Origin of the sequence: Streptomyces sp. Je 1-79, from assembly GCF_025195125.1 — a bacterium.
Taxonomy (GTDB): domain Bacteria; phylum Actinomycetota; class Actinomycetes; order Streptomycetales; family Streptomycetaceae; genus Streptomyces.
The window spans coordinates 170,700-228,370 of sequence record NZ_JAMGSL010000001.1 but is presented as its reverse complement, the minus strand read 5'-3'; the positions used below and the strand labels follow the sequence as shown (position 1 = coordinate 228,370).

37 protein-coding genes (1 of these 37 only partly in view) are annotated in these 57,671 nt (G+C 72.9%); 17 read left to right on the top strand and 20 right to left on the bottom strand.

Translation table 11 applies throughout. The annotated features are described in order from the left end of the window. Both M5362_RS00925 and M5362_RS00920 read left to right on the top strand, forming a co-directional pair. Positions 1-833: the final stretch of a glycoside hydrolase family 2 TIM barrel-domain containing protein gene (locus M5362_RS00925; protein ID WP_260225266.1), read on the top strand. Its footprint begins 2,047 nt before the window's first position; only the last 833 of its 2,880 coding nucleotides appear in the window; the start codon falls outside the window, past its left edge; it ends in the stop codon at positions 831-833. An 87-nt stretch (positions 834-920) separates the two neighbouring features. Then, complete coding sequence (locus M5362_RS00920) at positions 921-2,420, top strand: HAD-IA family hydrolase (protein ID WP_260225265.1); 1,500 nt, start codon at positions 921-923, stop codon at positions 2,418-2,420. A 49-nt stretch (positions 2,421-2,469) separates the two neighbouring features. Here M5362_RS00920 and M5362_RS00915 read toward each other — a convergent pair whose 3' ends face one another. After that, positions 2,470-4,902 (bottom strand): polysaccharide lyase 8 family protein, encoded by a 2,433-nt coding sequence (locus M5362_RS00915; RefSeq protein WP_260225264.1) that lies wholly within the window; start codon positions 4,900-4,902, stop codon positions 2,470-2,472. A gap of 206 nt (positions 4,903-5,108) precedes the next feature. Here M5362_RS00915 and M5362_RS00910 point away from each other — a divergent pair, with 206 nt between their 5' ends. Both M5362_RS00910 and M5362_RS00905 read left to right on the top strand, forming a co-directional pair. Beyond that, positions 5,109-5,645 carry a hypothetical protein gene (locus tag M5362_RS00910; protein ID WP_260225263.1) on the top strand — a complete coding sequence of 179 codons (537 nt, stop codon included), beginning with the start codon at positions 5,109-5,111 and terminating at the stop codon, positions 5,643-5,645. A 95-nt stretch (positions 5,646-5,740) separates the two neighbouring features. Then, complete coding sequence (locus M5362_RS00905; RefSeq protein ID WP_260225261.1) at positions 5,741-6,850, top strand: PP2C family protein-serine/threonine phosphatase; 1,110 nt, start codon at positions 5,741-5,743, stop codon at positions 6,848-6,850. Between the two features lie 45 nt (positions 6,851-6,895). On the opposite strand, the gene M5362_RS00900 is transcribed toward M5362_RS00905, so the two are convergent. Continuing rightward, positions 6,896-7,951, bottom strand: coding sequence for an MBL fold metallo-hydrolase (locus tag M5362_RS00900; protein ID WP_260225259.1), 1,056 nt, complete (start codon positions 7,949-7,951; stop codon positions 6,896-6,898). A gap of 256 nt (positions 7,952-8,207) precedes the next feature. Here M5362_RS00900 and M5362_RS00895 point away from each other — a divergent pair, with 256 nt between their 5' ends. Continuing rightward, a complete protein-coding gene (locus tag M5362_RS00895) occupies positions 8,208-8,735 on the top strand; it encodes a hypothetical protein (RefSeq protein ID WP_260225258.1) in 528 nt (175 codons plus the stop codon). Between the two features lie 151 nt (positions 8,736-8,886). Here the strand turns inward: M5362_RS00895 and M5362_RS00890 are convergent, their stop codons facing one another. The 3 genes from M5362_RS00890 to M5362_RS00880 form a co-directional block, all read right to left on the bottom strand. Continuing rightward, positions 8,887-10,611 carry an acyl-CoA dehydrogenase family protein gene (locus M5362_RS00890; RefSeq protein ID WP_260225257.1) on the bottom strand — a complete coding sequence of 575 codons (1,725 nt, stop codon included), beginning with the start codon at positions 10,609-10,611 and terminating at the stop codon, positions 8,887-8,889. Positions 10,612-10,803: 192 nt separating this feature from the next. Beyond that, positions 10,804-11,379: a PadR family transcriptional regulator gene (locus M5362_RS00885; RefSeq protein WP_260225256.1), complete on the bottom strand. Its 576-nt coding sequence runs from the start codon at positions 11,377-11,379 to the stop codon at positions 10,804-10,806. Between the two features lie 122 nt (positions 11,380-11,501). Beyond that, on the bottom strand, positions 11,502-13,331 hold the full coding sequence (locus M5362_RS00880; RefSeq protein ID WP_260225255.1) for a glycoside hydrolase family 15 protein: 1,830 nt from the start codon (positions 13,329-13,331) through the stop codon (positions 11,502-11,504). Positions 13,332-13,541: 210 nt separating this feature from the next. Between M5362_RS00880 and M5362_RS00875 the strand changes: the two genes are divergently transcribed. Further along, complete coding sequence (locus M5362_RS00875) at positions 13,542-14,726, top strand: serine hydrolase domain-containing protein (protein WP_260225254.1); 1,185 nt, start codon at positions 13,542-13,544, stop codon at positions 14,724-14,726. Positions 14,727-15,469: 743 nt separating this feature from the next. Next, on the top strand, positions 15,470-16,387 hold the full coding sequence (locus tag M5362_RS00870) for a S1 family peptidase (RefSeq protein ID WP_260225253.1): 918 nt from the start codon (positions 15,470-15,472) through the stop codon (positions 16,385-16,387). A gap of 180 nt (positions 16,388-16,567) precedes the next feature. On the opposite strand, the gene M5362_RS00865 is transcribed toward M5362_RS00870, so the two are convergent. Together M5362_RS00865 and M5362_RS00860 are read right to left on the bottom strand one after the other, a co-directional pair. Beyond that, positions 16,568-16,930, bottom strand: coding sequence for a hypothetical protein (locus M5362_RS00865; RefSeq protein WP_260225252.1), 363 nt, complete (start codon positions 16,928-16,930; stop codon positions 16,568-16,570). A 207-nt stretch (positions 16,931-17,137) separates the two neighbouring features. Then, on the bottom strand, positions 17,138-17,554 hold the full coding sequence (locus tag M5362_RS00860; protein WP_260225251.1) for a hypothetical protein: 417 nt from the start codon (positions 17,552-17,554) through the stop codon (positions 17,138-17,140). 176 nt (positions 17,555-17,730) lie between these two features. On the opposite strand from M5362_RS00860, the gene sigJ reads away from it, so the two are divergent. The 7 genes from sigJ (at position 17,731) to M5362_RS00825 (ending at position 24,893) form a co-directional block, all read left to right on the top strand. Then, positions 17,731-18,663, top strand: a complete 933-nt coding sequence (gene sigJ / locus M5362_RS00855; protein ID WP_260225250.1) for an RNA polymerase sigma factor SigJ — start codon at positions 17,731-17,733, stop codon at positions 18,661-18,663. A gap of 194 nt (positions 18,664-18,857) precedes the next feature. Further along, a complete protein-coding gene (locus M5362_RS00850; RefSeq protein WP_260225249.1) occupies positions 18,858-19,580 on the top strand; it encodes a DUF2470 domain-containing protein in 723 nt (240 codons plus the stop codon). A 128-nt stretch (positions 19,581-19,708) separates the two neighbouring features. Then, positions 19,709-20,377, top strand: coding sequence for an isochorismatase family protein (locus tag M5362_RS00845; protein WP_260225247.1), 669 nt, complete (start codon positions 19,709-19,711; stop codon positions 20,375-20,377). Positions 20,378-20,459: 82 nt separating this feature from the next. Beyond that, entirely contained in the window at positions 20,460-21,497 is a 1,038-nt protein-coding gene (gene argC / locus M5362_RS00840) for an N-acetyl-gamma-glutamyl-phosphate reductase (protein WP_260225246.1), read from the top strand. Continuing rightward, a complete protein-coding gene (gene argJ, locus M5362_RS00835; protein ID WP_260225245.1) occupies positions 21,494-22,645 on the top strand; it encodes a bifunctional glutamate N-acetyltransferase/amino-acid acetyltransferase ArgJ in 1,152 nt (383 codons plus the stop codon). Before argC ends, argJ begins: the two co-directional genes overlap by 4 nt. A gap of 206 nt (positions 22,646-22,851) precedes the next feature. After that, positions 22,852-23,709, top strand: coding sequence for an acetylglutamate kinase (argB, locus tag M5362_RS00830; protein WP_260225677.1), 858 nt, complete (start codon positions 22,852-22,854; stop codon positions 23,707-23,709). After that, positions 23,706-24,893, top strand: a complete 1,188-nt coding sequence (locus M5362_RS00825) for an acetylornithine transaminase (RefSeq protein WP_260225244.1) — start codon at positions 23,706-23,708, stop codon at positions 24,891-24,893. The genes argB and M5362_RS00825 overlap by 4 nt, the downstream gene beginning before the upstream one ends. Before the next feature lie 82 nt (positions 24,894-24,975). Here the strand turns inward: M5362_RS00825 and M5362_RS00820 are convergent, their stop codons facing one another. From M5362_RS00820 to M5362_RS00790, 7 genes are all read right to left on the bottom strand, one after another. After that, the gene (locus M5362_RS00820) at positions 24,976-25,509 is read right to left on the bottom strand and encodes a GNAT family N-acetyltransferase (RefSeq protein ID WP_374214383.1); all 534 of its coding nucleotides are present in this window, start codon (positions 25,507-25,509) and stop codon (positions 24,976-24,978) included. A 130-nt stretch (positions 25,510-25,639) separates the two neighbouring features. Continuing rightward, positions 25,640-26,377 (bottom strand): 4'-phosphopantetheinyl transferase superfamily protein, encoded by a 738-nt coding sequence (locus M5362_RS00815; RefSeq protein ID WP_260225243.1) that lies wholly within the window; start codon positions 26,375-26,377, stop codon positions 25,640-25,642. Then, complete coding sequence (locus tag M5362_RS00810) at positions 26,371-26,598, bottom strand: hypothetical protein (protein ID WP_260225242.1); 228 nt, start codon at positions 26,596-26,598, stop codon at positions 26,371-26,373. Before M5362_RS00810 ends, M5362_RS00815 begins: the two co-directional genes overlap by 7 nt. Next, a complete protein-coding gene (locus M5362_RS00805; RefSeq protein ID WP_260225675.1) occupies positions 26,595-28,175 on the bottom strand; it encodes an amidohydrolase in 1,581 nt (526 codons plus the stop codon). Before M5362_RS00805 ends, M5362_RS00810 begins: the two co-directional genes overlap by 4 nt. 15 nt (positions 28,176-28,190) lie before the next feature. Beyond that, a complete protein-coding gene (locus M5362_RS00800) occupies positions 28,191-29,069 on the bottom strand; it encodes an ABC transporter ATP-binding protein (RefSeq protein WP_260225241.1) in 879 nt (292 codons plus the stop codon). After that, positions 29,066-30,169, bottom strand: coding sequence for an iron chelate uptake ABC transporter family permease subunit (locus M5362_RS00795; protein WP_260225240.1), 1,104 nt, complete (start codon positions 30,167-30,169; stop codon positions 29,066-29,068). Before M5362_RS00795 ends, M5362_RS00800 begins: the two co-directional genes overlap by 4 nt. Then, positions 30,166-31,242: an iron chelate uptake ABC transporter family permease subunit gene (locus tag M5362_RS00790; protein ID WP_261365455.1), complete on the bottom strand. Its 1,077-nt coding sequence runs from the start codon at positions 31,240-31,242 to the stop codon at positions 30,166-30,168. Before M5362_RS00790 ends, M5362_RS00795 begins: the two co-directional genes overlap by 4 nt. Positions 31,243-31,508: 266 nt before the next feature. Here M5362_RS00790 and M5362_RS00785 point away from each other — a divergent pair, with 266 nt between their 5' ends. Further along, positions 31,509-33,206 carry an ABC transporter ATP-binding protein gene (locus tag M5362_RS00785; RefSeq protein WP_260225239.1) on the top strand — a complete coding sequence of 566 codons (1,698 nt, stop codon included), beginning with the start codon at positions 31,509-31,511 and terminating at the stop codon, positions 33,204-33,206. Between the two features lie 71 nt (positions 33,207-33,277). Beyond that, the gene (locus M5362_RS00780) at positions 33,278-35,068 is read left to right on the top strand and encodes an ABC transporter ATP-binding protein (protein WP_260225238.1); all 1,791 of its coding nucleotides are present in this window, start codon (positions 33,278-33,280) and stop codon (positions 35,066-35,068) included. Between the two features lie 303 nt (positions 35,069-35,371). Here M5362_RS00780 and M5362_RS00775 read toward each other — a convergent pair whose 3' ends face one another. The 4 genes from M5362_RS00775 to M5362_RS00760 form a co-directional block, all read right to left on the bottom strand. After that, positions 35,372-35,581: an MbtH family protein gene (locus M5362_RS00775; RefSeq protein WP_260225237.1), complete on the bottom strand. Its 210-nt coding sequence runs from the start codon at positions 35,579-35,581 to the stop codon at positions 35,372-35,374. Then, positions 35,578-49,827, bottom strand: a complete 14,250-nt coding sequence (locus tag M5362_RS00770; protein ID WP_260225236.1) for a non-ribosomal peptide synthetase — start codon at positions 49,825-49,827, stop codon at positions 35,578-35,580. The genes M5362_RS00775 and M5362_RS00770 overlap by 4 nt, the downstream gene beginning before the upstream one ends. Before the next feature lie 234 nt (positions 49,828-50,061). Then, positions 50,062-51,108 carry an iron-siderophore ABC transporter substrate-binding protein gene (locus tag M5362_RS00765; protein ID WP_260225235.1) on the bottom strand — a complete coding sequence of 349 codons (1,047 nt, stop codon included), beginning with the start codon at positions 51,106-51,108 and terminating at the stop codon, positions 50,062-50,064. Positions 51,109-51,258: 150 nt separating this feature from the next. Continuing rightward, a complete protein-coding gene (locus tag M5362_RS00760) occupies positions 51,259-52,611 on the bottom strand; it encodes a lysine N(6)-hydroxylase/L-ornithine N(5)-oxygenase family protein (protein WP_260225234.1) in 1,353 nt (450 codons plus the stop codon). 250 nt (positions 52,612-52,861) lie between these two features. Here M5362_RS00760 and M5362_RS00755 point away from each other — a divergent pair, with 250 nt between their 5' ends. After that, a complete protein-coding gene (locus M5362_RS00755) occupies positions 52,862-53,809 on the top strand; it encodes a methionyl-tRNA formyltransferase (protein WP_260225233.1) in 948 nt (315 codons plus the stop codon). Positions 53,810-53,964: 155 nt separating this feature from the next. Here M5362_RS00755 and recQ read toward each other — a convergent pair whose 3' ends face one another. Beyond that, entirely contained in the window at positions 53,965-56,019 is a 2,055-nt protein-coding gene (gene recQ, locus M5362_RS00750) for a DNA helicase RecQ (RefSeq protein WP_260225232.1), read from the bottom strand. A 92-nt stretch (positions 56,020-56,111) separates the two neighbouring features. Further along, positions 56,112-57,524, bottom strand: a complete 1,413-nt coding sequence (locus M5362_RS00745; RefSeq protein ID WP_260225231.1) for an aminopeptidase P family protein — start codon at positions 57,522-57,524, stop codon at positions 56,112-56,114. Between the last annotated feature and the right edge of the window lie 147 nt (positions 57,525-57,671).

Here is a 57,671-nt window from a genome sequence, read left to right as displayed (position 1 = left end):
CCGGCCGCGTCCTTCCGGCCGCATCGGGCCCCGGTGGCCGGCTCACCCTCGGCCCCGCCGTGTTCGACGCCTCCGACGGGCGGCTGCTCGAAGTCGGCGGGCTCGACGTCGGAGCGCTCCGGCTCGACCTGTGGCGGGCGCCGACCGACAACGACCTGCTCGGTGACCGGGTCGCCGACCGCTGGCGCGCCGCCGGACTGCACCGGCTCACCACCAAGGTGCTCGGCGTCCGGGCGACGGGCGAGGGGCTGACGGTACACACGCGGACGGCGCCCGCCGGGGCCGACCACGCCGTGCGCGCCACCTGTCACTGGCGGTCGGACGGCCGGTCGTTGTGGCTGGACGCCGACATCGCTCCCGAGGGTGAGTGGCCGTGTCCGCTGCCCAGGATCGGGGTGGGCTTCTCCCTGCCCGGCTGGATCGACACGGTCGACTGGTACGGCCTCGGGCCCGGGGAGGCGTACCGGGACACGACCGCCGCGGCGCGGCTCGGCCGCTACCGGCACACGGTCGACGAGTTGCAGACTCCGTACGTCCGCCCGCAGGAGAACGGCAATCGACGGGCGGTCCGGCGGGCCCTCCTCACCGGTGCGGGCGGCGGACTGCTGATCGGCGGCCTTCCCTCGTACGACCTGACGGTCCGCCGCTGGACCAGCACGGACCTGGAAGCCGCGCGGCACACCACCGACCTGGTGCCCGGCGAGCGGGTGCACGTCAACCTCGACGTGGCGCACCAGGGCATCGGGACCGCGTCCTGCGGTCCGGGTCCGCTGCCGCAGCACACGCTGGGCGCGGGACCCGCCGTGCTCCGACTGGTCCTCCGCGCACTCTGAGCAACTCCCGGCAGCACAGCCCCCGCTGCGATCAGGGCGGCCCCGCCCACCCCGCGTCGTCTCGCACCGTCCCCTCCGGAGGAACCCATGCCCGTTGCCGTTCGCCGCCGCGTCCTCGTCGTCGGCATCGACGGTGTGCGCCTCGACACGCTGAGGCGGCTCGCCACACCCCACCTGGACACCCTCGCCGTGGCCGGGTTCCTCGCCCCGGTCGTGGTCGAGCCCGGCACCCCCACCATGTCGGGGCCGTGCTGGGCGACGATCGTGACGGGTGTGACCGTGGACAAGCACGCCGTCTGGAGCAACGACTTCAGCGGCAACCGCCTCGCCGTCTTCCCCGACTTCACGACCCGGCTGCGGGACGCCGGCCGGCGCACCTATGTGGCGGCCGCCTGGGAACCGCTGATGACGGTGGCGAACGGTGGTCCCCTGTTCCGCGGCCCCGGCCGGGTGAGCTACGTCGCCCCGGCAGCCGACGACTGCGCGGGCTGGGAGGAGGCCGACGAGCTGGTCACCGCCGACGCCGTGCGGGTGCTCGCCGAGTACGACCCCGAGGCGTCCTTCGTCTATCTGGGCGCGGTCGACGAGACGGCCCACATCCTCGGCTGCGGCGATGAGTACGAGCGGGCGATCGTCCGCGCCGACGAGCGGCTCGGCCGTCTCCTCGCCGCGGTGCGCGGCCGGACCTCCTACGCCGAGGAGGCCTGGACCTTCGTCGTCGTCACGGATCACGGCCACCGGGACGAGGGCGGGCACGGCGGCCCCTCGGAACGGGAGCGCACCGCCTGGATCGCGTGCGCCGGACCCGACGTCCCGGCGGGCGCGCGGGTGGGAGACGTCCGCCACCAGGACGTCGCCGCCCAGGTCTTCGCGTCGCTGGACTGTCCCGCGGACTCGCACTGGACCCTGGACGGGCGCCCGTTCGCGGCGGAACCGCAGGCCGTCCTCCTGGACATGGACGGCACGCTCGTCGACACCGAGGCCCTGTGGTGGCGCACCGCACGGGAGGTGGCGGAAGGGATCGGACACCGGCTGACCGACGCGGACACCTCCGAGGTCGTGGGTCGCTGTGTGGAGGACACCGCGGTCCATCTGCGGCGGGTCTCGGGTACCGAGCGCCCGCTCGACGCCCTTGTCACCGAGCTGGACGCCCGATTCCTCGCGGCGGTCGAGGAGGAGACCACCGTGCTTCCGGGGGCCAGGGAACTCCTGGGCACGCTGAGGGACATGGGGATCCCGACGGCGCTCGTCACCGCCTCGCCCCGGTCCGTCGTGGAGTCGGTGCTCAAGCTGCTCGGCGCCGAGTCGTTCCAGGTGACGGTGGACGCGGACGACACGGACCGGACGAAGCCGCATCCCGAGCCGTATCTGACCGCGGCCCGTGCGCTGGGCGTCGATCCGGCGGGCTGTCTGGCGGTGGAGGACAGCCCGGCGGGCATCGCCGCGGCGGAGGCCGCGGGCTGCCGGGTCGCCGCCGTCCCCTCGCTCGTACCGGTCGAGGCGGGCCCCGGCCGACGGGTCCTGACCGGCCTCCAGGAGCTGGTGGAACTCCTGGAGGCGGGCCGGGCGCCTCGCGGACCGGCGTAGGGAGGCGGGGCGGTGCCCTCGTGTCGGACCGTGGGGAGGCCCCGTCTGCTCAGCCGAGCCTGACGGTGATTCTCTGTGTGGCACCGAAGGTGCCGCTGAGGTCGCCGAACGTGAGGTTCAGCGAGGAGCCGGTGGTTGCTCCGGTGACCGTGGAGGGCTTGGAGATCACGGAGGCCACGGCCCGGTTCCAGGTGAGGGTGAGACCGGTCTGCATGCGCATCGGGTCGCTGACGCAGATCACCGCGGTCCCGTCGCCCTTCTCGGAGATCATGACGGAGCAGGGAGCGGTCGCGGTGAGCGCGCCGGCGGTGCCGCCGAACCAGAAGTTGACGCCGGTGAAGCCCAGCGAGGGCACGCGCACGCCCTGCTGGTCGTCGGTGTTGGCGAGGATCTGCACCCAGCCGGTGTCGGCGGCGCGCGCCGCGGTCTGCGTCGTGCTCGCGCCGGGCATCAGGACGTACGCGTAGGTGGCGTCGGACGGGTTGGTGCCGTGGTCGGTCCACAGGGTCAGGTACCGGCGGGTGATCGGGGTGGTGGCCATGGACCGGTTGATGTCGCTCCACCGGCCGGTCCGCTCCTCGCGCAGGGCCTTGACCGTCGCGCCGCCGGGGAAGACGTACCCGCCCATCCCGCCGATGTGCGCCCAGGTGGCCCCCGTCAGCGTCTCCGACCAGGGGTGGCCGACCGGCTTCACCGTGCCGTCGACGGTGAGGGCGTGGGTGCCGCCGGGTCCGAGGTTGCGGTTCTCCACGACGGACTCGACCCGGGCGGGGTCGGTGCACGTGATGCCCGCTCCCAGGCAGACGATGGCGTCGTCCAGGCAGAACCAGGACTTCTTCGCCATCAGGGTGCTCTGGAGGCCTCTGAGGTACTGGCCGACGGCGGCCCGGGCGCCGTCGGTGGCACCACCCACCCAGTTGACGTCCGGCTTGGGCGCGCCCCAGTCGCCGCCGGCGCCGTCCGCGAGCACGAGGCGCGAGGCGGTGGTGCCGGGCAGCCGGTACGGGTCGACGGTGGGCCAGAAGGCGTCGCTGTACTGGCCGTTGGCGTAGGTGTCGCCCCACCAGGAGAGCATTCCGGCGCCCGTGTGCCAGCCGCGCAGGTTCTCGCCGTTGCCGGTCTCGTAGTAGGTGATGCGCTTGTTGGCCATGCTGATCGAGGCGGCCCAGCCGGGGCGGCGATGGGTGGCCCGCGCCATGGACGGGAAGAGCCGGTGTCCGGTGGGTTCGGCGATCGCGGAGACCGAGGTGTCCTCCGCCACGGACTTCAGCCGCGCGAGACCCACCAGGCTGAGCGCGGGATCGCTCAGCGGCGGGCTGTAGTAGTCGCGCTGGATCCAGCCCTTGACCAGGCCCCGCCAGCGGGCGTTCTCGGCGGCGCTCGCGCCCTGCCCGAGCAGCACGATGGAGGCGAGGATGCCGTGGCCGCGCAGGTGGTCGTCGGCCTGGATCCGCTTGGGATCGGTGGCGGAGATGCCGCGGCTCGCTCCGCGCCCGGAGACGTTGTCCATGACGAGCCCGTTGTAGAGGAACGGGGCCCAGGCGTTCTCGACCGCGTCGAGGACGATCTGCCGGTTCGGGTCGGTGACCGCCCAGCTCGATCCGGCGAGCAGCGCGAAGAGCATGCCGAGGCCGCCGAGCATGACCGCGCCGTAGGTGCCGGCGTAGGGGACGGAGGTGTGCTGGATGAAGGACCCGTCGGCGTGGAGGCCGTCGCCGGAGGTGACGTACGGGAAGACGGGCGAGAGCGCGTTCCTGGCGAGGGTGACCTTGGCGGAACTGTTCCCGACGATGCCGCGCAGGACCAGCACCCGGCACAGGTCGACACGGTTGGCACCGGTGCTCGTTCCGGTGTAACTGCCCACGGCCGAATCGGGGACGAAGTGGTCGACGGCTCGGCAGTGGTTCGCTGTCTGCGTGGCCGACAGCTGGTCGTACATGAGCACGCAGGTGTCGAGGAGCGCCTGTGGTGCGCCGATCTGCCAGTTGTACCAGTTGCCGTAGCGGGTCTGGCCCTCGTTGTAGATCCGGTCGTACAGGTGGTCGAGGCCGGTGACGATGTCGGCCGCGAGCCCGGTGTCGCCGGTGAGACCGGTGCCCGGCTGGCGGTAGGCCTGGGCCATGGTCAGCAGCCGGGAGTAGTTCTCGTTCATCTTGGCCGAGTAGCCGTACGACTCCTGGTCGGTGTCGGGCTCCGGGTCGGTCCACACCGCGTCGGGCCACAGGGACCCGGTGGCCGGAGCCATCGTCGCGCGGAGCTCGGCTGCGCGGGTGCCGAGCTCGGCCAGCCTGGTCCTGAACGGCTCGGCGGTGGGGCTGAAGCCCTCACCGAGCACCAGGGTGCGCCACTTGGCGCGCAGGGTGCCGAACTCGTCGGCGGCCACGGCCTGTCCGGACAGCAGCGGGCTTCCGGTGAGGCCGAGGACGAGTGCCGTACTGCCGGTCGTCCGCAGGAAGGTGCGGCGGGACCAGGATCGCGTCATTGCGGTCTCCTGCTGGCTGAGGGGGAACACTGCGGGGGCCACGTGGCCGGGCTGGTTCTAACACGCAGACGCTCAAACGATCCAGACAAATGACAGATTTGATCGTTTCGATCGCTTGTCAATGGCGCGTCAAGGCTCGTCGCCGCCGCATAGAGAGTCCGTAAAGCGCCGGGACGGAGCTCTCTTCCCGCCCTACCGTCCCCTCCATGGAACTCCCCCTCGTACCGTCGGAGGATCACCCGGCCGGCGCCGTCCGCGACACGGGCTGGCCGTCGGAGGCGCGGGCCGCGATCGGATTCGCGGTGGTCCTGCTCGGCGTGTCCCTCACCGTCGAGGTGGGGAACAGCAGCCTGAGCCCGTTCCACGCCCTGCTGTGGTCCGGGTTCTCCGCCCTGGTGTTCGCGATCCTCCTGCCGCCGCGGATCGAGGCGGCGCCGGGCCGGCTGACCGTCCACGGCCTGGGGAGACGGCGGACCGTGCACACGGACCGGCTGACCTCGGTCCGCTGGTGCGACGGTGTGGCCCAGCGGGTGATCCTCTGCGACACGACCGGTACCCGGGCCGAGATCGATCCGCGCGTGTTCGTGGCCAACCCTCCCCTGTGGCACCGTCTGGAAGCGGACGCCAGGACGTCGGTGGCCCGCGGCACCCTGGTCCGGGGAAGCGCCGAGCTGGACCTGCTGGCCCTGCGCCTCGACCGGGAGACCGCCCGTACGGTCTTCCGGATCTCCGGACTCGGCTGAAGCGTGTCGCGGAAGGCGGCGGGCGCGGGCAGGCCCCCGTGGCCGGCGCGAGGCGTCAGTGCGCCATGCCCCCATTGCGCGGATAGTCTGGGAATGTGATCGAGTCTGGACGGCCGCGGCTCCGTCGGCGCTACGGCCGGGGGAGGCTTGTGCGGCTGTCGCCGGTCATTCTGACCGTCGTGATCGCCAGCCTGGCCTACGCCACTCCCCCGGAGATGGCCTTCAGCCGCCTCCTGCCGGCGGCGCCGGCCCTGGCCGCCGCCATGTGGCCGGTCCTCCCCACGATCCTGCTCGGGACGGTCTGCCTCCTGCTGATGATCGGCCTCAGCCTCGTCTTCCCCGATCTGGGAACGTGGTGGACGGCCGCGGGGATCATCGCGGTCACCGTGGCCGCCGCCTACGGAAGCCATGTCCGGCTCCAGCGGGAGCGCACCCTTTTCCAGGTCCGACTCGTCGCCGACGCGGCGCAGCAGGTGGTGCTGAGCCCCATGCCCCGCCGGTTCGGGAACGTCGAGATCGAGTCGCTGTACCTCGCGGCCGCGGCGGAGGCCCGCATCGGCGGGGACTTCTACGAGGTGGTGGATACGCCGTACGGGGTCAGGCTGCTCATCGGTGACGTGCGGGGCAAGGGCCTGCCGGCCGTGGGGGCGGCCGCGGCGATCGTCAACGCGTTCCGGGAGGCGGCGTACGGCGAGGCCGACCTGGTCGACGTCGCGCGCAGACTGGACGCCAGCAGTACCCGCTACAACGCCGCGTTTCCCCCGGACGGCCCCATGGAACGCTTCGCCACCGCCCTTCTCGTCGAGATCCCGCACGAGGGCAGACGCATCGGCATCCTCAACTGCGGACATCCCCCACCGCTGCTCCTGAACCGCGGGAGACTCCGCGTCCTCGAGACCATGGCCCCCTCGCCCCTGCTCAGCCTCGCGGAGCTGATCGGCGATCACTACAGCGTCGACACCTTCGGCTTCGACCCCGGCGACGTGCTCCTCCTCTACACCGACGGGATCGCCGAGGCCCGTGCCCGTGACGGCGAGTTCTTCCCGCTGGCGGCCTGGATGCGCCGCCAGCCCTCGACACCGCCCCGCGAACTGCTCACGGCTCTCCACCGCGACCTGCTCCGCCACAGCAGCAGGGGCCTTGACGACGACATCGCCGCCCTCGCCGTACGTCTGCGTGACCCCCGGGGCGCGGACACCCCGTAGGCGCCGGCGGCCCGCCCGCCGAAACGCGCAGGGGCCCCAGCGCCCCTACGTCGCTGAGTCCGACACCTGGGCCTGGGGTGCGGGCCGGGACCAGAGCGGGTCGATGTCGCCGGACTCCGGCCGCAGCCCGAGCTCGCGGAGCTGGTTGACGACCATCATGGCCGTGAACATCGCGTTCGGATTGGCGCCGCCGACGCCCAGTTCGGTCATGGCTTCCCCGAAGCGGGCGGCGAACTCGCTCGCCCGAACCTGCCTGGTGCCCCTGGTCAGTTCGAGCGCCGCCGCCTGCAGGAGGGTGGCCTGCTCCAGGAGCCCCTCCAGATGGGCCACCGCCTCGGTGGCACGGCGGACGGTGAAGGTGTGCCCGTCGGTGAGGAGCGCGGCCTCCCCCTCCTGGAAGAGGCGAGCGACCGCGCCGAGCACGGTCTGGATCTTGAGCTGGTCGGCGTCGGCCATCGCGCCGCAGGCTCCGTTGCCCTCGTCGGACAGATGAACGACACCGCACTCCCTGAGCTGCACGATCACGTGCCCCGCGCAGTGCCCCTGGCTGCGCAGCACGCGGACCGCGCCGTCGATGAAGGTCCAGCCGGTGAACCGCAGCGAGCCGATCCGGATCCGCTCCAGCGGCCGCTCCTCGTAGGTCCGGGTCGTCGCGCCGAAGGGCCGCATCGGCCGGAAGAGCGACACCACCATGTCGGCCGCCTGTGCGGGCGCGGGCAGCGGCGCCAACCCGGCGATGCGCTCGAAGGACCGCACCCAGTACGACGTCGGGTCCCGCATCTGCTCGACATCGGGGGCGGGGACGTAGTGCTCGACGGGTACGCCCAGCTCGTCGGCCAGGTCGTTGTTGGCGATGTGGTCGGGATGGCCGTGCGTGGTCAGCACCAGCGCCCGGGACCAGGGCCCGACCCGGTCAGCCGCTCCGCGCAGTGCCGTGCGGAAGACCTCCGTGGCACCGGTGTCCACCAGCACCAGCGTGTCGCCGGCCCGGTGGACGAGGGCGTTGGCGACGTCCGGCTGCCCCCGCGCGACATCCAGTCCCTGCCCGAGGACCAGCACCGTCCTGTCGTCGACCTCGATCAGATCACCGAGCGCGGTCATCGTTCCTCCAGGTCGGGGAGGCGCGGTCAGGGCCCTTCGACACCTTCGTGCAGGTCCGGCTCGCCGAGGGCCTCTTCGGCCGAGCGTACGCCGCACCGGGCCCGCTGTCCCCAGGAAGCCGTCCGGCGCCGTCGTCGGCTTCTCGGCTTCCCCGAGGTGGGGAACTCCCCGGCTTCCTCGCGCGTTGCTGCGGACGACCTGATCGTTCGATGTACGACACGACGGCGACGCCGTCGTCGGGGGAAGTGAGCGACCCATGGCCATGGTGGGCCTGTTCTGGATAGCCGAGGGCGACGTGTACGTGGGCGCGAAGCCGACCGGCCCGGGTCCGGGGGTACGCCTCACCCCCGAGGGCCTGGTGGCTCTCGGGGACGGGCAGTCCGGCATGTACCTGTGGGAGGACGTGCACGCCCTGACGATGGCGGACGTTCCCGTGAAGTCCCTGAAGCGGCACATCGGCGCGGTCACGGAAATGGCTCTGGACACGGTGGTGAACCTGGCCATGCCCGGTGGCCCCGGCCCGGCGGGCGGGGCTCCGGCGATGATGACGCTGCGCGTGGCCTCCCACGACGGCGACAGCGAGCTGTCGGCCTACGTGGCCGCTGCCGTCGGCTACTCCCAGGCCGAGGCCGACCTCTCCCAGGCTCTCCTGGCCCGCCTCACGGAGGGCGCCGCGACGATGGTCACGACGCTGGCCGCTATGTCGGAGTGGGGCCGCGCGTGGGAGGGCGGGTCACCGCGGGGAGCCCTGAGGGAAGAGCTGTTGCGGCGTTGGGTGGGCTGAGGGCCCACCCAGCACCTGCGGTGGCAGGGCCGGCGCGATCCCCGGCCCTGGCGCGGTCTCTGACGCCGTCAGGACTGCGTCGACCCCGAGGGCCGGGGCGGGCTCCCCGCTCTCGGCCCCGAGGGGCCGGGAGCGGGGAGGGCGGAGAGTGCTACTCGGCCATCTCGTACGCGCCCGACAGCGCCTCCACGCGCTGCCAGACCCGGCCCGAGCGGGCCTCGTCGACGACCGGGCGGCGGACGGCCCCCAGCGCCCAGAGCTGCTGCTGCTCCGTGGCGGAGTCCTTGCCGTGCAGCTCGACGGCGTGCGCGGAGAAGTCCCGTACGAGGACGGCGAACAGCTCGTCCAGCACGTCCTCGTCGAGGTCCGTGAGGTGCGCCTGCTCCAGGACCAGCTGGCCGTGGACGACGAGCGCGAAGAGCTGGCCGACCGCGAGGAGGAGGTCGAGGTCGCGGCTCTGCGCCTCGTCGGGGGCCGCGGTGGCGACGAACTCGCAGAGCGCGTCGGCCTGTTCGCGGAAGCGGCCGACGTTCGGCAGGTGGGCGTACGTGTCGTACGCCGGGCGCCAGTCGTGGAAGCGTACGGATCCCAGACCGCGGGCCGGGCCCTGGCGGAAGAGGAAGGTGTCGTCCGCCCCGTCCAGGCGGGTCGGGACGGGCTCGTACGCCACCGGGTCCAGGAGGTGGTTCCGCATGAACTTCAGGATCAGCGCCAGGTTGACGTGGACCGTGCCCTCCAGCTTCGGGAGGCCGCGGATCTCGATGGCCGCCTGGGCGAAGTAGTTGTCCTTCTCGAAGCCCTTGGCGGCGATGACGTCCCACATCAGGTCGATGACCTTCTCGCCCTCGGTCGTCACCTTCATCTTCGTCATCGGGTTGAAGAGGAGGTAGCGGCGGTCCTCGGGACCGGCCGAGCGGAAGTAGTCGACCGCGCGGTCGCTGAACAGCTTCATGCCGACGAGCCGGACGTACGCGTCGGCCAGCTCGCGCCGCACGTGCGGGAACGCGGTGACAGGGCGGCCGTAGAGGATGCGGTTGTGGGCGTGGGTGACGGCCTCGTACATCGCGTGCTCGCAGATGCCGATCGAGGCGGTGCACAGGTTGAACTTGCCGACGTTGACGGTGTTGAGGGCGGCGTCGAAGGCGGCGCGTCCGGTGTGCAGGACGTCCTCCGCCGCGACGGGGTAGCCCTCCAGTCGGAACTCGCTGACGAACTTGGACGAGTCGACGACGTTCTTGACGAGGTGGTACGCCGGGTGGCGGCTGTCGGCGGCGAAGAAGACGTAGCCGTCGGGGCCCTCGACGTCGGTGCGGCGGCCGAAGACGGAGACGAGTCCGGCCGCGTTGCCGTTGCCGATGTAGTACTTGGAGCCGGTGGCCCGGAAGCCGCCCGCGCCGTCGGGCTCCAGGAGCATGTCGGTGGAGTAGATGTCGGCGCCGTGGGACTTCTCCGAGAGGCCGAAGGCGAACACCTCGCCCTGGGAGAGGAGTTCGGCGGCGCGGGCGCGGGCGGTCTCGTTGTCGCTCTGCCACACGGGGCCGAGGCCGAGGATGGTGACCTGCCAGGCGTACCAGTAGTCGAGGCCGTAGAAGCCGAGGATCTCGTTGAGGGCGGCGATACGGGCGGTGTCCCAGCGCTTGTCCCCCTCCCCCTCGGCGGCTTCGGCAGAGGGCGTCAGGAAGGTCTCGAAGAGTCCCTCCTTGGCGGAGAAGGCGAGGAAGTCGGCCAGCCAGGCACGGGTCCGGTAGTCCTCGATCAGCCGGCGCTTTCCGCGCGACTCGAACCAGTCGACGGTGGCGCGCAGCAGTCGGCGGGTCTCGGGGTCGAAGTGCGCCGGGGCGTAGGTGTGCGGGTTGAACAGCAGCGAGTCGGCCATGTGCTCCGTCTTTCCATCCGTGGGCGAGAGGGTCGAGAGGGGTCGGAAGGGGGTGACGCCGGCCGGTGGGTCCTGCCGGCGGGTGGTCCTGCGGGTGGTCCTGCGGGTGGTCCTGGGGGGCGTGGGGGTGGCGGCGAGGGGTCGCGTGCACGCCTCGGGCGTGGTGGCGGACGGCCGTGCGGCGTCGGCGGGCTACGGGCGCTCGGCGCGGAGCCTGTGGAGGGTGGCGAGGACGTCGTCGAGCCAGTCGAGCGTCATCCGCTCGTACGCGATGCCACCGCGCAGCACGACGTGCTGGAGCTCCCGCCCCGCGTCGGGCGTGCCGTCGGCCGCACCGGGTGGAGCCTGGGCTCCGGTGAAGTCCCGTTCCTCGCCCGCGAGGTACCGGGCGAGGCGCTCGGTGTGCGCGCGCCGGTGCCGCTCGACCTCGCCGATCAGCGCCGCGGGATCGTCGAAGGCGGCACCCCGGATCTTCACGGCGAGGTCGTGCCGGACGCTCTCCGGCTCGATGGGCTCGTGCAGCCACGTGGAGAGGGCGGTCCGTCCGAGGGCCGCGACGGAGTACTCCTTCTTGTCCGGACGGCCCTGCTGCGGCACGTCCTGGACGTCGACCCAGCCCTCGCTCTCCATCCGCTTCAGCACGCGGTAGATCTGCTGATGGCTGGCGGTCCAGAAGTACCCGATGGACCGCTCGAAGCGCCGGGCCAGCTCGTAGCCGGAGCCGGGCTGCTCCAGCAGGGACACAAGAATCGCGTGTTCGATCGCCACACCCGAATCCTTCTATGCAACTCGTTGCATAGGCAAGCGCGGCCGCCCCGGTGAGACGCGGCTCACCCGGGCGGTACGGAGACCGGCCGGGTACGGCGAAGGAGGGCAAAGGGCCGCGGCCCTCAATGGCGCTCGTCGGCCTTGTCGAGTTCCTCGTCGAGGGCGATCGCCGCCGTGATCAGGGCGAGGTGGGTGAACGCCTGCGGGAAGTTGCCGAGTTGTTCGCCGGTCGGGCCGATCTCCTCGGCGAAGAGTCCGACATGGTTGGCGTAGGTGAGCATCTTGTCCATGGCGTAGCGGGCCTGGTCGAGCCGGCCCGCCCGGGCCAGCGCTTCGACGTAGAGGAAGCTGCAGAGCGAGAAGGTGCCCTCGGCGCCGCGCAGACCGTCGGGGGACGCCTCGGGGTTGTAGCGGTAGACCAGGCTGTCCGTGACGAGCTCGCGGTCCATGGCGTCCAGTGTGGACAGCCACCGGGTGGCCTTCGGGGAGATGAAGCCGACCAGGGGCATCAGCAGCAGGGACGCGTCGAGCACCTCGCTGTCGTAGTGCTGGACGAAGGCCGAGCGCTCGGGGTTCCAGCCGCGCTCCATCACCTGGGTCAGGATCGCGTCGCGCTGCGCCGTCCAGCGGTGCAGGTCGGCCGGGCGCGCGTACTGCTGGGCGAGGCGGATACCGCGGTCGAGGGCGACCCAGCACATGAGACGGCTGTACGTGAAGCGCTTCCGGCCGCCACGGGTCTCCCAGATGCCCTCGTCGGGACGGTCCCAGGTGTCGCAGAGCCAGTCGAGGACCGAGGCGAACGCCTGCCATCCCTCGTAGCCGGCGAGATCGGCCAGATCCGGGGAGTGGGTCATCGCGTAGGCGACCTCCCCGTAGATGTCGAGCTGCAGCTGGTCGGCCGCGCCGTTCCCCGCCCGTACGGGAGAGGAGTCGCGGTACCCGGCCAGATGGTCCAGGGTCTCCTCGGTCAGGTGGGGGTCACCGTCGATCCGGTACATGATCTGCATCGGCTCGGCGCCGGGCCGGCGGGGCGCGCGGAAGCGCTCGCCGAGCCACCGGCGGAAGGCGTCCGCCTCCTCGACGTACCCGAGGTCGAGCAGGACACGCACCGAGAGGGACCCGTCGCGGATCCAGGTGTAGCGGTAGTCCCAGTTCCGCTCACCGCCGACCTGTTCGGGCAGCCCCATGGTGGCCGCGGCGATCGGAGCGCCGCTCGGGGCGTAGATGAGCAGTTTGAGGGTGATGGCCGAACGGTTGACCATGTGCTGCCAGCGGCCCCGGTACCGGCAGCGGCGGATCCACCGGTGCCAGAAGGCGTGGGTCTGCCTCAACTCCGCCTCCACCGACTGTACGGTCACCGGTTCGGGGGCGGGGACTCCCGGGGAGGAGGTCTCCAGGACGACTCCGGCGACCTCGCCCTGCCGGAGCGTGACGGAGCCGCGGACGTCCTCGCCGTCGGCCTCCAGGGGGAGGCTGCTCCGCAGGTGCACGTCGAGGTCGGAGCCGTGGAAGGTGGCGGCGTCGCCGCCCTCCAGGCTGAGCGTGTGCGCGCCCCGCCCGTAGTCGAAGCGAGGCCGGCACTGCACGTCGAAGGTGAGGGTCCCGCGCACCACGCGCATCGCCCGCACGATGCGGTGCCGGTCGGTGGCCACGTCCGGGTTGTCGTCCACGGGCATGAAGTCGACCACCTCGCCCACGCCCTCGGGGGTGAGGAACCTGGTGATCAGGACGGCGGTGTCGGGCAGATAGAGCTGGCGCACGGTCACGTCGTCCCCGGCGGGAGCGATGGTGAAGTGGCCACCGCGGTCCTTGTCGAGCAGGGAGGCGAAGATGCTCGGCGAGTCGAAACGGGGTGCGCAGAACCAGTCGACCGCGCCGTCGGCGGAGACCAGGGCGGCGCTCTGGAGGTCGCCGATCAGTCCGTGGTCCGCGATCGGTGGGTAGCCGGGCACGAGGGACCTCGCTTCTGCCGCGGAGCGGGCTTTCCGGCGCCGCACTTCGTCCGTGCCGTCCACGCAACCGGCCACCGCCCTTCTCGGCAACACGGATCGACCGACCGGGCGAACGCCGAGGCCGGGCACCGCCGGGGCGCCCGCTCCCTTCCCTCCCATCCGACCAGTCGGTATGTTGCGGTGCACTGCCGAGCGCCCCTGGAGGACCTCATGCCCGAGACCGACCCGGCCCGTTCACCGGTCCCCGCACCCGAAGGCCACTGCGACCCTCGCTTCGCCGCCGTACGGGACGCCTTCGAGGCCAACTTCCGTACGAGGGACGAACTCGGCGCCGCGGTGACGGTCCAGGTCCACGGCGAGACCGTGGTCGACCTGTGGGGCGGCTGGGCGGACGGCGCTCGCACGCGCCCCTGGGAACGCGACACCGTCGTCAACGTCTGGTCCACGACCAAGGGCGTGACCGCGCTCTGCGCCCACCTCCTGGCGGACCGCGGGCTGCTCGACCTGGACGCGCCGGTCTCCTCGTACTGGCCCGAGTTCGGTGCGGCGGGCAAGGACTCCCTTCCCGTACGCCATCTCCTCTCCCACCGCGCGGGGCTGTCCGGTCTGCGCGAGCCGCTCACCCTCGCGGAGTTCTACGACTGGGAGGTGACGACCGCCCGACTCGCCGCCATGGAGCCGTGGTGGGAACCGGGCACCCGCTCCGGGTACCACGCCATGACGTACGGCTTCCTGGTCGGCGAGGTGATCCGGCGCGTCACCGGACGGCTGCCCGGCACCTTTCTCCGCGATGAGATCACCGGTCCCCTCGACATCGACTTCACCATCGGCCTGCCGGAGAAGGAGGCGGACCGGGCGGCCGAGCTGGTGCACCCTCCGACCTCCTCCGCCAGTCAACAGGCCGCCCTCTTCGCCCAGTTGGACCCCGCCGCGCAGGCCGCCCTGGCCAACCCGCTCGTCGGCGCCACCCAGGCCAACAGCCCCGAGTGGCGCGCCGCCGAACTGCCGGCGGCCAACGGTCACGGCACGGCGCGCGCGGTCGCCCAGCTGTACGGCGTCTTCGCCGGGCGCGGCCGGGCCGGCCGGCGGCGGATCCTCTCCGAGGCGGCCGCCGAACGGGCCCGCGAGGGGCAGGGGGCCTGCCGCGACCTGGTGCTGGGCGCGGGCTTCCCCCACGACACGGAGTGCGCCCTCGGCCTCTGGCTCAGTGGCCCCAACGCCTCCTACGGCCCCAACCCGCGAGCCTTCGGCCACGACGGCTTCGGGGGGTCCTGCGGCCTCGCGGACCCGGAATCGGGGGTGTCCCTGGGCTACGTGATGAACCGCATGGGCCCCCACATCGCGGACGACCCGCGCAAGATGGCCCTGTTGGAGGCGGTGTACGCGGCGCTCTGACGACCGGACGCCCGGCACGCGGCAGGCCTTTGCGCACGGCGGGCCCGGCGACGCCGGGGTGCGCTCCTGAAGGCTCACCCCGGCCGGCGACCCCGTGCCACGACGGGAACCGGACACCCGCACGGCCGGGACGGAGGGAACGATTACGGCATTGGGGCGCGCCCGCGCCTGTACCACTGGCACCCGCCGGCCCTGAACGTTCTCCCTCCGCCCCAGGCGCGTGGCCACCCCTGCTCCCCCGCCCACTCCGATGCCGTGACCGGATCTGTGCGTCCGTTACTCCTCCCGCGAACGGCCGGGGGCTCCGTGCCGACGGCGCGCGGCCCGTGGGCTGTGGGAGGCGCGTGAACGGGGACCCCCGGTGGCTGAACTGGCGAAACGGGGCGCATCCTTCCGCTTCCCCCTCCCGGCGCGCGGGGGCCCGTGAGCCCCCAGCCGCGGACTCCTGAAAGGGCGTCAGCAAATCGCCGCAAGCGTTTGCACCCACCCGCCCTACCGCGCCGACCACCGCGATCGGCCCGGTCGCGCGCGACACGCACGACACCGCGGACCACCTGAACGCGCGTAGATCGGCCGAAAGGCGTTCTTGCCGCCGAGGCCTCCCGGATTCGAGGATTCCCCTGCCGAGATTGACAGGTCCATGGCGGAGGGGATCCGAGCCACCCCTCCGCGCCCGGCCTGCCGGCTCAGCGACCAGGCCTCGCCCACCCAGCGAGCCCCCCACTCTCCCACCGGAGGATGTAGTGAACCTCAAGCGCATGTCCCCCCTCGGCGGCGTCGCAAAGGGCGCACGGCTGATCGCCGTGGCCTCCGCGCTGCTCGCCGCCTCAGCGCTTGCCGCCCCCATGTCGTCCGCGGCGACGGTCGAGGACGTCCGGGCCACCGCCGCCCAACTCGCCGTCACCGACCAGGCCGTGCGCGGGGCGGACGTACCCGGCACCGCGTGGTACACCGACCAGGCGACCGGGAAGGTCGTCCTGACCGCCGACTCCACCGTCTCCGCCGCCGAGATCGCCAAGATCAGGAAGGCGGCCGGCGACCGCGCCGCCGACCTGGAGATCAAGCGGACCCCCGGCACCTTCAACAAGCTCATCGCCGGAGGTCAGGCCATCTACGCGGGCGGCGGGCGCTGCTCACTCGGCTTCAACGTCCGCAGCGGTTCGACCTACTACGCCCTGACGGCCGGTCACTGCACCAACATCGGCAGCACCTGGTACACCAACTCGGCCAACACCACCGTGCTCGGCACCCGGGCGGGCTCCAGCTTCCCGACCAACGACTACGGCATCATCCGCCACTCCAACGCCTCGGCCGCCGACGGCCGGGTCTACCTCTACAACGGCAGCTACCGCGACATCACCGGCGCGGGCAACGCCTCCGTCGGACAGTCGGTGCAGCGCAGCGGGAGCACGACAGGACTGCGCGGCGGAACGGTCACCGGCCTCAACGCCACGGTCAACTACGGCGGGGGCGACATCGTCTACGGCCTCATCCAGACCAACGTCTGCGCCGAGCCCGGTGACAGTGGCGGCGCGCTGTTCTCCGGCACGACCGCGCTCGGCCTCACCTCCGGCGGCAGCGGCAACTGCTCCAGCGGCGGCACGACGTTCTTCCAGCCGGTGACGGAGGCCCTCAGCGCGTACGGCGTGAGCGTCTTCTAGCCCCGGCGGTCGGGCAGAGCACACCGGCCGGCGGCCCCTCGGAGCCGAAGGGCGCGCCGGGGGAACGACCTCGAGCGCGCGGAGCCTCCCGAGGAACGAGGGAGGCGAGCACGGTCGGGGTCGTGAGCCCGGCTCAGGCGCCCGGAGGCGAACCGAGCCCCGAAACAGGGGCCGCCGGCCTCACCGCGTCGTCCTCGGGACGCCGTGGGCCGTGAACGTCCCGGTGAGAGAGGCGTACTGGTCGGCGGTCAGCCGGTCGCGCTTCCAGATCGCCTGTGCGGTCTGCGTCGTCCTGGCGATGGCGGACCGCAGCCCGCCCGGGCGTCCGGCGCTGAGCTCCTCGCCGCGCGGCGCGAAGGCGTCACGGACCTGTCTGTTGAGTGCGCTGAACTCCGCGGCGGAAAGCCCGGGCACGGCGGAAGGGTCGTACGCCCCGGACGCCATCGCTGCGGCGGCGGCCTGCCGGATCGCGTCCAGCGTCCGTTCGGGCAGCCGGGATGCCTCGGCGACGAAAGCCACCACCTCAGGCGGAACGATGGACATGCGCCCACCGTAGCCGGTGGACGAGATGGGGGGCCTTCCGGTCCCCACGCAGGCGTGGACTCTGACGGCAGCCCTGGTGAGTCCCCCAGGAACTGGGAGCAGCGGTAAGGGCCCAGGGGCTCGCCCCTTCCGCTCAGGGTCACCTGGACGTCGTCCGGGCGGCTACCCGGCCGTCCGCGCCTCCCGCCTCGACCCGACCACCCGTTCTCAACGCGACGTGACGTCCGGGCCGGGACCGCTGCGGCGCCCCCGGGCGGCCCGGCCCAGCGTCAGCACGCTGAGGGCGAACATCAGGGTGCCCAGCGGGACATGGAGCGTCGGCATGTGGGCGATGCCCAGCACCACCTGGACGGAAGCGAGGGCGAGGAAGCCGCTCGCGTACAGGATCGGGCGGGGTGACCCGCCGCCGGGCCGCCACGCCAGGGTCGCGGCGAGCACGTACAGCATCGACGCGCCGTACATCACGCGCGACCCGACGTCGTGCAGCACCTGGCCGTGGGAGGAGGACAGCAGCAGTCCGGCGGTGGCCGCCTGGAAGAAGAGGGCCAGGGTCTGCAGGACGATCGCGGTCCTCAGGAAGGCGGCGCCTCTCCGCCGCGTCGTCGTCACGGTGGCTGTGGCCATGTCGTGGTCCCCTCTTCTGCCTCGCGGCGGTTGATCGGTACTGTCTCGACAGTCCGACGAAGTGGGCCCGCGAAATGTGAGGTGCGGCGTCGGTCACACGGTGCGGCGCCGTGTCTTCGTCGAAGGGGTCGAGCGGGAGTGGAAGCGGACCGGCGGACGAGGGAGCGGTCGCGGGCATGAGCATCACCCCGTCGGAGCCGGAGCTGAGCGCCGTCGTCGGTGAGCGGCGCCGGTTGACCAACCTCGCCTACCGGCTGCTCGGTTCGGTGGCCGAGGCCGAGGACGCCGTGCAGGAGACGTACGCCCGGTGGTACGCCATGCCCCGCGACCGGCGGGAGGGAATCGAGTCGCCCGGCGCCTGGCTGACGACGGTGGCCGGCCGGGTCTGCCTGGACCTGCTCGGCTCGGCCCGGGTCCGCCGCGAACGGTACGTCGGCGCATGGATACCCGAGCCGCTGCCCGACCGTACGGAGTGGGGCGGCGGGCGCGCGGGCGGCGGGACCGAACCAGCCGACCCGGCCGACCGGATCACGCTGGACGAGTCGGTGAACATGGCCTTCCTCGTCGTACTGGAGTCGATGACGCCGGCCGAGCGTGTGGCGTTCGTCCTCCACGACGTCTTCCGGTACCCCTTCGCCGAGGTCGCCGAGATCGTCGGCCGGACGCCCGCGGCCTGTCGGCAGCTGGCATCGTCGGCCCGCCGGCGCGTCGGAGCCGCCCGGGCGCCGGCTCTCCCGGTAGCCGGGCAGGCCGGTCTGGTACGGGACTTCAAGGAGGCGTGGGAGGCGAAGGACATCGAGGCCCTCGTCGGCCTCCTCGACCCCGACGCCACGATGACCGCGGACGGCGGCGGCCTGGTGGGCACCGTTCTCCGACCGGTCGAGGGCAGCCGGCGCATCGCCCAGTACCTGATCCACATCGCCGACAAGGCCCCCGGGCTGACGCTCCTGGAGCGGACGGTGAACGGCCGGCCGGGCCTGGTCGCGCAGCACGCCGGCGTCACGGTGACGGTGGCCGCGTTCAGCGTCACCGATGACCGCGTCTCCCGCATCTGGGCGGTCCGCAACCCGGAGAAGCTCCGCGCGTGGACGGAGGGAGGACCGAGCTGATCCGGCGCACCGGCGCCGCGCGCGACAGCTGCACCGCGAGCGACCGGGGCCGGGCGCGACCGCGGCACCGCGCGCACCCGGAGACGGGGGCTGGACACCACTCTTCGAAGCGACTTAGGTTAGCCTTGCCTTAGTTCGAGTCGGTCGCCCCTGCCGGAGGCGCCCCGACTTCCACCGCGCCGCGAGGAGTTCCGTTGAACGCCGCCACAGACACCGCCCCGCACGAGTCGGCCGCGGCGGAGCGGGTCCGCTCCGTGCTGGCCCGGGCGGTCTCCCTCTCCCTCACGACCGACGCGCGGTGCTACGACCTGATCGGCATGCACTCCATCGGCAGGAACGGGCGGATCACCCTCACCTCCCAGCCGGACAGCCCGCTGGAAGCCCAGGTCGCGGCCGCTCCGGATGGCAGCCTCGCCGCCCTGCTGGAGTTCACCGACATCGCGCCGACCCCCCTGCGCGACCGGGTGCGGGCCCGCGTCACGATCTCGGGCCGGCTCACCCCGGCGGGACCGGAGGGCGAGGACGGGCTCCGGCTCGACCTGGCGCGCGTCACGCTGCGGACCGCGGCCGGGACCCAGGACGTCGACCTCGACCGGTTCGCCCTCGCCGAGCCCGACCCGCTCGCCGTGGAAGAGGCCGCGATGCTCACCCATCTCGCCGACGCCCACGAGGACATGGTGGCGGACCTGGTCGCGCTCGCCGGCTCGCGGCTGCCGTTCGGAGTGGTGCGGGCCCTTCCGCTCGCCGTGGACCGGCACGCCATCACCCTGCGCTGCGAGTACCGCGAAGGCCACTGCGACCTGCGTCTTCCGTTCCCCGTCGAGGCGCGGGACGCGACCGAGGCCGGAGAACAGGTCCGCCGACTCCTCACGACCCCCTCCTGCGCACACCACCGGCACCCCTCCACCCGCCCCTGACTCCAACTCGGCGCATCCGGAGAACGGTTGCCCCGCCCGTCAGGCATAACTTAGGTTAGGCTAAGCTAAACCATATGCGAGAGGTGGTGGCGCGTACTCGCGCACGCCATCCGGGGGGAGGAACCACCATGGGCCTGCCGACCGTCGGCCCCTACTCCCTGCCCGACCGCTCGGCCATCCCCCGGTCCTGCGTCTCCTGGTCCATCGACCCCGGCCGTGCCGCGCTCCTGGTCCACGACATGCAGAACCACTTCGTGGAGGTGTTCCCGGCCGGGCAGAGTCCCGTCGTGGAACTCGTCGAGAACATCGCGGCCCTGCGCGAACTCGCCGGGGCCCTCGGCATACCCGTCGTCTTCAGCGCCGAGCCGGCCGCCCAGCGGCCCGGCCAGCGCGGCCTCGTCGCCGACATCTGGGGTCCGGGCATAGGAGACGAACCCGAAGCGGCCGCGATCATCGCGCCGCTCACCCCGCGCACGGGCGAGCACGTACTCCCCAACGTGCGGCAGAACGCCTTCCTGCGCAGCCATCTCGGGAGGCTGCTGCGCGAGGAGGGCCGGGACCAGCTGATCGTCTGCGGGGTGTACGCCCATCTCGGCGTGCTCCTGACGGCGGCGGACGCCTTCATGAACGACATCCAGCCCTTCGTCGTCGCCGACGCCGTGGCGGACTTCTCCCCCGAGGAACACGCCATGGCGCTGCGGTGGGCCGCCCGCAGCGGGGTGGTGTGCACGACCGAGGCCCTGTTGCGCGACCTCCTGCTCAACAGGGTGCCACCAGCCGTTCACCGGGACGCGTGACCTGGTCCCCCCGACGGCGACCTGCGGCGCCCACCCTGAGACCGCAGCCCACCCCCCCCATGTACAGGGAGAGACGAAGAAGATGACCGTACGGGTCGCCGTGGCCGGTGCCAGCGGCTATGCGGGCGGAGAGATCCTCCGCCTGCTGGACGCCCATCCCGGCGTGGAGATCGGTGCGCTGACCGCGCACACCAGCGCGGGCCGCCCGCTCTCGTCCGTACAGCCGCAACTGGCCGCGTTCGCGGACCGGGTCCTGACGGAGACCTCGGCCGCGTCCCTGCGCGACCACGACGTGGTCTTCCTGGCCCTGCCGCACGGGCAGTCCGCCGCGCTCGCGCGGGAGCTGGCCCCCGACACGGTGATCGTGGACTGCGGGGCGGACTTCCGGCTCCGCGATCCGGCGGCCTGGGAGCGGTTCTACGGCTCCGGCCACGCCGGGACCTGGCCCTACGGCCTCCCCGAACTGCCCGGAGCCCGGGACGAGTTGAAGGGTGCGACGCGGATCGCGGTGCCCGGCTGCTACCCCACGGCGATCACGCTGGCCCTGTTCCCCGCGTACACGGCGCGGCTGGTGGAGCCGGAGGCGGTCATCGTCGCCGCCAGCGGCACGTCGGGCGCGGGCCGCGCGCTCAAGCCGCACCTGCTCGGCGCCGAGGTGATGGGTTCCATGAGTCCGTACGGAGTGGGAGGCGGCCACCGCCACACCCCCGAGCTGACGCAGAACCTGTCCCTGGTGGCGGGCGAACACGTGACGGTCTCCTTCACCCCGACGCTGGCCCCCATGGCCCGCGGCATCCTCGCCACCTGCTCGGCCCGTCTCCGCCCGGACCTGGCCGGAGCCCCGCAGGACCAGGTGCGCGCGGTCTACGAGGCCGCGTACGCCGACGAGCCGTTCGTCCGGCTGCTGCCGCCCGGACAGTGGCCCTCGACCGCCGCCGTCCTCGGCTCCAACTCCGCTCAGGTACAGATCGCCGTGGACCCGGAAGCGGGCCGGCTGATCTGCGTGAGCGCCATCGACAACCTGGTGAAGGGCACCGCGGGCGCCGCGGTGCAGTGCATGAACCTCGCCCTCGGCCTGCCGGAACGGCTGGGCCTGCCCACGAATGGAGTGGCTCCGTGAGCGTGACCGCTGCCCGTGGATTCCTTGCGAGCGGCGTGGCCGCCGGCATCAAGGAATCCGGTGATCGTGATCTGGCCCTCGTGGTGAACCGAGGGCCGTCGCGCGCCGCCGCCGGCGTCTTCACCTCCAACCGCGTACAGGCCGCGCCCGTCCGCTGGTCGCGCCGCGTCCTCGCCGACGGCCGCATATCGGCCGTCGTCCTCAACTCCGGTGGCGCCAACGCCTGTACGGGGCAGGCCGGAGCCGTCGACGCCCTGCTGATGGCCGAGCGCACCGCGCGGGCCCTGGACGTGGACCCGCACGAGGTCGCGGTCTGCTCCACCGGACTCATCGGCGTCCTGCTGCCCATGGACCGTGTCGAGCCCGGCATCGACACCGCCGTGGAGGCGCTGACGGCGGACGGCGGGGAGGACGCGGCCCGCGCCATCAAGACGACGGACTCGGTGCACAAGACCGCCGTGGTCTCCCGTGGCGGCTGGACGGTGGGCGGCATGGCCAAGGGCGCGGGCATGCTCGCGCCCGGTCTCGCCACGATGCTGGTCGTCCTCACCACGGACGCGGACGTCGACGCCGCCGCGCTGGACTCCTCGCTCCGTCAGGCGGTGCGCACCACGTTCGACCGGGTGGACTCCGACGGCTGCATGTCCACCAACGACACCGTGCTGCTGCTCTCCTCCGGCGCCTCGGACATCGCCCCCGATCCGGCGGACTTCACCGAGGCCGTGCACGCGGTGTGCCTGGATCTGGCCCGCCAGTTGGTGGCGGACGCCGAGGGCGCGTCGAAGGAGATCGAGGTGGCCGTCGTCGGCGCGGCCTCGGAGGAGGACGCCGTCGAGGTGGGCCGGTCCGTGGCACGCAACAATCTCCTCAAGTGCGCACTGCACGGCGAGGACCCGAACTGGGGCCGAGTGCTGTCCGCGATCGGTACCACGTCGGCGGTCTTCGATCCCGACCGGCTGAACGTCGCGATCAACAATGCCTGGGTGTGCCGGAACGGCGCGGCGGGCGAGGCGAGGGAGAAGGTCGACATGGCGGGCCGCCGGATCGCGATCACGGTGGATCTGAGCGCGGGCGACTCCTCCGCGGTGATCTGGACCAACGACCTCACCGCCGAGTACGTCCACGAGAACAGCGCGTACAGCTCATGACGGGCCAGGGAACCACACGGACGCGGTCGCTCTCCCCCGATCGGCCCGCCACCGCCGACCAGGCGACGGCCGTCCCGACGATCGCCCCCGCGATCGACCCGGCGACCGGTCCCGTGATCGACCCGACGACCGGCCCGGCGATCGACCTGGCGACCGGTCCCGCCACCGGCTCGGCCGGCTCGGCCACCGGGCTGAACGTCGCCGAGATGCCGTGGCTCGAGGAGCTCCAGGGCCGCACCGTGGTCGTCAAGTTCGGCGGCAACGCCATGGTGGACCCGGCGCTCCACCGGACGTTCGCCCAGGACGTGGTGGAGCTGTGGCACGCGGGGCTGCGCCCGGTCGTCGTCCACGGCGGCGGGCCGCAGATCAGCGCGATGCTCGACCGCCTCGATCTGGAGACTCGTTTCGAGTCGGGTCTACGCGTCACGACGCCCGAGACGATGGAGGTGGTCCGCATGGTGCTGACGGGCCAGGTCCAGCGCGAACTGGTCGGCGCTCTCAACGCCCACGGCCCGTTCGCCGTCGGCATGTCCGGCGAGGACGCGCACACCATGACGGCCGTGCGACGCCCGGCGTGGGTGGACGGGCGGCCGGTGGACATCGGCCTCGTCGGTGAGGTCGTCGCCGTCGACCCCGGCACCGTACGCATGCTGCTCGACCAGGGCCGTATCCCGGTCGTGTCGCCCGTGGCGCGGGGTGCGGGCGGCGAGGTCTACAACGTCAACGCCGATCTCGCGGCGTCGGCGCTGGCCGTCGCGCTCGGCGCCGAACGGCTCGTCGTGCTCACCGACGTCGAGGGGCTGTACGCGGACTGGCCGCACAGCACCGAGGTGATCGGCCGGCTCACGGCCGGTGAACTGGACGCGCTGCTGCCGGGGCTCGCGAGCGGGATGCTCCCGAAGATGGAGGGCTGTCTGCGAGCGGTCCGCGAGGGTGTCGGCAAAGCCCATGTGCTGGACGGCCGGGTGCCGCACGCCCTGCTGCGCGGCGTCTTCGCCGAGGAGGGCCCGGGAACGACGGTCGTCCCTGACGAGGAGCCCGAGACCGAGGAGGATCGCGCGTGACCGCCGACACCGGGGCCACACCACTCGCGCACCGCTGGAGCGCGGTCATCATGGACACGTACGGCACCCCGCCGCTGGCGCTGGTGAGGGGTGAGGGCAGCACCGTCTGGGACGAGATGGGCCGCGCGTACACGGACTTCACCGGCGGGATCGCGGTCAACACGCTCGGCCACGCCCACCCGGCCGTCGTCTCGGCCGTCACCGCGCAGATCGGCCGACTGGGGCATGTCTCCAATCTGTTCGTCTCCGAGCCGCCCGTGGCCCTGGCCGAGCGGCTCCTCGGTCTGCTGGGCGGGCGCCAGGGCCGGGTGTTCTTCGCGAACTCCGGTACGGAGGCGGTCGAGGCGGCCTTCAAGATCGCCCGCCGGACGGGGCGTCCGCACCTCGTCGCGGCGCAGGGCGGCTTCCACGGGCGGACGCTCGGCGCGCTGGCCCTCACCGGTCAGCCGGCGAAGCGGGCCCCCTTCCTGCCGCTGCCCGGGGAGGTGACGCATGTGCCGTACGGCGACGTCGAGGCGCTGCGCGAGGCCGTGACGGAGGAGACCGCGGCGGTCGTCCTCGAACCGATCCAGGGCGAGGCCGGTGTGCTCCCGGCGCCCGACGGGTATCTGCGGGCCGCCCGCGAGATCACCCGGGACGCCGGGAGCCTGCTCGTCCTCGACGAGGTGCAGACCGGCATCGGCCGCACCGGCCACTGGTTCGCGCACCAGGCGGCCGACGGCGCGGACCCCGACGTGATCACGCTCGCCAAGGGCCTGGGCGGCGGGCTCCCGATCGGTGCCACCGTGGCCTTCGGCCCGGCCGCCGAGCTGCTGTCGGCCGGTCAGCACGGCTCCACCTTCGGCGGCAATCCCGTCGCGTGCGCGGCCGGTCTCGCCGTCCTGGAGGCCATCGAGGCCGAGGGGCTGCTCGCCCGGGTCGTACGCGTGGGAGAGCGGCTGCGCCACGGCATCGAGGCGGCGGCGCATCCACGGGTCGCCGAGGTGCGGGGCGCGGGGCTTCTCCTGGGCGTCGTCCTGACCGAACCGGTCGCCGCGTCCGTCCAACGGGCGGCGCAGGAGGCCGGGTTCCTCGTCAACGCGCCGGGGCCCGGAGTCGTACGCCTGGCTCCGGCCCTGACGATGACGGAGGACGAGGCCGACCTTCTGGTGAAGGCCCTTCCGGCGATCCTCGACGCAGCCTGAACCACCGCGCGACCCTCGCAGCGAAGGGCGGGCCCGGAGCCGAAACGGCTCCGGGCCCGCCCTTCGTGGTACTGGACAGGGCCTACAGCGCCCGGGCCAGGATCCGCGCGTTGCGCCGGGGGTCCAGGGACTGTGCCCAGGACGCGGGGGCCAGGTTCGCGCAGGCGGGCGCGAAGCCGTGCCGGAGGAAGAGGTGGCCGCCGCCGGTGGTGGCGGTGAACAGGCTGCGCAGGGACCGGTTGCGTGCCCTTGCCAGCGCGGCGTTCAGCAGCCGGGCTCCCACGCCGCAGCCTTGTCGGCGCCCGGCGACACAGAAGTTGTAGAGGACGCCCGCGGCGGGACGGCCGGCGGCCTCGTCGGCGGGGTGGGCACGCAGCCCGACGCACCCGTCGAGCGTCCCCTCGGGGGTCTCCGCCACGAGGAAGTCGGAGGCGTGGGCGGCGTACAGGGAGAGCGGGCGTTCCCGCAGGGCTCCCGAGCGGACGAACGGCCGGGAGAGCCGGGCGAGCGCGGCGGCGTCCTCGGGCCGCGCGGGCCGCAGGGAGAGCGTGGGGAGGCCGGCGGAATCGAGTACGCGAGGCGACAGCGTGGCCTGGCGAGGCGTGGCCGTGGTCAAGGCTTTCCTTCCTCGGTTCCACCGTGCACGAAAGGGGCGGTGGGGTCGCCGCCCAACCCGGTGGAACAGTCGAACTAAGGGTAGCCTTAGCTAACTTCATGACCAAGTCGGCCGCCCGGCCGCCGGGCCGTCAGCCGGCCTGTGCGCCGGTCCGCGTGGGGGCCGTCCGCGTCACGCAGGCCGCCGTGTAGCCCGGGAACGTCCGCACGTCGCTCACGGACCAGCCGGGAACGGCGGCCGGGGTGGCACCTGTCCCCACATAAGTGACGGACGGATTCTCACCGAGCCCGATGCCGACCCCCTTGAGGTAGGCCTCCTTGCGGGACCAGCACCGCCCCGTGGCGGCCGCGCGCTCCGACGGCGCCAGCGCCGCCAGTTCGGCCCGTTCGGCCGGGTGCAGCAGCTCGGCCACTTCGGCGGCCACCTCAGGGGCCGGCACCTCCTCGACGTCGACGCCCACCGCGGTGTCGGCGAAGCCCAGCAGGACCGCGTCGCCGGAGTGCGAGAGCGAGAAGTGGAGGGGTACGGGCAGGCCGCCGGCAGAGGCCACGGCCGGGCGGCCGTGCGGACCGCCGCAGCCGGGGCAGGTCTCACGGACGAGTCGCACCGCGGCCGGATCCGTCTCCAGGTACGCGCCCAGCAGTTGGCGCAGGGCGACATGCGCGACGCGGTACCGAGCGCGGTCGGCGGCCCGTACGAAGCCCTGGAGACGGCTGCGTTCGCCGTCGTCGAGCAGCGCGCGCAGGTCGTCCGCCCGCGGCCCGTACGCACGCACGCCTACGGCCCACAGGCGCGGCCCGTGACCGCCACGCCAGGGCCCCGGCAGCGGGTCCACGCCCAGGTGCGCCGTGCCCGCCCCGGTCAGCACGGCCGGCCGGGGTAGTCGTCGCTCTCGGGCGCTCCGGCCGCCCGCATCCGGCGGACGACCTCCGCGAGGGACGCGTCGTCCACGTCGGCCGGGATGTTCAGCTCCCGGTCGAACACCATGACTTCACCCTCGCTCGCATGCCAGACGACCCAGCGGGGCGGCGCCTCGGGCGCCTGCCACAGGGCGGAGAGCCGGGTCAGGGGATCCGTGGACGCGCTCACAGCTTGCGCCCCTCGGTCGCCTCACGCCCGTCCACGAAGGTCGCGAGGACCTCGATGTCGCCGATCCGGGAGGTGTCCACGCGGTGCGGGTCGTCGCCGAGGACGACGAGGTCGGCGCGCTTGCCGGGGCCGAGCGTGCCGGCGCTGTCGTCCCAGCGGCAGGCGTACGCACCGCCGACCGTGTAGGAGCGCAGCGCCTCGTCGACGGTGACCCCCTCGTCGGGGCCGATGAGCTGTCCCGACAGGGAGGCCCGTTCGACCATGAACTGGACGGCCCGCAGGGGCGATCCGTCGGTGACGGGCCGGTCGGAGCTGCCGACGAGCGTGACGCCGTGGTCCAGGAAGCCCCGGCCGCGGTACATCCAGGGCGCGCGCTCCGGGCCCATGATCGTCGCGTAGTCGTCGCCGAAGTAGCGCAGGAAGTTGGGCTGGACCACGGCGCTGAGCCCGAGCCGGGCGAAGCGGGGGAGCTGGTCGGGCCGGATGAGCCCGGCGTGCTCGATGCGGTGGCGCGCGTCGGTGCGGGGCCTGAGCTCCTGGGCCCGCTCCAGGGCGTCCAGGGCGAGGTCCGCGGCCCGGTCGCCGATGGCGTGGACGGCGAGCTGCCAGCCGGCGAGATGGCCGTCGACGATGAGGGATGTGAGGCGCTCGGGGTCGTCCTGGAGCTGGCCCGTGGTCTCCATGCCCTCGTACGGGGCGGTGAGGGCGGCCGTCCGGGCCATCATGCCGCCGTCGGTGTAGATCTTGAGAGCGCCGACGGACAGCCAGTCGTCGCCGAAGCCCGTGCGCAGGCCGAGGTCGAGCGCGCGCGGGATGCCGTCGTGCTCGTGGGCGCCGAGCGGCCGCAGGGTGTCGCCGCCCGGCATGAGCTGGACGCGCAGCGGCAGGCGGCCCTGGTCGCGCAGGAGTTGGTAGGCGCCGAGCTCGACGGGGCTGTGGCCCAGCAGGCCGCCTCCGATGCCGGCTTCGGCACAGGCCGTGACGCCCTCGGCGAGGCACTCGCGCGCCGCGTACTCGATGGCGTCGGCCAGCTCCTCCTGCGCGTACGGCAGGCGAAGTCGCCGCACGGCGCCCATCGCGCTCTCCACGAGGACGCCGTTGTCGTGCGGCACCTCCGGCGGCAGCAGGTCGAGCACCGCGGTGTTGACGACACAGGCGTGACCGGAGTCGTGCATGACGAACAGCCGGTGGCCCTGGCTGACGCGGTCGAGCTCGGCGGCCGTCAGGTGCCGCCCGAGGGCCCGTTGGTCGTAGCCGCCGATGCTCACCCAGGAGCCGGGGGCGTTCTTGCGGGAGACGGCGTCCGCCACCGCGTCGAGGACGTCCTCGACACGGTCGAGACCGGCGATGCTCGGGGAGCTCGCCTTGAGGCCGGTCCACGCCAGGTGGACGTGGCTGTCGATGAACCCGGGCAGGACGGTGGCGCCCTGGAGGTCGACGACCTCGCGGGCCGGCAGGGAGGTCACCGCCTCGTCGAGGCCGACGATCCTCCCCCTCCAGATGCCCAGGTCGTGGGCGACGGGGTGGTCCGGATCCATGGTGAGGATGCGGGCGTTCGTCAGCCTCGTGCACAGCATCATGGGCAGTCCGTCCTAGGAGGTCTCGGCGAGCACGGCGTCGTCGGCCGTGTCCGGGGCGGTGGCCGCGTCGGCCTCCGGGTCGAACCGCCTGGGCGCGGCCGGGATCATCAGCGGGGTCCCGGTCTCCGGGTCGTCGATGATCCGGCAGGGCAGGCCGAACACGTCCTCGACGAGCTCGGCGGTCATGACGGTGGCCGGGTCGCCCTGCGCGGCGATCGTTCCGCCGGGCCTCATCACGATGAGGTGAGTGGCGTAACGGCAGGCCTGGTTGAGGTCGTGGAGGACCGCCACGACGGTGTGGCCCTTGCGGGCGTGCAGCTCGGCACAGAGGTCGAGCACCTCGACCTGGTGGGCGATGTCGAGGAAGGTGGTCGGCTCGTCGAGGAGCAGGAGGGAGGTCTGCTGGGCCAGCACCATGGACAGCCAGACGCGCTGCCGCTGGCCGCCGGAGAGGTCGTCCACGGGGCGGTCGGCCAGTTCCAGTACGCCGGTCTGCCGCATCGCCTCGACGACGGCCGTCTCGTCCTCGGCGGACCACTGCTTCAGCAGCCGCTGGTGCGGGTACCGGCCGCGGGCCACGAGATCGCCGACCGTGATGCCGCCGGGCGCGCTGGAGGACTGCGGGAGCAGGCCGAGCCGGCGGGCGACCTCACGGGAGCGGTACGAGGCGATGGCGGCGCCGTCGAGGTAGACCTGCCCGGCCTTGGGCCTGAGCATCCGGGCGAGCGCCGTGAGCAGCGTCGACTTGCCGCAGGCGTTCGGTCCGATGATGACCGTGAAGGAGTGGTCGGGGATGTCCACGCTCAGGGACGTGGCGACGGTCCGCTGGTCGTAGGAGAGCGTGAGGTCCTCGGCGCGCAGCCGGGGCTGCGGGGAGTTCTGTGCAGTCATGCGCGGCTCTTTCGCGACTCGGTGATCAGCAGCCAGATGAGGTAGACCCCGCCGACGGCGCCGGTCGCCACGCCCACGGGCAGGAGCGCGGGCGCGAAGACCCGCTGCACGACGAGGTCGCTCAGGAGGAGCAGGACGGCGCCCATGAGGGCGGCGGGCAGCAGCGCGGGTCCGGAGGAGCGGGTGAGTCTGCGGACGACTTGGGGCGCGGCCAGGGCGATGAAGGAGATGGGGCCGGTGACGGCGGTGGCGAAGGCGGCGAGGGCGACGCTGATGACGAAGAGCGCCGTCCGGGTCCGCGTCACGTTGACGCCGAGGGCCGTCGCGGTGATGTCGCCCATCTCCACCATCGCCAGGCGGCGCGAGAGGAGCAGGGCCGGCGGCAGCAGGACGGCGAGGGCGATGCCGATGGCGTTGGCGTGCATCCACAGCCGGTTGCCCAGGCTGCCGATCATCCACGCCTGCGCCTCCTGGGCCTCCTGGAAGGTCGCCCGGGTGATCAGGTACGAGTTGGCCGCCAGCAGCAGCGCGCTGACACCGATGCCGATGACGACCAGCCGGAACCCCTGCAACCCGCGTCCGAGCATGAGGAGATGGACGGCGAGGGCCGTGGCGAGTCCGCCGACCAGCGCGCCCAGCGCGATCTGGGTCATGCTGCCGTGCAGCACGATGATGACGACGAGCGCGCCCACGGCCGAGCCGTTGGTGAAGCCGATGATGTCGGGGCTGCCGAGGGAGTTGCGGGTGAGGCTCTGCAGGATCGCCCCGCTCACCCCGAGGGCCGCGCCGACGAAGACCGCGGTCAGGATGCGCGGCATGCGCAGGGTGTTGACGACGAAGTCGGCGGCTCCGGAGCCGTTCCCGGTCAGGGCCCCGAAGACCTCTCCGACGCTGAGCGGGAAGTCTCCGGTGGTCAGCGTGATGCCCATGACGACGACGAGCGAGGCGAGCAGCAGCGTGGTCACGGCGACCGCGCGTCCCTGGAGCCGCACCGAGACACCGCCGGGTCCCATGCGCACGACCCGGCCGCTGACGACGCGGGGGGCGCGGTTCTTCGTGGATCCGGGCGCGGGTGCGGTCGACTCCCGTACGGCGCTCACAGCATGACCAGCTTTCGACGGCGGCACAGCGCGATGAACAAGGGGGCTCCGATGAACGCGGTGACGATGCCGACCTGCACCTCGCCGGGGGCGCCGAGCACACGGCCGACCACGTCCGAGCCGATGAGCAGGACCGGGGCGAGCAGCATCGAGTACGCGAACACCCAGCGCTGGTCGGCCCCGCTGACGAACCGGGCGATGTGCGGGACGGCCAGGCCGACGAAGCTGATCGGTCCGGCGGCGGCGGTGGCCGCTCCGCACAGCAGCATGACGGCGACGGCGGCCAGTACGCGGGTGCGGCCGACGTTGACGCCGAGGGAGCGTCCCATCTGGTCGCCCATGGCCAGGGCGTTGAGGGAGGGGGCCAGCAGGAAGGCGACGACCAGGCCGACGAGGACGAACGGCAGGACGAGGAGCACGATGTCGTAGTACCGGCCGGCGAGCGAGCCCACGGTCCAGAAGCGGAACTGGTCGAACGCCTCCGGATCGAAGAGCAGGACGGCCCAGTTGAAGGCGTAGAGCACGGCGGTCACCGCGGCTCCGGCGATGACGAGCCGGTCGGGGGTGGCCAGTTTCCGTCCCGAGGAGCCGAGGAGGTAGACGCCCACGGAGGCGGCGGCGGCTCCCGCGAGGGCGAACCACACGTAGCCGAGCGGTGTGGCGACGCCGACGAAGGCGATGGCCACGACGATGCCGGCGGAGGCGCCCAGGTTCACACCGAGCAGTCCGGGATCGGCGAGCGGATTGCGGGTCAGTGCCTGCATCAGGGCGCCGGCCAGGCCGAGGGCCACCCCCACCAGAAGTCCGAGGAGGGTACGGGGGATCCGGTAGTCGTGCACGATGACGGAGGCTTCCGAGCCGTCAGGTGACCACAGGAGGTCCCATGTCGCGGTGAACGGGATGCCGCGCGTGCCGACCCAGACGCTGAGCAGGGAGACGAGGACCAGTGCGCCGAGTGCGACGAGGAGCCCGAGCCCCCGCAGGGCCACCGCGGCCGGACGTGCCGTGGGCACGACGGGCCTGGCGGGGCCACCGGTCCCGGTTCCGGACGCCGCCTGGGTTTCGACGGACAACGACCACTCCCCTGGCGGCGGAAACGAGCACCCCGCGGACCGCGCGAGGCGATGAACATGGGGGTGCGGCAAGCGACATGACACACCCGACGATGGAACTTAGGTGAGCCTAACCGTACAGTCGTGGAGAGGTCAACGTGGCGGTGCTTCGCACCTCGTCAGCCGGGTCCGAGGGGACGACGGGGGACCCGCGGGCACCCTTGGCACCTGCGATGTTTAAGGTAGCCTTACCTAACTATCCAGCCCTTTTCCTGTGGAGGCGCCGCATGCCCGCTGGAGGACCAACGGGGGGCCTCGTCCTCCGCAGAGCACTCGCCGACCAACGCCGCCGTGTCACCTGGGCCTCATTCCTGGGCATGGCGCATCAGGCGTGCGAGGCTCTCGTCCCCGTCGTCATCGGTCTGGTCATCGACGAGGCGGTGGCGACCGGTTCCTCGGGCGCCCTCCTGCGGTGGCTCCTGGTGCTCGCCGGCCTGTTCCTCATCCTGTCCACCTGCTACCGGAACTCCGCCCGGCTCGCCGAGGGCGCGGGCGAGTCCGCCGCGCACCGGATCCGCAAGGACCTCGCCGCCCGCGTGCTCGACCCGCGCGGCGGCGCGGACAGCGGACGGCTGCCCGGCGCGCTGACCGCCGTCGCGACCGGCGACGCCCGACGCGTCGGCTCGGTCGCCGCCGCACTCCCGTACACCCTGTCCGCCATCGCCGGTCTGGCGATCAGCGCGGTGGCACTGCTGCGCATCTCCGTACCGCTCGGCCTGCTGGTCCTCCTCGGCGTCCCGCCGCTGCTCTGGCTCGGCCATGTCATCAGCCGCCCGCTCGAGCGGCGCAGCGAGGCGGAGCAGGAGCACGCCGCCCACGCGTCCGGAGTCGCCGCCGACCTGGTCGCCGGCCTGCGCGTACTCAAGGGCATCGGCGCCGAGGCGGCCGCGGTCTCCCGCTACCGGGAGACGAGCCGGAGCTCGCTCGCTTCCGCGCTGCGGGCCGCGACCAGCCGGGCCTGGCACGACGGCGCGATCCTCGCGCTCACCGGCATCTTCATCGCGGCCATCGGCCTCGTCGGCGCCCACCTCGCGATGAGCGGCAGCATCACCGTGGGTGAGCTGGTGGCGGCCGTCGGCCTCGCCCAGTACCTCCTCGGCCCCTTCCAGCTCCTCACCTACGTCAACGGCGAGTTCGCCCAGGGCCGTGCCTCCGCCGAGCGGATCGCCGAGGTCCTCGCCTCGCCTCCCGCCGTGGGTGCGGGCACCGCCGCGCTGCCCGACCCGGTCACCGGCGGGCTGCGCCTTCGCGGGGTCATCCAGGGCGCGCTGCGCGGGGTCGACCTCGACATCGCCCCCGGCAGCCTCGTCGGGGTCGTCGCCCGTGACGCGGCGGCCGCGAACGACCTGCTGCTCTGCCTGGGCCGCGAACTCGACCCCGCGGAGGGGACCGTCGAGCTCGACGGGGTGCCGCTGACCGACCTCGGCCCGGACGACGCCCGCCGCGCGATCCTCGTCGCCCACCACGACGCCGACCTGTTCGAGGACAGCCTCCTCGCCAACGTACGGGCCGGGGCCGACGGCGACGGCGCGGACTTCGGACCGGCGCTCGCCGCCTCAGCGGCGGACGACGTCGCCCAGGCCCTGCCCGACGGCGTGCACACCGTCCTCACCGAGCGCGGCCGGTCGCTCTCCGGCGGCCAGCGCCAGCGGGTCGCGCTCGCCCGGGCCCTGGCGGCCGACCCGCCGGTCCTCGTCGTCCACGACCCGACCACGGCCGTCGACACGGTCACCGAGGCCCGCATCGCCGGCCGGCTGCGCGAGCTGCGCAACGGCCGCACCACGGTCCTGGTCACCACCAGCCCCGCGCTGCTCGCCGGGACCGACGTCGTGGTCATGCTCGACGAGGGCCGCGTGGCCGCCGAGGGCAGCCACCCGGAGCTGGTCGCCGCCCACGAGACGTACCGCTCGGCGGTGCTGGCATGACGACCGCTCAGGACAGAGACCCCCAGGACCCCGACGCGCAGGGCCGAGACCCGCAGGACGAAGGACGGACGATGAGCGGACCCGGCACACCCGAACGCGAACTCCTGCCCACCGCCAGCGGCGCCAGGACCTTCGCCGTCGTCCGCGAGCTGCTGCGCCACCACCGGCTCCTCACGGTGGGCGCCGTGACCGTCCTGGTCGTCGGCACGGGCATCGGGCTGCTGACCGCGCCCCTGCTCGGCCGCATCGTGGACCTGGTCGTGGACAAGAGCGGCGCCGGCGCGCTGACCGTGCCGATGGTGCTGCTCCTCGTGGTCGCCGTCGCCAGGGGCGTCGCGACCGCGATCGGCAAGTCGCTCGTCGCCAGGCTCGGCGAGACCGTCCTCGCGGACCTGCGGGAGCGGTTCATCGCACGGGCGCTGCGGCTGCCCCTCGAACGGGTCGAGAAGGCCGGTTCCGGCGACCTCACCTCGCGGGTGACGGGCGACGTCACCCTGATCGCCAAGGCCGTGCGGCAGGCGCTCCCCGAGTTCGCGGGCGCCTTCCTCACCATCATCCTGACGCTGGTGGGGCTCACCGTCCTCGACTGGCGCTTCCTCGTGGCGGTGCTGGTGGCCGTTCCGGTCCACATCCTGACCGTGCGCTGGTACATCCCGCGCGCCGCGAGCATCTACGGCGAGCACCGGGTGGCGACCGGAGCCCTGCAGCACCAGCTGCTCGACAGCATCGGCGGGGTCCGCACGGTGCGGGCGTTCCGGCTGAACGACCGGCACGCGGAGCTCCTGGAGCAGCGGTCGCAGACGGCGGTGGACCTGGCGGCGCGCGGCATGCGCCTCGTCTCGGGCTTCTTCTCCCGCCTCAACATCGCCGAGTTCATCGGTATGACGTCGATCCTCCTCACCGGGTTCTTCCTGGTCGACAACGGCTCGGTGAGCATCGGTACGGCGACCGCGGCGGCGCTCTACTTCCACGGCCTGTTCAACCCGATCAACGCCGCGCTCTTCCTGATCGACGACGCCCAGTCCGCCGGGGCGAGCCTCGCCCGCCTCGTCGGCGTGTCGAGCCTCCCGGCCGAACGGGAGACCGACGAGCGGGCCGCCGTACCGGTGGACGGCTCGGTCAAGGTCTCCGAGCTCGGCCACGCGTACGTGGACGGCCACCCGGTGCTCTCCGCGGTGGACCTGGAGGTCAGGGACGGCGAACGGGTCGCCCTGGTCGGCGCCAGCGGCGCGGGCAAGACCACGCTCGCGAAGCTGATCGCGGGCGTCCACGACCCGGCGACCGGTGCGATCTCCCTGGGCGGCGTGGACTCCCGGGAGCTCGGCCCGGCCGGGGTCCGGCGGGCGGTCACCCTCATCAGCCAGGAGGTCCACGTCTTCGCCGGCCCGCTCTCCGAGGACCTGCGGCTCGCCCGTCCCGGGGCGACGGACGAGGAGCTGCGCGCCGCGCTGGCGCACGTCGACGCCCTGGAGTGGGTCGACGGGCTGCCCGACGGGCTGGCCACGGTCGTGGGCGAGGGCGGCCACCGCCTCACCGTGACCCAGGCCCAGCACCTGGCGCTGGCCCGGCTGGTGCTCACCGACCCGCCGATCGCCATTCTCGACGAGGCGACGGCCGACGCCGGCAGCGCGGGCGCCCGGGTCCTGGAGACCGCCGCTCTGCGCGCCCTGGAGGGCCGTACGGGCATGATGGTGGCCCACCGCCTCCCCCAGGCGGCGACCGCGGACCGCGTCGTCGTCCTGGACCAGGGCCGGGTCGTGGAGACCGGCACCCACGACGAACTCGTCGCGGCGGGCGGCCGTTACGCCGAGCTCTGGTCGGCCTGGTCCGACAGCCGCCAGGAGCCTGCCGTACCGGCGTAACGCCCATCCTCGCAGCACCAAGAAGGCTCCCGACCGGGGTTCCGGTCGGGAGCCTTCTTGCGTTGCTGCCCGCCCCCGCGTGGGCGATCGTCCCGCTTGGGGCTCCCCCCAGGACGAAGTCCTAGGAGAGGCGGGTGGGCACCCGGGCCGGCGCCCCTGCGGGCGCGTTCCGCTCACGGCCCCTGGTACCCCACGAGGCCGTTCCGCCCCAGCAGGACGAACGCCCACGACGGTGGCGCACGTCAGAACGCCGCCGCCCGTGGAGACGGTTCTCCACGGGCGGCGGCGTCGGGCGGTGCGGGGTCAGGCCTGCTGGGCCACCAGGCTCGCCGGGCGCAGGTCCGTCCAGTGCTCCTCGACGTACGCGAGGCAGGCCTCACGCGTCTCCTCACCGAAGGCGGTGCGCCAGCCGGCGGGCACCTCGGCGAAGGAGGGCCACAGCGAGTGCTGGTTCTCGTCGTTCACGAGGACGAGGAAGCGGCCCTGCGGGTCCTCGAACGGGTTGGTGCTCATGCGTTGTCACTCCTTGTGGACATGGCGGTGAACAGCTCCGAGAGCGGCTGTCCGGGGTCGGCTGCCACGGTGCGCAGCAGCCTCTGAAGTTCGTCGGCGAGCCGCCGTGCCTTGGCGGTGCCGAGCAGGTCGGTCGCGTGGATCAGTCCGCAGTGGACCGGCCCGTCACCCTGCGGCTCGTAGAAGCTGAGGGTCAGCTGTGCCCTGGTCGAGCCGGTCGGTACGGCGTCGAGGGATCCGACACCGCCCTCCAGCTGCTCCAGGTCCGCCTGTTCATGGTGGATCACCATGACCTGCGGGCCCTCCTGAGGCAGTCCCGTCGCGCGGACGACCTCCTCGAACGGGACTTCCTGCCGGTCGAGCGCGCCGAGCGTGGTCTCCCGTACGCGGGACAGCAGCTCCGCGAAGGTCGGGTCGCCGGCGGTGTCAGTGCGCAGCACGACGGTGTTGAAGAAGCAGCCCACGAGGTCGGCCAGCTGATCGTCCGTACGGCCGGCGACCATCGTACCGATGGGCAGGTCCGTGCCCGCGCCGTGGGCGGTGAGCAGCGCCGCCAGGGCGGAGTGCAGCACCATGAACATGCTGGTACCGGTCGCCCGGGCCAGGTCGTCCACGGCCGCGTGCAGGCGCTCGTCCAGGACGAAGCCCACATGGTCCGCGCCGGGCGAGGACGAGCGCGGCCCGTCCGCCGGGAGGGCCAGCTCGGCCGGTACGTCCTTCAACGTCTCGCGCCAGTAGGCGAGCTGCCGGCCGCCCCGGCTGTCCGGGTCGTCCAGGTCGCCCAGGACCTCGCGGGCCCACAGCGCGTAGTCCGCGTACGAGACGGGGAGCGGCCGCCACTCGGGCGCCCTGCCTTCCGTACGCGCCGCGTAGGCCGCCGTCAGGTCACGGAAGAGGGGGACCACCGACCATTCGTCCACCGTCAGGTAGTGCATGGTCAGCAGCAGCGCCTGCTCGCCCGTGGCCGCCGTCAGCAGACGGGCCACGAACGGAGCCCTGTGCTCCGGCTCCGGGGACCCGGCCGCCAGCTCGGTCAGCCGCGCCTCCAGCTCCGCGCACTCCTCCAGGATGAGGACCGGGGGCTGAGCGGCCCGGTGGCGGAGCGCGCCGTCCTGCTCCGCGAACGCCGTCCGCAGGGGCTCGTGACGGCCCGCCACGTCCGCGAGGGCCGCGGACAGCGCGTCCGCGTCCAGGCCGCCGGGCGAGCGCAGCACGAGCGCGTGGTCGAAGCGGGGGGTACGGCCGTACGCGTCCCACTGCCAGCGCTGGACGGGGGCGGCGAGGAACGGCTCCTGACGGTCCCCGGCCGGGCGCAGCGCCGGGCGGGCCGTGGACGCGCCCTTGAGCTTGCCCTCGATCCCGGCGACGGTCAGCGCGTCGAAGACGTCCCGGATGCTCAGCTCGACGCCGAACTCGGCACGGATGCGGCCCAGGAGCCGCATCGACGCCATGGAGTGGCCGCCGAGCGCGAAGAAGTTGTCGTGGACGCCGACCTTCTCCAGCTTGAGGATCTCGCCGAACAGCGCGGCGAGCCTGGCCTGCGTCTCGTTGGCCGGCAGCGCGTCACCGGTCATCGCGGCCCAGTCCGGCACGGGCAGCGCCTTGCGGTCCAGCTTGCCGTTGGGGGTCAGCGGCAGCGGGCCGTCCAGCGGCACGACGAGCGCCGGGACCATGTACTCGGGCAGCTGCCCGGCCACATGGGCGCGCAGCTCCTGCGGGTCCAGCTCCACGGACTCCCCCGCCTCGGGGACGGCGTAGCCGACGAGGCGGACGATGTCGCCGTCCCGGTCGGGCAGCACGGCGGCCTGGGCGACCGCCGGGTGCCCGGCGAGGGCCGCCTCGATCTCGCCCAGCTCGATGCGGAAGCCGCGGACCTTCACCTGGGTGTCGACGCGCCCGAGGAAGTCGAGGTTGCCGTCCGCGCGCCAGCGGGCACGGTCGCCGGTGCGGTACATCCGGCTGCCGGGCGCGCCGTACGGGTCGGCGACGAACCGCTCGGAGGTGAGCGCGGTCTTGCCGAGGTAGCCGCGGGCGAGGCCGCGCCCGGAGACGTACAGCTCGCCGACGACACCCGGCGGGACGGGCCGCAGGTGGTCGTCCAGGACGTAGGCGCGGGTGTTGGGATCGGGCCGGCCGATCGGCACGCGGCCGGACGGGCGGCCGCCGTGCTCGCGCGAGGGCCACAGCGTGGAGTTGACCGTCGCCTCGGTGAGTCCGTAGGCGCAGATCAGGTGGGCCGTGGCGCCGAACCGCTCGAAGACGTCCGGCGGCACCGTCTCCGTACCGACCAGGACGGTCGATCCCTCGGGCAGCTCGCAGCCGGGCGGCAGGGCCGACACGAGGGACGGCGGCAGGATCATGTGGGTGATCCGCTGCTCCCCGAGGAAGTCGGTGAGCGCCGGTCCGGCGACCCGTGCCTCGTCGGTGATGAGGACGAGCCGGCCGCCGTGGCAGAGCGCCATCGCCAGTTCGAACGCGAAGACGTCGAAGCCGATCGAGGCGAACTGGAGGACGTGGCTGTCGTTCTCCAGGCCCATCCGGTCCACGGCGGTGGCGACCAGGCTGGAGATGCCCTCGTGCGGGACGACGACGCCCTTGGGGCGGCCGGTGGAGCCCGAGGTGTAGATGACGTACGCGGCCTGGTCCAGGAAGACCGGCCTCCGATCGAGCGCGGTCTCCGGCAGGGTCTCCAGCTCGGCGGCCACGGAGGGCTCGTCGAGCAGCACCACCGGTACGCCCGCGACCTCGGGGATCTTGCCCGCGACCGGCTCGGTGCCGACCACGAGCGCCGCCCGGGAGTCCTCGATCATGTAGGTGAGGCGGTCGGCCGGGTGGACCAGGTCGAGCGGCAGGAACGCGGCGCCGAGCTTCAGCGCGGCGAGCACCGTGGCGACCATGTCGGCCGAGCGGGGCACGGCCACGCCGACCACGCTCTCGGTGCCGGCACCGCGCGCCGCGAGGAGCCGGGCGAGGCGGTTGGCGCGGGCGTCGAGCTCCGCGTACGTCACCGACCGGTCGCGGTCGACGACGGCGACCGCGTCGGGGCGCTCGGCGAGCCGCTGCGCGAACAGGGCCGGGAAGGACTCCTCGTCGACCTCGCGGGCCGTGCCGTTGAAGCCCTCGAGGACCAGCCGGCGCTCGTCGTCGCCGAGGATCTCCGCCGTCGAGAGGGGCTGCTCGGGTGCGGCGACGAGGGCCGCGACGAGGGTCTGGAGCCGGTCGCCGAGGCGCTCGGCGGTCGCGTGGTCGAACAGTTCCGTGGCGAACTCCAGGCGGCAGCCGAGGGAGCCGTCGCCACCGTCGGCCGGGGTGTGCTCGGTGAAGCTGAACACCAGGTCGAACTTGGCCGAGCGGATGCGGAACGGCACGTAGTCGGCGTGCAGGTTGGGCAGTTCCAGTCCGTCGCCGGTGCGGGCGTGGTAGCCGACCATCACCTGGAAGAGCGGGTTCCGGGAGAGGGAGCGGGTGGGGTTGAGCTTCTCCACCACGGACTCGAACGGCACGTCCGCGTGCGAGAACGCGGCCAGGTCGGTCTCCCTGACCCGGGCGAGCAGCTCGGTGAAGCTCGGGTCGCCGCTCAGGTCGGTGCGCAGCACGAGCGTGTTGACGAAGAAGCCGACCAGGTCGTCGAGGGCCTCGTCGCCGCGGCCCGCGATGGGCGAGCCGAGGGGGATGTCCGTACCGGCGCCCATGCGGTGGAGCAGGGCGGCCACGGCCGCGTGCACCACCATGAACATGCTGGCCCCGGTCTCGCGGGCGAGCCGCTTCAGCCCCTCGTGGACGTCGGCGTCGAACGCGATGTCCAGTTCGGCACCCGTGAAGGCCGGCCGGGCCGGGCGGGGCCGGTCCGTGGGCAGTTCCAGCTCCTCGGGCGCGCCGTCCAGGGTGGTGCGCCAGTACTCCAGCTGCCGGGCGGCGAGGCTGTCCGCCTCCGCCGGGTCGCCGAGCAGTCGCTGCTGCCACAGGGCGTAGTCGGCGTACTGGACGGGCAGCGGCTCCCACTCCGGGGCCGCGCCGGAGAGGCGGGCCGCGTAGGCGGTGGCCAGGTCGCGCAGGAACGGCCGGTCCGACCACTCGTCGGTGGTGATGTGGTGCAGCAGCAGAATGACGACGTGGTCCTCGGGCGCCAGCTCGACGACCGTGGCGCGCAGCGGAAGCTCGGCGGCGAGGTCGAACGGCCTGTTGACGGCGGCCTCGACGAGCGCGGGCACCTGGTCCTCGGTGGCCCGCAGCCGCTCCACCACGGGCCGTGCCTCCTCGGCGGGCAGCACGCGCTGGACGGCCTGGCCTTCGGGCTCCACGAACACCGTCCGCAGGGCCTCGTGCCGCGCGGTCACGTCGGCGAGGGCGGTTCCCCACGCCTCGACGTCGAGGGCGCCGCGCAACCGCATGACCAGCGGGAAGTTGTACGCGGCCGAGGTGCACTCGATCTGCTGGATGACCCAGAGCCGCTGCTGGGCGTGGGAGAGCGGCAGCACGTCGGGCCGCTCCCCCGCGGTCAGCGCCGGCCGGGCGGCGCCGCCGGAGCGGTCCGCGCGCTCGACCAGCTCGGCGACGGTGGGTGCCTCGAACAGGTCACGGATGGCGAGTTCGGCGTCGAGGGCGGTGCGGGCCCGGCTGACGAGCCGGGTGGCGAGCAGCGAGTGGCCGCCCAGCTCGAAGAAGTCGCTGTCGATGCCGACGCTGCCGTCCGGCAGGCCGAGCACCTCCGCGAAGAGCGTGCAGAGCGTCTCCTCCCGCGGGGTGCGGGGGGCGCGGCTCGGGCCCGTTCCGGCGAAGTCCGGGGCGGGCAGGGCCCGTACGTCCAGCTTGCCGTTGACGGTGAGCGGGAGCGTGGCCACGGGGACGAGCGCGGACGGGACCATGTAGTCGGGCAGTCCGGCCTTCAGGTGGTCGCGCAGCCGCTGGAGCAGCTCCTCGCCGGGCTCCGTGCCGTCCTCCGGCGCGAAGTAGCCGACGAGACGCCTGGTCCCGGTGCTCTCGTTGACGACGACGGCCGCGTGGGCGACCTCGGGGTGCGAGGAGAGCGCCGTGGAGATCTCGCCCAGCTCGATCCGGTAACCGCGGATCTTCACCTGGTCGTCGGTGCGCCCCAGGAAGTCGAGCAGACCGTCGGGCCGCTGACGTACGAGGTCACCGGTGCGGTACATCCGCTCGCCCGGCTCCCCGAAGGGGTCCGCGACGAACCGCTCGGCGGTCAGGCCGGGACGGTCGTGGTAGCCGCGGGCCAGGCCGGTGCCGGCGATGTACAGCTCGCCGGGGCAGCCCGGCGGGACCGGGCGCAGCATCGCGTCGAGGACGTAGGCGCGGGTGTTGCGGATGGGCATGCCGACCGTGGAGGTCGCGCTGTCCGCCGTCGAGCCGCCGAGGGTGTTGATGGTGTACTCGGTGGGCCCGTACAGGTTGTAGCCGTAGGTGCCCTCGGTGCGGCGCAGCTTGGTCCACACGGTGTCGGACACGGCCTCGCCGCCGAGCAGGACCAGCGCGGGGCGGTGCTTTCCGGCCGCCGTGTCCTGGTCGAGGAGTCCCTCCTCGATGAGGAGCTGGGCGTACGTCGGGGTGACGTTGACGACGTCGACCTGGTGGGCGTCGCAGTAGGCGACCAGCGCCTCGGCGTCGCGGCGCAGCTCCTCGTCGCAGACGTGGACCTCGTGTCCCTCGACGAGCCAGAGCAGCTCCTCCCAGGACATGTCGAAGGCGAAGGAGACGGTGTGCGCGATGCGCAGGCGCCGGCCTCCGGCCGAGGCGATGGCCGGGTCGAAGATCTCCTTCTGGTGGTTGAGCTGCATGTTGGTCAGACCCCGGTAGGGGGTGACGACGCCCTTGGGCCGGCCGGTCGAGCCCGAGGTGTAGATGACGTAGGCCGGGTACTCCAGCCGGTCCGCCACCTCGTGCGCGAAGGCGGGCCGCTCGGCGTCGGTGATCTCACCGCCGGGCAGGGCGGCGAGCTCGGCGGCCACGGCCTCCTCGTCGAGGAGGAGTTCGGGGGCGGCGGGGCCGTCGGATCCGCCCAGCGTCGGGGCGACGGCGGCGGTGGAGACGAGGCACAGCGGTCCGGTGTCCTCGACCATCAGCCGCAGCCGGTCGGCCGGGTGGTCCAGGTCGAGCGGCAGGTACGCGGCGCCGGTCCGCAGGACGGCGAAGAGGGCGGCGACCATGTCGATGGAGCGGGGCAGGGCGAGCGCCACGACCTTCTCCGGGCCCGCGCCCCGGGCGAGCAGCAGCCGGGCGATCCGGTTGATGTGCGCGTCCAGTTCGGCGTACGTGAGAGCACGTTCGCCGAAGACGAGCGCCACCGCGTCCGGGGTGCGGGCGACCTGGGCCGTCAGCATGTCGGCGATGGTCTCGTTGGGCACGGGCTCGCGGCTGTGGGCCCACTCGGCCGTCAGGGCGGCGCGCTCGGGCTCCATCAGCAGGTCGACGCCGACGGTGCGGGCGGTGACGGCGTCCGGGGCGGCGAGGATCTCGCCGAGCCGCCCCAGGACGGTCGTGAACCGGCCGAGGATGGTGGTCGCGGCCTCCGTGTCGAACAGGTCGGGCCGGGCCGCCAGGGTGACCCGCAGGCGGGTCTCGGGCGTGACGATCAGCGTGAGCGGGAAGTGGGTGCCGTCCACGTTCGAGACGTCGGTGATGCCGTGGCGCTGCCGGAGGGCGGCGGCACGGTCCTCGCCGTCGGCGGAGCGCAGCACGAAGAGGGTGTCGAACAGGCGGCGGTGGCCGGTCTCCTGCTGGAGCGTGCCGAGGCCCACGTACTCGTACGGCATGACCCCGGCCCGCTCGGACTGCATGCGGCGCAGCAGGTCGAGCAGCGGCTCGTCCGGCGCGAACGCGACCCGGGCGGGGATGGTGTTGAGGAACATGCCGATGATGCCGGCGACGTCCGGGACGTCCGCGGGGCGGCCGGCGACCGCGGTGCCGAAGGCGACGTCGCCGCGGCCGGTCATCGCCGAGAGGACCAGGCCCCAGGCGGCGTTGAGCACCGTGTTCAGGGTGAGGCCGTGCTGCCGGGCCAGCGCGCGCAGACGGTCGCTGGTCTCCTTGGTGAGCACCGCGTCGAAGTCGGCCGGGATGACCGGGCCCGCGTCGCGGCCGGTCGGCGCGACCAGGGTCGGCTCGTCGAAGCCGGCGAGCGCGCCGCGCCAGGCGTCGAGGGCCCGCGTCGTGTCCTGCTGGTCCAGCCAGGCCAGGTAGTCGCGGTACGAGCCGGGGGCGGGCAGACCGGTGGTGTCGCCGGCCCGCTCGTACAGCGTGAACAGCTCTTCCAGGAACAGCCACGCGGACCAGCCGTCCCACAGGATGAGGTGGTGGGTGACGACGAGCCGGTCGCGGCCGTCGGCGAGCCGGATCAGCTGGAGGCGGCAGAGCGGCGGCGCCGACAGGTCGAAGCGCTGCCGGCGGTCGGAGGCCAGCAGCTCGTCCACCCTGGCGCGCTGCTCGTCGGCGGACAGCCCGGAGAGGTCGGTCTCCGCCAGCGGGATCTCGGCGCCGTCGGCGATGAACTGGACGGGCCGGGGCAGGCCGTCGCTGGTGAAGCCGGCGCGGAGGCTCGCGTTGCGCTCCAGGAGCGCCCGGCAGGCGGCGCGCAGCCGGTCGGCGTCCAGGCGGCGGTCGAAGTCCAGGGTCTCCTGCGACAGGTAGACGTCGAGGGCGTCACCGGTGTCGTAGGTGGCGTGGAAGTACATGCCCTCCTGGAGTGGGGAGAGGGGCCAGATGTCGGCGACGGGGAGACCGGCGGCGGCCTCGACGCGGGCGGTCTCCTCCGGGGAGAGCTCGAGTCCGCCCAGCGGGGCGGGGGCCTCGGGCTCCGCCGGCGCGGCGGCGGTCAGCTGGGCGAGCAGCGCCTGGAGGGCGGGGTCGACCGCCGCACCGGACTGCGCCTGGGCGGCCAGCATCGCCTGGAGGGCGGCGGCGGCCTGTCCGGCGTCGGTGGCGGAGACGGTGACACCGGTGGCGGGCGTCTGCGCGGTCGGTGCGCTCCGCTCGGCAGGCTCGTCCGGCACGCTCGCGGCCGTCGCGGCGAGCGCGGCGGGCGTGCGGTGCTCGAACACATCGCGCGGGCTGATGGTCAGTCCCCTTTCACGGGCCCTGGTGGCGACGGCGATCGAGGTGAGGCTGTCGCCGCCGAGCATGAAGAAGTCGTCGTCGGCACCGATCCCGGTCATGCCGAGGACGTCGGTGTAGATCTCGCAGAAGGCACGCTCGCGCTCGTCGCGCGGCGCGCGGCCGCCGGCCCTGGGGGCGACGGTCGGCGAGGGCAGGGCGTTCTGGTCGAGCTTGCCGCTGGGCGAGAGCGGCAGCTCGTCGAGGGCCATGACGGCCGTCGGCACCATCGCCGCGGGCAGCGCGTCGGCGAGCGCCCCGTGGAGGGCTTCGGCGTCCAGGGCGGTGCCGCCCGGAGCCGGGACCGCGTAGCCGAGGAGCGCTCCGTCTCGGACGACGACGGCGGCGCGGGCGACGCCCGGGAGGGCGGCCAGGGCGGCCTCGATCTCGCCCAGTTCGATGCGGTTGCCGCGCACCTTGACCTGACGGTCGGTGCGGCCGAGGTACTCGACGGCGCCGTCGGCGCGCCGGCTGACCAGGTCGCCGGTGCGGTACATGCGGGCACCCGGCTCACCGAACGGGTCGGCGACGAAGCGTTCGGCGGTCAGGCCGTGCCGGTCGTGGTAGCCGCGGGCCAGCTGGACGCCGGCGAGGTACAGCTCGCCCGGCACGCCGTCCGGGGCGGGACGCAGGAAGGCGTCGAGGACGTACAGGCGGGTGTTCCACACGGGGCGGCCGATCGGGACGGCGAGTTCGGTACCGCCCTCGTACGGGAAGTACGTCACGTCGACGGCGGCCTCGGTGGGGCCGTACAGGTTGTGCAGCGGTACGGGCCCGTGGCCTCGGCGGGAGGTCAGCTCCGACCAGCGGCGGGCGTCGGGGCCGGTGAGGGCCTCGCCGCTGCAGAACACCCGGCGCATGCTCGCGGCCCACTCGGGGGCGCCGGGGGCGGCCGCCATGACCTGGACGAACGCGGCCAGCATCGATGGCACGAAGTGCGTCGTGGTGATGCGCTCGGTGCGGATCAGCTCGGCGAGGTACGCCGGGTCGCGGTGGCCGTCGGGCCGGGCGAGGACGACGGTGGCGCCCTCGATCAGGGCCCAGAAGAACTCCCAGACGGAGACGTCGAAGCTGGACGGCGTCTTCTGGAGCACGCGGTCGTCGGCGGTGAGGCCGTACGCGTCCTGCATCCAGGCCAGGCGGTTGACGATGGCCCGGTGGGTGACGGCGACGCCCTTGGGGCGTCCGGTGGAGCCGGAGGTGTAGATCAGGTACGCGGGGTGGTCGGGTCCGGCCGGTGCGGCGGGCGCGTCGGGGGCCTCCTCGTCGTGGTCGACGAGGACGTGTTCGAGACCCTGCACATCGGGCAGCCGCCCGGCGGATCCGGTGGTCGTGACGACCGTACGGGCCCCGGAGTCGGCGAGCATGAACGCCACCCGGTCGGCGGGGTAGTCGAGGTCGAGGGGCAGGTAGGCGGCGCCGGCCTTGTGCACGCCGAGCAGCGCGACCATCAGCTCCGCGGAGCGGGGCACCGCGACCGCGACGAACCGCTCGGGGCCCGCGCCGCGGGCCCGCAGCCGCCGGGCCAGGGCCTCGGCGCGCCGGTCGAGTTCGGCGTAGGACAGGGTGGTGCCCTCGAAGACGACGGCGGGGGCGTCGGGCGTCCGTGCCACCTGCGCGGCGAAGAGCGTGGCGAGGGTGGCATCCGCGTCGGGCAGCGGGTGCGCCGTGGCGTTCAGCTCGGTGAGGCGCTCCTGCTCGCGCTCGGAGAGCATCCCGACGCGGGCGACCGGGCGGGCGGGGTCGGAGACCAGCGTCCGCAGCAGGGCCTCGAAGCGGTGGGCGATCGCGGCCACGGCCGGCCGGTCGAGCCGGGCGGCGTCGTACTTGAACCGCAGCGCGAGGTGTTCGCCGTCGTGCTCGACGATCAGGGCGAGCGGGTAGTGCACGGCGTCGAACACCTCGGCGCCGGTGACGCGCAGCGTCTCCCGGTCCTGTCCGGCGGACAGGTCGCCGGACGGGAAGTTCTCGAAGACGACGAGGGTGTCGAAGAGTTCCCCGCCGCCGGCGATCCGCTGGATCTCGGCCAGTCCGAGGTGCTGGTGGTCCAGGAGGGACGCGTGCTCGTCCTGGACGCGCAGCAGCAGCTCGGCGAGCGACTCTCCGCCGTTCAGGGTGACGCGGGCGGGCACGGTGTTGATGAACAGGCCGACGGCCGAGTCCAGGCCGCTGACCTCGGTCGTGCGTCCCGAGACGGTGGTGCCGAACACGACGTCCTGGCTGCCGGTGAGGGAGCCGAGGAGCAGGGCCCAGCCGCCGTTGAGGACGGTGCTGAGGGTGAGTCCGTGGCTGCGGGCGCGGGCCGTGAGGCCGGCGGTGAGCGGTTCGGGCAGCCGGACGTCGACGTGCTCGGGCCTGGCGACCGGCGCGGCTCCGTGGTCGCCCGCGGCGGAGGCGAGGGCGGGGAGCCGGGTCGGGCCGTCCAGGCCGGCCAGGGCGCGCTGCCACGCGTCGCGGGCGGCGTCGAGGTCCCGGCTCGCCAGCCAGGAGAGGTACGGCCGGGGGGCGGGCGCCTCGGGCAGGGCGTCGCCCTGATAGGCGGCGGACAGCTCCCGCAGCAGGACGGAGACCGACCAGCCGTCGGCGATGATGTGGTGCAGGGTGAGCAGCAGGCGGTGGCGCTCGCCGTCGCGGATCAGGGTGGCCCGCATCAGCGGCTGCCGGGCGAGGTCGAAGCCCTCGGCGCGGTCCTGCCGCAGCAGCTCCTCCAGCGGGGTGCGGGCGGTGTCGGTCTCGTGCCAGGGAAGCTCCGTGCGGTCGGCGATCCGCTGGACGACCTCGCCGCCGGGGAGCTGGCGGAACGCGGCGCGCAGCAGCGCGTGGCGGTCGAGGAGCAGTTGGAGCGACTGCCGGAGCCGGGCCGGGTCGACGCGGCCGGCGAGGTCGAGGAGTTCCTGGACGACGTAGAGGTCGGCGGCCTCCTGGTCGAACTCCGCGTGGAAGAAGAAACCTTCCTGGAGCGGGGAGACGGGCAGGGCGTCGTCGTCGAGCTCCACCGCTCGGGGGGCCGCCGGGCAGGCGTCGGCCGCGATCGGTTCCGCGGTGCGGGCGAGCGCCGCCACGGTCCGCTGCCGGAACACGTCGCGCGGGGTGAGGGCGAGCCCGGCCTCGCGGGCGCGGTTGACCAGCTGGATCGCGACGATGCTGTCGCCGCCCAGCTCGAAGAAGCTGTCGTGGACGCCGACCGACGGCAGGCTGAGCACGTCGGCGAAGAGCGCGGCGAGCGCGGTCTCGGCGGGGGTGGTGGGCGCGTCGCCGCCGGCCGTCGCGGTCCAGCGGGGCTCGGGCAGCGCGCGGCTGTCGAGCTTTCCGTTGGGCGTCAGCGGCAGCGGCCCGTCGAGGCGTACGACGGCGGAGGGGACCATGTAGTCGGGCAGCGACCCGGCGACGCGGGTGCGTGCCTCGGCGACGGAGGCCTCGGGGTCCGTGCCCGCCTCGGCGACGAGGTAGGCGACGAGCCGCTTGGCGTTGCGGTGGTCCTCGCGGACGAGGACGGCGGCCTGGGCGATGCCCGGGCAGGCCATGAAGGCGCTCTCGATCTCGCCGGGCTCGATGCGGTGGCCGCGGATCTTGATCTGGCCGTCGGCGCGGCCCAGGAACTCCAGGTTGCCGTCGGCGCCCCAGCGGACGCGGTCGCCCGTGCGGTACATCCTGGCGCCCGGCTCGGTGGCGTACGGGTCGGCGACGAAGCGCTCGGAGCTGAGCCCCGGCCTGCCGAGGTAGCCCCGGGCGAGGCCGCGCCCGGCGACGTACAGCTCGCCCTCGGTGCCGACGGGCACCAGGCGGAGCGCCGAGTCGAGCACGTAGGCGCGGGTGTTGGGGTCGGGCTCGCCGATGGGCGCGGGGCCCGGACGGTCGGCGGTGGCGACCCAGAGCGTGGAGTTGACGGTCGCCTCGGTGAGGCCGTACGCGACGACGACCTGGAGCCGCCCGGCCCAGCGGGCGATCAGCTCGCTGGGCACCGCCTCGGTGCCGACGATCAGGACGGCGCCGTCGGGCAGTTCGCACTCCTGCGGCAGGGCCGAGACGAGGGACGGCGGGAGGATCATGTGGGTGGCGCCGTGGCGTGCGATGTACTCCGTGAGCGCGGGCCCGGCGACGCGCCGCTCGGTGGGGACGACGATGATCCGGCCGCCCACGCAGAGCGACATGATCAGGTCCCAGACCGTCACGTCGAAGCCCACGGACGCGAACTGGACGACCCGGCTCTCGGCGGTGATGCCGATGCGTTCGGTGGCGGTGGCGACGAGACTGCCGACGCCGTCGTGGGAGACGACGACGCCCTTGGGCCGGCCGGTGGAGCCCGAGGTGTAGATGACGTACGCGGCCTGGTCCAGGGTGACGGGCAGGCCCGGGTCCGAGGCGTCGAGGGCGGCGCACTCGGCCGACAGGGACGGGTCGTCGAGCAGCAGGTGGGCGACGCCGGGGGTGTCCGGCAGGGCGGCGGACAGCTCCCGCGTGGTGACGACGGTACGCGCGCCCGCGTCGGCGAGCATGTAGGCGATCCGGTCCTGCGGGTGGTCGGCGTCCAGCGGCAGGTACGCCGCGCCCGCCTTCATCACCGCGAGCAGGGAGACGACGAGTTCGGCGGAGCGCGGGACGGCCACGGCGACGATGTCCTCGGCGCCGACGCCACGGGAGCCCAGGAGGCGGGCCAGCCGGTTGGCGGCCGCGTTGAGCTCGGCGTACGTGAGTTCCCGGTCCTCGCAGACGAGGGCGACGGCGTCCGGGGTGCGGCGGACCTGGGCCTCGAAGGCGGCGGGCCAGGACAGCTCGGCGGACTCCCGGGGCTTGTCGCCGAACTCGTCGAGGAGCCGGGCGCGTTCCGGCGCCGAGGTCAGTTCGATGTGGCCGACCGGCCGGTCGAGGTCCTCGACGAGCGCGTCGAGCACGGCGAGGAAGCGGCGCTCGTGGTCGGCGAGCGTCTCCTCGTCGCAGACCTGGGCGTCGGCGTCGATGTGGACGCGGACGCCCTGCCCGGCGCGGCACTCGGCGAAGCTCAGGGCGAGGTCGCTGACCGGGCCGAGCCAGACCGGTTCGAGTTCGGACTCCAGGTCACGGAAGCGCAGGTCGTCCGGGCGGGGCAGGACGTTGACGGTGGGGCCGACCAGCTCGGTCACGCCGTCGGCCAGACCCAGCTCCTTGGCCAGCTCCTCGGCGCGGTAGCGCCCGTGGGCGACGGCCTGGCCGACCGCGTGCCGTACGTCGGCGAGCAGCTGCGTGGCGGTCGTGCCGGGGCGGACGGTCAGGCGCAGCGGAACGATGTTGGACACCATGCCGGGGACGTCGGCCGAGACGGTGTCCTGACGGGCGGCGATCGGCAGGCCGAGGACGAGGTCCTGCTCACCGCTGGTGCGGTGGAGGTAGGCGGCCACGGCGGCGACGAGGACACGGGACACCCGGGTGCCGGCGCGCTCGGCGGCGGCGTACAGCCGGCGGGTCTGCTCGCCGGTCAGCTCCGAGGTGCGGCGCAGCCGCCGGGTCATGGGCAGCGGGGCGCGCTCGACGAGGCGTACGGGCTCGGGCCGTTCGGCCATGCGGGCCAGCCAGTGGGCGCGGTCCTCCTGGTGCGCCGCGGAGGACCGGTAGGCCCGCTCGGCGTCGACCAGGCGGGAGACGGCCCAGTCGCGCGGGGCGGGGCCCTCGTCGTCGGCGGTGTACAGCTCGGCGGCACGGCGGGTGATGAGCGCGAGGCCCATGCCGTCGATGACGATGTGGTGGTAGCGCTGGTACCAGACGACGTTGTCGTCCGCGAGCCGGAGCAGTGCGTGGCCGAAGAGGGCGCCCTGGGCGAGATCCATCGGGCGCTCGCGGTCGGCGGCCATCCAGTCGGCCGCGGCGCACGGGGGCTCGGCGGCGTCGCGCAGATCGACGACGGGTATGTCGAAGGGTGCGGGGGCGGGTGTCTGGCGGGGGCCGCCGTCGCCCGCGGTGACACGCACGTGGAGGCTCTCGGCCTCCTCGACGGCCTGCCGCACGGCGGCGGTGAGGCGCGGGAGGTCGACGTCGCCTCGCAGGTCAAGGGCGAACACGATGTTGTAGGCGGAGCTGTCCGGATCGATCTGCTGGGCAAGCCAGATACCGGATTGCCCGCCAGTGACGGGTATGCCGGAGGTGGACGTCCGGTCCGACTCGACGTCAAACATCGTTCGAATGGGCCTTTCCCTGGTGGTGCGTCGGTGAGGTGTGTCCGGTGCGCCCCGCTCCCGGCCCGCGCCGGGGAGGGGCCGCCGTTCGTTCGGCGGCCGGGCGCGGTGCTTGCTGGGAACGGGGCGCGGGTGGCGGGGGCCGCCCGTCCGCGGCGGCCGGCGGGCGGGCCGGGTGGCTGCGGACGGGCGGGGTACCGGCGGACTGGCCGCCGGACGCCGGTGGACGTCTGCTTACTTGATGGCCGCGATCAGCGGCTCGACCTCGTCGATGGCGTACGGGATCGACAGGACGGTGTTGAAGGAGAAGGCCGCGCCGATGTCCGGGTCCTGGTACGGCACGAACAGGTCGCGCTTCTCCGAGTTGACCTTCAGCTTCTTGTACAGCGGCTCGGCCTTGATGCGGTCGTTGGCCTCGGTGCTGGAGGTGACCCAGACGAGGCGGTCGACGTCGAGCACGTTCAGCTTCTCGGCGCTCAGCTCGGCGACGTTCCAGCCCGGCTTGGCCAGGGTGTCGATCTCGGGCTTGAGCTTGAAGCCGAGCTCGTTGAAGAAGATGGCCTTCGGGTCGGTCTTGGTGAAGGCCGAGTACTTGCCGGCCTCGAAGCTGTCGGCGACGGCGATGGTCTTCGTCGCGAACTCGGGGTGCTTGTCCCGGACGGCCTTGAAGCGGGCGTCGATGCCGGAGATCAGCTTCTCGGTCTCCGCGTCCTTGCCGAGGGCCTTGCCGATCTGGCGCGTCATGACCTGCCAGGAGGCACCGTAGTCGGGCAGGCCCTTGGGCTGCGCGACGACCTTGGTGAACTTCGAGAGCGTGTCGTACTGCTCCTTCTTCATCCCCGAGTACTGGGCGATGACGAGGTCGGGCTTGAGCGCCGCGATCTTCTCGATGTTGTACTCGTCGCGCTCACCGACGATCTCGGGCTTCGTGGTGCCCCACTTGTCCTTCGCCCACGGCCACTTGCCGTACGGGGTCTCCTTGAACCAGTCCACCGCGCCGACCGGCTTGATCCCGAGCGCCAGAACCGCGTCCTGGTCCGACAGGCCCAGGGTGACGACCTTCTTCGGCTCCGCGTCGATGGTCGTGCTGCCGTACTTGTGCTCGACCGTCACGGGGAAGGCGGCCGACTTGGAGCTGCTCGCCTCACCCGAGGGCTTGGACTCGGTCTTCTCCGTGCCGCCCCCACAGGCGGACAGAGCGAGCGCGGCGACGGTGGCGACGGCCACCTTGGGGAGGTGTCTGACGAACCGCGTCAGAGCGGGGCGCGTACCAGTGGACACGAATGTTCCTTTCACGGGGATTGCACAGTGCGTGCCACGACCGCTCCGTACGAGGACGCTACGGGGCGAGCGGGGCGAGTGGGGGCTTGGTGAGCAGGACCACCGGGGGACGGGACACGTCGGCGGACCTGGGTCTCGGCGGAACGGACCTCAGCGGACCGAGCCGATGCCGTCGGCGACCGGCCGGGGCTCTTCCTGGGCGGGCTCCGCGGTGCGGTCGAGGATCGAGTCCAGTATCTCGCCGACCCGGATCGCGGTGTTGGAGAGCAGCGACGACGTGATGCCGTGGGTGTGCTCGGTGCCGCCCTGCAGGTAGATGCCGCAGCGCAGTTCGGGGTCGGTCGTGATGCGGTAGTCCCGCTCGACGCGGACCCGGCCCTGCTCGTCGAGGTGGCAGCTCTTCGCGACGTCGCCGAGGATTCCGAGGGGCTCGGCCTGGCTGTAGCCGGTGGCGAGGACCACGACGTCGGCGTCGACCACGTTCTCCTCGCCGGTGACCAGGGAGGTGACGGTGGCGCGGACGGTGTCCGGGGTCTCCTCGACGCCGGTGAGCCGCGAGATGTTGAGGAAGCGCAGCCGCTCGGCGCCGAGCACCTTCTCCTGGTACGCCACCCGGTACAGCTCGTCGATCAGGTCGATGTCGACGACCGAGTAGTTGGTGTTCCCGTGGTAGTCCATCAGCCGGCGCTTGATGTCGTCGGGAGCGGTGAAGTACTCGTCGACCGCCTCGGGGTCGAAGATGCGGTTGGCGAAGCTGCTGTCGTCCGCCGGGCTGTAGCCGTAGCGGGAGAAGACGGCGCAGATCTCGGCGTTGGGGAAGCGGCGGTGGAGGTACGCCACGTTCTCGGCGGCGCTCTGGCCGGCGCCGACGACGATGAAGCGGGTGGGGTCGGTGCCCTCCAGGCCGTCCACCTTGGCGAGCAGGTCGGAGTTGTGCCAGACGCGGTCGGAGCGCTCGACGCCCTCCGGCATGACGGGACGGAGTCCCGTGCCGATGACGAGGTTCCGTGCGCGGTGGACCACGGTCTCCGAGCCCGAACGGGCCGTCACGTCGACGTACTCCACCACTCCGTCGCGTACGACGGGGTCGACGGAGACGACCTCGTGACCGTAGGAGACCATGTCGTCGACCTTCGCGGCCGCCCACTCGAAGTAGTCGTGGAACTCCACACGCAGCGGGAAGAGGTTCTTGTGGTTGACGAAGTCGATCAACCGGCCCTTGCTCTGCAGGTAGCGCAGGAAGGTGTACTCGCTGGACGGGTTGCGCAGCGTCACCAGGTCCTTGAGGAAGGACACTTGCATCGTGGCGTCGTCGATGAGCATGCCGCGGTGCCAGCCGAAGTTCGGCTGACGCTCGAAGAAGTGGGCAGTGACCGCCTCCTGCCTGCCGACGCGAGCGTTGTGCTCGCTGAGCGCGATCGCCATGGCCACATTGGACGGCCCGAAGCCGATACCTATGAGGTCGTGGATCAGAGGTGCGTCGCCAGGAAGAACCTGTGACATGTCACTCCCATCGTGCGGGACAGCCGCCTGTCAGGCGTGGGGGAAAAATTACGAGATGCCAAGCCCGCCGGTGACGCCGGCCAGGCGAACTTAGGTAAAGCTAACCTGACCAAGCCCGACCTGTCGACGGGACAAAACGGGCAGGTCAGAGATAGTGGCATCGAACACTCCCAAAATCAGGGCCCGTTGCATCCTTAGGTAAGCCTTGCTTTACTTGGCAAGGTCATTCGCTCTTCTGAGGAGGAACCCCATGCGGGTCGTCATGTTCGGTTACCAGACCTGGGGGCACCGCACCCTGCAAGCTCTCCTGGACTCCGAGCACGACGTCGTGATGGTCGTGACCCACCCCAAGAGCGAGCACGCCTACGAGAAGATCTGGAGCGACTCGGTCGCCGAGCTGGCCGAGGAGCACGGGGTCCCCGTCGTCATCCGCAACAGGCCCGACGACGAAGAGCTGTTCCAGCTCCTCAAGGAGGCCGACCCGGACATCATCGTGGCCAACAACTGGCGCACCTGGATCCCGCCGCGGATCTACACGCTGCCCCGCCACGGCACGCTGAACATCCACGACTCCCTCCTGCCCAAGTACGCCGGCTTCTCCCCCATCATCTGGGCCATGATCAACGGCGAGTCGGAAGTCGGCGTCACCGCCCACATGATGGACGAGGTGCTCGACGCGGGTGACATCGTCGACCAGCGCGCGGTGACGGTGGAACCCACGGACACCGCCACCGACCTGTTCCACAAGACGGTCGACCTCATCGCCCCCGTCACGGTCGGCGCCCTGGACCTGATCGCCTCCGGGCGGACCGAGTTCACCAAGCAGGACCGCTCCCAGGCCAGCTTCTTCCACAAGCGCTCCGAAGAGGACATCCGGATCAACTGGGACTGGCCCGCCGACGTCCTGGCGCGCCTGGTCCGCGCCCAGTCCGCCCCGTACCCGGCCGCGTTCGCCTTCCACAAGGGCAAGCGCCTCGAAGTCCTCTCCGCCGTGGTGTCCGAGGGCCGCTACGGCGGCACGCCCGGCCGCGTCTTCTACCGCGAGGGCGAGGGCGTGGTGATCGTCGCCGGCGCCGACGCCCGCACCGGCCGCAACCACGGCCTGGCCATCACGCGCGTACGGACCGAGGACGGCCAGGAGCTGCCCGCGACCGAGTACTTCACCTCGATGGGCGGCTACCTCACCAGCCGCCCCTGACCACCTCCGCACCCGCGCCCACGGAACCCCGGCGCCCCCAGACGGTCCTGGGGGCGCCGGCCCCTTTCCGTATTGACCACCCCCAGCGTGCTGAACCGCAACGGCGGAAGGCGAGCTGCTCGCCGGCCGCCCATGAACCGCCCCGGCCCGACTCCTTACTGCCAGTCGTCGTAGGGCGGCGGCGGATCCGTCTCCTCGAACGGGTCGAGCGGCGGCTCCTCGTCGAACGGCGCCGGCGCCGACGCGGCGGACCCGGCCGACGGCGCGGAGCCGGACCCGTCCGGCTCCGCGCCGGAGGACCCGGTCCGCGGCGCGGCGGGGGCCCCGGTCGACGGTGCGGCGGGGGATGCCCCGGGGGCGCGGCACTCGGCCAGGGTGTCGAGCACGCCTTGGGCGTACTTGGTGAGCTTGGCCTCCCCCACGCCGCCGACGGTGCCCAGCTCCGCGGCCGTGGCGGGGAACAAGGTCGCGATCTCGCGCAGGGTGGCGTCGTGGAAGACGACGTACGCCGGCACGCCCTGCTCCTTGGCCGTCGCGGCCCGCCAGGCGCGGAGGGCCTCGAAGACCGGAACGGCCGCGGCCGGCAGGTCGACGGGGACACGCGCGCCCTTGCCGGAACGCGACCCGGACTCCTTGCGGGCCCCGGCGGCGGGCGCCTTCTCCTTACGCAGCGCCACGGTACGGCGCCCGCCGAGCACCTCGCCGCTGGCGTCCGTCAGCACCAGCGTCCCGAAGTCGCCCTCGACCGCCAGCAGCCCCTGCGCCAGCAGCTGGCGCACGACCCCGCGCCACTCCGCGGTGCCCAGGTCGGCCCCGACGCCGAACACCGACAGCCCGTCGTGGTCGAACTGGATGACCTTGGCGGTCTTCTTGCCCTGGAGGATGTCGATGATCTGGCCCGCGCCGAACTTCTGGCGCCGCTCCTTCGCCAGCCGCCACACCGTGGACAGCAGCTTCTGCGCCGCGACCGTGCCGTCCCAGGACTCGGCCGGGGTCAGACAGGTGTCGCAGTTGCCGCAGCGTTCGCCCGACTGCCCGAAGTAGGCCAGCAGCCGCGCCCGCCGGCAGTCGACGGTCTCGCAGAGCGCCAGCATGGCGTCCAGGTGCGCGGCCAGCGAGCGGCGGTGCGTCTCGTCGCCCTCGGAGCCGTCGATGAGCTTGCGCTGCTGGACCACGTCCTGCAGCCCGTACGCCAGCCATGCCGTGGCCGGCTCTCCGTCGCGGCCGGCGCGGCCGGTCTCCTGGTAGTAGCCCTCGACCGACTTCGGCAGGTCGAGGTGGGCCACGAAGCGCACGTCCGGCTTGTCGATGCCCATGCCGAAGGCGATCGTCGCCACCATCACGACCCCGTCCTCCCGCAGGAAGCGCGCCTGGTTCGCCGCACGCGCGCGGGCGTCCATTCCGGCGTGGTACGGCAGGGCGTCGACACCGTGCTCCACCAGGGCGGCCGCGGTCTTCTCCACGGAGGACCGTGAGAGGCAGTAGACGACTCCGGCGTCCCCCTCGTGCTCGGTGCGGATCAGCTCCAGGACCTGCTTGACGGGGTTGTTCTTGGGGACGATGCGGTACTGGATGTTCGGCCGGTCGAAGCTCGCGACGAAGTGCCGGGCGTCCTGCAGACCGAGCCGCGCCGCGATCTCCGCGTGGGTGGCCTCCGTGGCCGTCGCGGTCAGCGCGATCCGCGGCACCTTGGGCCACCGCTCGTGCAGCATGGAGAGCGCGAGGTAGTCGGGGCGGAAGTCGTGGCCCCACTGGGCGACGCAGTGCGCCTCGTCGATCGCGAAGAGCGACACCGTGCCCCGGTCGAGCAGCCGCTGCGTCCCCTCCGTGCGCAGCCGCTCGGGGGCGAGGTAGAGCAGGTCCAGCTCGTCGGCGAGGAAGGCCTGCTCGACGGCCTGCCGCTCGTACGGGTCCTGGGTCGAGTTGAGGAACCCGGCGCGCACGCCGAGGGCGGTCAGCGCGTCCACCTGGTCCTGCATCAGCGCGATGAGCGGCGAGATCACGATGCCCGTGCCCTCCCTCACGAGCGCCGGGATCTGGTAGCAGAGCGACTTCCCGCCGCCGGTCGGCATCAGGACGAGGGCGTCGCCGCCCCCGACGACCTGCTCGACGATCTCCCGCTGTTCGCCGCGGAAGGCGCTGTAGCCGAAGACGCGGTGAAGCACCTCGAGAGCGTCGGAGGTCGTGGGGGAAGCATCCGGAAGGGCCATTCGACAAGCCTAACGGCGTGCGCCGACACCCCCGGCCCCGTCCACCGAACCTGTGGACGACCAGCCCGGCCGGGGGCCGTCCCGAGGGCGGCTCAGCCCGCGACGCGGGCCATCCACGCCTCGACGTCGTCCGCGGACCGCGGCAGGCCCGCCGACAGGTTCTCGTGGCCCTCGTCGGTGACGACCAGGTCGTCCTCGATCCGCACGCCGATGCCCCGCCACTCCTCGGGCACGGTGAGGTCGTCGGGCTGGAAGTACAGACCCGGCTCGACGGTGAGGACCATGCCCGGCTCCAGGACGCCGTCGACGTACTCCTCGTTCCGGGCGTGCGCGCAGTCGTGGACGTCCAGGCCGAGCATGTGACCGGTGCCGGCCATGGTGAAGCGGCGCTGGAGGCCGAGTTCGTACGCCCGCTCGGCGGGGCCCTCGATGAAGCCCCACTCGACCAGCCGGACCGCGAGGTGGCGCTGGGACGCCTCGTGGAAGTCGCGGTACGCGGCGCCCGGCTTCACGGCCGCCATGCCCGCCTCCTGGGCCTCGTACACCGCGTCGTAGACCTTGCGCTGCACGGGCGTGAAGGTCCCGCTGATCGGGAGCGTGCGCGTGACGTCGGCGGTGTAGAGCGTGCGCGTCTCCACTCCGGCGTCGAACAGGAGCAGCTCCCCCGGGCGGACCGGGCCGTCGTTCTCCGTCCAGTGCATGATCGTGGCGTGCTCGCCCGCGGCGCAGATGGACCCGTAGCCGACGGAGTTGCCCTCCAGGCGCGCCCGGCGGAAGAAGGTGCCCTCGATCCAGCGCTCGGAGGACGCGACGGCCCGGGAGAGCTCGCCGACGGCGTCGGTGAACCCGCGCACGGTGGAGTCCACGGCCTTGCGCATCTCGGCCAGCTCCCACGCGTCCTTGACGAGCCGGAGATCGCTGAGCACCTCCTCCAGCTCGTCGTCGCGCGCCTCGTCGGTGGTGACGGCGGCTTCCAGGGCGGGGTCGACGCCTCGGACGATCCGGGTGGGCACACCGGAGGCGGCGGCCAGGTCGGCGGCGGCCGTGCGGACGTCGCGGCAGGACAGACCGAGCACGCGCTCCGACTCGGCGAGGGAGCGGCGGCGGCCCATCCACAGCTCCGCCGTGGGGCCCGTCCAGAACTCGTTGTTCTCCCTGCTGTCCCGTGGCAGCTGGTAGCAGTAGGCGTCATGGCCGCCGTCGGCGCGGGGTTCGAGGACGAGGGCGCCGTCCCGGGCCTGGTCCCCGGTCATGTGCACATAGGCGGAGTGCGGCCGAAAGGGGTAGGTGTCGTCGTTCGAGCGGACCTTGAGGCTGCCCGAGGGGATCACGAGGCGTTCGCCGGGGAAGCGCGCGGAGAGCGCGGCGCGGCGGCGGGCCGCGTACGGCGCCTGCTCGTCGAGCGCCAGGTCGTGACGCTCGGTGTCCGCCCACCCCGTGCGCATGAGGGCGGACAGCTCCTCGGAGATCCCTGTGTACAGCCCGTTCTTTCGGCCCTTGGCCACGGCGTTCCCCTGCTTCCCGTCGGTGAGGGTGGGTCCTGGACTGCGTGCTGCGCGGGGCAGGACGCGCCCTGGACGGTAGCCGGGTACGGGGGCGTGGGGTGCCGAAGTGTGCCACTGGCACAGATCGGCCACGCCGCCCTGGTTGCC

What these genes read in the sequence shown, in the direction of transcription:
- M5362_RS00910 (WP_260225263.1), top strand. Translation starts at nt 5,109, where the DNA reads ATGGAACTCCCCCTCGTACCGTCGGAGGATCACCCGGCCGGCGCCGTC.
- M5362_RS00785 (WP_260225239.1), top strand. Translation starts at nt 31,509, where the DNA reads ATGCCCGCTGGAGGACCAACGGGGGGCCTCGTCCTCCGCAGAGCACTC.
- recQ (WP_260225232.1), bottom strand. Translation starts at nt 56,019, where the DNA reads ATGGCCCTTCCGGATGCTTCCCCCACGACCTCCGACGCTCTCGAGGTG.
- M5362_RS00865 (WP_260225252.1), bottom strand. Translation starts at nt 16,930, where the DNA reads ATGTCCATCGTTCCGCCTGAGGTGGTGGCTTTCGTCGCCGAGGCATCC.
- sigJ (WP_260225250.1), top strand. Translation starts at nt 17,731, where the DNA reads ATGAGCATCACCCCGTCGGAGCCGGAGCTGAGCGCCGTCGTCGGTGAG.
- M5362_RS00760 (WP_260225234.1), bottom strand. Translation starts at nt 52,611, where the DNA reads ATGTCACAGGTTCTTCCTGGCGACGCACCTCTGATCCACGACCTCATA.
- M5362_RS00845 (WP_260225247.1), top strand. Translation starts at nt 19,709, where the DNA reads ATGGGCCTGCCGACCGTCGGCCCCTACTCCCTGCCCGACCGCTCGGCC.
- M5362_RS00805 (WP_260225675.1), bottom strand. Translation starts at nt 28,175, where the DNA reads ATGCTGTGCACGAGGCTGACGAACGCCCGCATCCTCACCATGGATCCG.
- M5362_RS00895 (WP_260225258.1), top strand. Translation starts at nt 8,208, where the DNA reads ATGGCCATGGTGGGCCTGTTCTGGATAGCCGAGGGCGACGTGTACGTG.
- M5362_RS00755 (WP_260225233.1), top strand. Translation starts at nt 52,862, where the DNA reads ATGCGGGTCGTCATGTTCGGTTACCAGACCTGGGGGCACCGCACCCTG.
- M5362_RS00770 (WP_260225236.1), bottom strand. Translation starts at nt 49,827, where the DNA reads ATGTTTGACGTCGAGTCGGACCGGACGTCCACCTCCGGCATACCCGTC.
- M5362_RS00915 (WP_260225264.1), bottom strand. Translation starts at nt 4,902, where the DNA reads ATGACGCGATCCTGGTCCCGCCGCACCTTCCTGCGGACGACCGGCAGT.
- M5362_RS00920 (WP_260225265.1), top strand. Translation starts at nt 921, where the DNA reads ATGCCCGTTGCCGTTCGCCGCCGCGTCCTCGTCGTCGGCATCGACGGT.
- M5362_RS00860 (WP_260225251.1), bottom strand. Translation starts at nt 17,554, where the DNA reads ATGGCCACAGCCACCGTGACGACGACGCGGCGGAGAGGCGCCGCCTTC.
- M5362_RS00775 (WP_260225237.1), bottom strand. Translation starts at nt 35,581, where the DNA reads ATGAGCACCAACCCGTTCGAGGACCCGCAGGGCCGCTTCCTCGTCCTC.
- M5362_RS00780 (WP_260225238.1), top strand. Translation starts at nt 33,278, where the DNA reads ATGAGCGGACCCGGCACACCCGAACGCGAACTCCTGCCCACCGCCAGC.
- M5362_RS00800 (WP_260225241.1), bottom strand. Translation starts at nt 29,069, where the DNA reads ATGACTGCACAGAACTCCCCGCAGCCCCGGCTGCGCGCCGAGGACCTC.
- M5362_RS00875 (WP_260225254.1), top strand. Translation starts at nt 13,542, where the DNA reads ATGCCCGAGACCGACCCGGCCCGTTCACCGGTCCCCGCACCCGAAGGC.
- argC (WP_260225246.1), top strand. Translation starts at nt 20,460, where the DNA reads ATGACCGTACGGGTCGCCGTGGCCGGTGCCAGCGGCTATGCGGGCGGA.
- M5362_RS00890 (WP_260225257.1), bottom strand. Translation starts at nt 10,611, where the DNA reads ATGGCCGACTCGCTGCTGTTCAACCCGCACACCTACGCCCCGGCGCAC.
- M5362_RS00900 (WP_260225259.1), bottom strand. Translation starts at nt 7,951, where the DNA reads ATGACCGCGCTCGGTGATCTGATCGAGGTCGACGACAGGACGGTGCTG.
- argB (WP_260225677.1), top strand. Translation starts at nt 22,852, where the DNA reads ATGCCGTGGCTCGAGGAGCTCCAGGGCCGCACCGTGGTCGTCAAGTTC.